Raw genomic sequence first — 56,011 nt, forward strand, 5'->3', positions numbered from 1 at the left:
GGAGCCACCCCGACCGGGTGGCTCCGCGCGCCCGCTGGTCCGCTGTGCCGCCGTCGACCATGATCGCGGCGATGACCGACCGAGGAACGGAGGCGCGATGACGGCGGGTCAGGACGACCAGCAGGGCCGGCCCGAGGGGCAGGGCGGGCAGCAGCCCGGCTGGCCTCCTCCGCCGCCGGGCCAGCCGCCCCACGGCCCCGGCCCCTACGGTCAGGGAGCGCCGGGCCAGCACCCGTACGGCGCGGGGCAGCCGCCGTACGGCCAGCACCCCTACGGCTACCAGCCCGCCCCGGCCGCGCCCGACGGGTGGGGCCCCGACGCCCCCGAGCCCATGGAGCGCCCGCTGACGGTGCGCGCCGGGCTCGGCGCCTTCCTGGCCGCGCTCGTGCTCAGCGCGGCGGCCGGCATCGCCACGGTGCTCAACTGGGAGGATTTCCTCGACTGGACGCTCGCCCAGGAGGGGACCGGGCTCGACGACCCCGGGCTGGAGGGCGTGGACGTCGAGCAGTTCGCCGAGCTCGCCCTCCAGATCAGCATCGCCGTCGGGGTCCTGATGCTCCTGCTGCAGGGGTTGTTCCTCTGGTTCGCCTGGCAGGGCCGCAACTGGGCCCGGATCGTGCTGTGGGTGCTGGGCGGGCTGACGCTGCTGACGGCGCCCTTCAGCGCCGGGAGCACCGGGCCGCTGCCGTTCGTCACCACGCTCACCTGGTTCCAGATCGCCCTCACCGCGGCCGGGGTCGTGCTGCTCGCGGCGAAGGCGTCCAACGACTGGTACCGCTTCCGCAAGTGGCAGCTCGCCACCGGCCAGCGCTGATCAGGCCGTCCGGGCGCTCCCGCCCGGCCGGCGGCCGGCCAGTCGCGCGGAGTCCGCGCCACCGGGCTCGTCGCGGCAGGGACCGACGGCGACCCACCGGCCGGACCGGCGACGCACCACGCCCGACCCGATCGCGGCGCCGACCTCGCGCGGCACCAGGACAGGACCACCACCATGAAGCGCACCCTCACCCGCGGCGTCCTGCTCACCGCCGTCTCCGCCCTGGCGATCACGCTCAGCGCCTGCGGCTCCGACGACTCCGCGGAGAGCACCGCCGCCGGCACCAGCAGCACCTCCGCGGCCGCCGAGAGCTCGGCCGCGCCCGTCTCCGACGAGCCGTTCGGCGAGGGCTGCGCGGCCGTGGCGACCGAGGGCGCGGGCAGCTTCCAGGGCATGAGCGCCGACCCGGTCGTCACCGCGGCCGGCAACAACCCGGCCCTCTCCTCCCTGGTCCGGGCCGTCCAGGCCGCGAGCCTGGTCGACACCCTGAACAGCATCGACGACATCACCGTGCTGGCGCCGGCCGACCCGGCGTTCGAGGCGTTCCCGGCCGGTGCGCTCGACGCCCTCCTGGCCGACACCCCGCAGCTCACCGCGATGCTGACCCACCACGTCATCCCGGGCCGCCTGGCCCCCGACGAACTGGCCGGCACGCACACCACGCTGAACAACGACGAGGTCACCATCGAGGGCTCCGGGCAGGACTTCGCCATCGGCGCCGAAGCCACGGTCCTCGACCAGATGGAGGCCTCCGTGATCTGCGGGAACGTGCAGACCGCCAACGCCACCGTCTACATCATCGACCAGGTGCTCGCGCCCACCGCCTGAGAAGGGACCGGTGTCCTCCTGGGCCGTCCGGGTGGTCACGCCGCGGTGGCTCCGACCGGCGCTCACTAGGGTCGGGTCCATGACGGCTGCTCCGACGCTTCCCGACCGCGACCGGCTGCTGCAGCTGATCGTCGACCTCGCCGTGGTGCACGGGAAGGTCACGCTCTCCTCGGGGCAGGAGGCCGACTGGTACATCGACATGCGCCGGTTGACGCTGCACCACGAGGGCGCGCCGCTGGTCGGTCGGGTGATGCGCCAGCTCACCGGCGACCTGCGCTACGACGTCGTCGGCGGGCTCACGCTCGGCGCCGACCCGGTGGCGGCCGCCATGCTGCACGCCGCGGCGGCGGGCGAGGGGTTCCTCGACGCCTGCGTGGTCCGGAAGGCGGGCAAGGCCCACGGCCTGCAACGGCGGATCGAGGGGCCCGACGTCGAGGGGCGCGCCGTCCTCGTGGTCGAGGACGTCTCCACGACCGGCGGCAGCCCGCTCACCGCCGCCCAGGCCCTGCAGGAGGCGGGCGCCGAGGTGGTGGCGATCGCGGTGGTCGTCGACCGCGGGGGCCGCGCCGCGGTGGAGCAGGCCGGCTTCGAGTACCGGGCCGCCTTCACCGGCGCCGACCTCGGCCTCGCCTGAACCGCTGGAACGGGCGAGATCGCCGATCTCGCACCGTACGAACGGCTGGAACGGGCGAGATCGCCGATCTCGCCGGCGGGGTCAGGTCGTACGGTGTGACGGTGACCACGACGACGGCGACGTGGCTCGCCGAGCTGACCGACGCGCTGGGTGCCGACGGCGTCCTCACCGACCCCGACGTCACCGCCGGCTACGCGCGTGACCAGGCGATGCTGGCCTCCGCCGGCACCCCGGCCGCCGTGGTGTTCCCGCGCTGCACGGACGACGTGGTCGCGGTGATGCGGATCGCGGCCCGGCACGGGCTGCCGGTGGTGCCGCGGGGCGCCGGGTCGGGGCTCGCCGGGGCCAGCAACGCCGTCGACGGCGGGATCACCGTCGTCATGACCCGCATGGACGCCGTCCTGGAGGTGTCCCCGGCCGACCGGCTGGCCGTCGTCCAGCCCGGTGTGGTGAACAAGCAGCTGCGCGACGCCGTCGCCGGGTCAGGCCTGTTCTACCCTCCCGACCCGTCGAGCTACGACTGGTGCACGATCGGCGGCAACCTCTCCACGAACTCCGGTGGGCTGTGCTGCGTGAAGTACGGCGTCACCACCGACTACGTGCTCGGCCTGGAGGTCGTGCTCGCCGACGGGCGGGTGCTGCGCACCGGCCGCCGCACGGTGAAGGGCGTGGCCGGCTACGACCTGGCGCGCCTGTTCGTCGGCTCGGAGGGCACCCTCGGAATCATCACCGAGGCGACCCTCGCGCTGCGCCCGGCGCCGCAGCGCCCGGTCACCCTCGCTGCGACGTTCGCGACGACGGCGCAGACCGGGCAGGTCGTCGAGCGGGTGGTGACCGCCGGGCTGGTGCCCAGCCTGCTGGAGGTCATGGACAACACCTGCATCTGCGCCGTCGACGACCTGCTGAAGGCCGATCTGGACCGGAGCGCGCACGCGCTGCTCGTCGCCCAGTCCGACACCGGCGGCGCCGCGGCCCTGGCCGAGATCGAGGTCCTGGCCCAGCTCTGCCGCGAGGCCGGTGCCGACCTGGTGCACACCACCGACGACCCCGCCGAGGGCGACCTGCTGCTTGCCGCGCGGCGCATGGCGCTGCCGGCCCTGGCGCAGCTGGGCAGCACGCTGATCGACGACGTCGCCGTGCCGCGGTCGCGGATCGCCCAGTTCCTCGACGGCTGCGACGCGATCGCCGCGGCCCGGGGACTGGTCGTCGGCGTCGTCGGCCACGCCGGCGACGGCAACATGCACCCCACCGTCGTCTTCGACCCCGCCGACGACGACCAGCGGGCCCGTGCGTTCGGCGCCTTCGACGACATCCTGGAGCTCGGCCTCGCGCTCGGGGGCACGATCACCGGCGAGCACGGGGTGGGGGTGCTCAAGGTGGACTGGCTGGAGCGCGAGATCGGCCCGGTGGCCCTCGACGTGCACCGCTCGATCAAGTCCGCGCTCGACCCGGCCGGGCTGCTGAACCCGGGCACGGTGTTCCGCAGCGCGCCGGTGGGTGCCACGCTGGACCGGTGACCACGGCCAAGGACCGGTTCCTCGTCATCGGCGGCGACGCGGCGGGCATGTCGGCCGCGGCCCAGGCCCGCCGGCTGAGGGACGCCGACGACCTGGAGATCGTGGTGCTGGAGCAGGGGGACGTCGTCTCCTACTCCGCCTGCGGCATCCCGTACTGGGTCGGCGGGCAGGTGGCGGAGCGGGACGCGCTGGTCGCCCGGACGCCGGCGGACTTCGCCGCCCGGGACATCACCGTGCACACCGGCACGCAGGCGGTCGAGATCGACGCCGACGCGGGGAAGGTCGTCACCGACACCGGCGAGCGGATCGGCTACGACCGCCTGCTCGTCGCCACCGGAGGCCGCCCGAACCGCCCGCCGATCCCGGGGCTGGACGCGCCGGGCGTCTTCGGCGTCCACCGGCTCGACGACGGCGCCGCCATCCGGGCCGCCCTGGACGCCGGCCCGCGCCGCGCCCTGGTCCTGGGCGGCGGCTACATCGGGCTGGAGATGGCTGAGGCGCTGCAGCGGCGCGGTCTCGAGGTCACCGTCGTACTCGCCGACCCGCTGCCGATGCAGCTGCTCGACACCGACATGGCCGAGCGGGTCTGCGCCGGCATGGGCGCCATGGGCATGGAGATGCACCCCGACCAGGCGGTCCGCGAGATCCTGGTGGACGGGTCCGGCCGGGCGCGGGGTGTGCGCACCGACGCCGGCAGCTACGACGCCGACCTCGTCGTGCTGGGGCTGGGCATGGGCCCGGAGGTGGCGCTGGCCGAGCGGGCCGGCATCCGGCTCGGGACCACCGGCGCCATCGACGTCGACCGCACCCAGCGCACCCGCTCGCACCCGGAGATCTACGCCGCCGGCGACTGCTCGCAGACCTTCCACCGGGTCACCGGCGAGGTCACCCACGTCGCGCTCGGCACCCATGCGAACAAGCAGGGACGGGTGGCCGGCTCGGTCGTCGGCGGCCGGGCGGCCCGCTTCGCCGGGGTCCTGGGCACCGCGCTGACCAAGGTGGGGGAGCTGGAGATCGGTCGCACCGGGCTGTGCACCACCGAGGCCGAGCAGGCCGGCTTCGACTACTGCACCGAGACGATCGAGGCGACGACGAGGGCCGGCTACTACCCCGGCGCCGAGGAGATCGCCGTCAAGCTCGTCAGCGAGGCCGGGTCGGGGCGGCTGCTCGGTGCCCAGCTCGTCGGCGGCCCCGGGTCGGGCAAGCGGATCGACGTGCTGGCCGCCGCCATCTGGGCGGGGATGACCGCCGAGGACCTCGCCGGCTCCGACCTCTCCTACGCGCCGCCGTTCTCGCCGACCTACGACCCGGTGGTCGTCGCCGCGCGGGTGGTCAGCCGCATCGAGCAGGGCTGACCGGCGCACCGCCGCGTGCTGCCGTCGACCGACGTCCGGGATGCGGGCCGGTACGACGCCGACCTCCCCGTGCGATCTGCGGGGCAGCGTCCTCCCACGCCGGATCCCCGCGCGATCCGCCTGGCCGGCGCGCGGATCGATCTCCGCCAGGCCGTGCAGCTCGCCACCGCGCCCGGGCAGCGGGTGGGGCGCGACGGGGACGAGGGCTGAGCCGGTGTCGCCCGGTCGGGGTCTGCCGCGGCCCGCGGTGTGGCCGGGAGAAGGCGCGGCGGGATACTGACCCCCGTCGTCAGCACGTACAGCGCAGTACAGCCGCAACCGATGCGAGGAGTGCACCGCATGCCCATCGCGACCCCCGAGGTCTACGCCGACATGATCAGCCGGGCGAAGGAAGGCGGCTTCGCCTATCCGGCGATCAACTGCACCTCCTCGGAGACCATCAACGCGGCGCTGCGCGGCTTCGCCGACGCCGGCAGCGACGGCATCATCCAGTTCTCCACCGGCGGCGCCGAGTTCGGCTCGGGCACCCGGGTGAAGGACATGGTCACCGGTGCGGTTGCGCTGGCCGAGTTCGCGCACGTGGTGGCCGAGAAGTACCCGGTCAACGTCGCGCTGCACACCGACCACTGCCCCAAGGACAAGCTGGACTCCTACGTGCGCCCGCTGATCGCGCTGTCCAAGGACCGGGTCGACGCCGGCCAGGAGCCGCTGTTCCAGTCGCACATGTGGGACGGCTCGGCGATCGAGCTGGGCGAGAACCTCGACATCGCCGAGGAGCTCATGGAGAAGTCGGCGGCCGCCAAGATCGTGCTGGAACTGGAGATCGGCATCGTCGGCGGCGAGGAGGACGGCGTCGTCGCCGAGATCAACGAGAAGCTCTACACCGCCGACGGCGACTTCCTGCGCACCGCGCAGCAGCTCGGGCTGGGGGAGCGCGGCGTCTACCTGCTCGCCGCCACGTTCGGCAACGTGCACGGCGTCTACAAGCCGGGGAACGTGAAACTGCGACCCGACGTGCTCGAGCGCGGCCAGGCACTGGTGGCCAAGGAGTTCGGGCTGGGCGAGGGCGCCAAGCCGTTCAACCTGGTCTTCCACGGCGGTTCGGGCTCGGCGGAGTCGGAGATCCGCGAGGCCCTCTCCTACGGCGTGGTGAAGATGAACGTCGACACCGACACCCAGTACGCCTTCACCCGCCCGATCGCCGGGCACATGTTCAGCAACTACGACGGCGTGCTCAAGATCGACGGCGAGGTCGGCAACAAGAAGGCCTACGACCCGCGCAGCTACCTCAAGGCCGCCGAGACGGGCATGGCCGCCCGCGTCGTGGAGGCCTGCGAGCACCTGCTGTCGGCCGGCCAGTCCCAGGGCGCGTGACCATGACCCACTCCCACGGCAACCTGCTGGGCGAGCCGCCGGCCACCCTGCTGCCCGCGACGCCCGAGGCCGACGCCGAGCTCGCCGAGGGTGCCACCCTGGCCGAGGTGGCCGCGCACCACCCGACGGTGAGCGCGGTGTGGGCCGGTCTGGCCGAGGAGGCGCTGCACCGCCCCGAGCGGGCGCTGGTCGACACGATCCAGGCCTACGCCTACGCCCGCACCGGGTACCACCGCGGGCTCGACGCGCTGCGCCGCAACGGCTGGAAGGGCTACGGCCCCGTGCCGTGGTCGCACGAGCCCAACCGGGGCTTCCTGCGCTGCGTCACCGTGCTCGCCTCGGCCGCCGAGGCGATCGGCGAGACCGCGGAGGCGGAGCGGTGCACCCAGCTCCTGCGGGACTGCGATCCGACGTTGGCCATCTGATCGTTCACGATCGGTAACGAGCGGTCCGCATCGGCGGGCCGCTCGTTCTGTCGTCCACCAGCACTTTCGGGTGACCTGCGTTTGGATCACCACTCTCCTGCTCACTACGCAGAGTGCTCGGCGCCAGATGGGCGCCCTGGAGAGGAGACCTCTGATGGCCACCTTGTTGTGGATCCTCGCCGTCGTCCTGGTGATCGCCGGGATCGTCGCAATCATCCGTAAGGAGATCGTGTGGGGCATCGTGCTCATCGTCGTGGGGCTGCTGGTCGGCCCCGGCGGGGTGAGCATCTTCACCTGACCTGCCCCGGGCCCCCGCAGCCGTCGGGGGCCCGGGCGGCTCAGCGCTCGCCGAGCTCCGGGTGGAGCGCGGTGAGCGCGTCGGTCAGCGTGGTCAGCTGATCGCCGCCGGTCATCAGCGCGGTGAGCACGTCGGCGTCGACGTCGTCCCGCGTGAGGTTGCCGGCCACCTGGCCGTGCGCCAGGAGCAGGAACCGGTCGCCGATGAGGTGGGCGTAGCGCGGGTTGTTCGTCACGACGACGACCGCGAGGCCCTGGGCCCGGGCGGCCAGGATGGACTGGCCGAACAGCGTCTGCCGGGCGACCGTCATGGGCGTCACGGGTTCGTCGATGACCAGCGCCCGGGCGCCGAAGTGCAGGGCGCGGGCGACGGCGAGGCTCTGCCGCTCACCGGCCTGCAGGGAGCTCGCCGGCTGGTCGGGGTCCAGCCCGGTGACACCGACCCGGGCCATGGCCCGGGCGGTCGTCTCCCGGGCGCCGTCGAGGTCGAGGCGGCGCAGCGGCCACACCCCGCGGGTGGGCTCGGCGCCGAGGAAGAAGTTCCGCCACACCGACAGCAGCGGCGCGACGGCGAGGTCCTGCCAGACGGTGGCGATGCCGACCTCCCGCGCCTGCCGGGGCGAGCGGAACCGCACGGGCGTGCCGTCGACGCGCAGCTCGCCCTCGTCGTGCCGGCGCAGCCCCGACAGGACCGACACCAGCGTCGACTTCCCGGAGCCGTTCTCGCCGAGCACGCAGGTGATCTCGCCGGGGACCAGCGCGGCGCTCACCCGGCTCAGCGCCGGTACGTGGCCGTGCCGCACGGTGACGCCGCGCAGCTCCACGACGGGGATCGGTCCGGGAGCCGGGGCGCCGTCCACGGCCGCGGACGTGCTCACGAGCGCGGCCTCGACTTGAGCCGCCGCCGCACCACGCCGTTGGCCAGCAGGGCCACCAGGAGCAGCACTCCCAGCAGCGCCTGGAACCAGCGGGTGTCCCAGTCGGCCAGCGTGATGCCCTCCCGCGCGACCGCGTACAGCAGCGCGCCGACGGCGGCACCGATCGCGGAGCCGTAGCCGCCGGTGAGCAGGCAGCCGCCGATGACCGCGACGACGATGAAGTCGATCCCGCTGAGGATGCCCACGGTGCCGCCCGCCTGCACGCTGCCCAGCCGCACCAGCGTGAAGGTGCCGAGCAGCCAGCCCGCGGCCGCGGTGAGGCAGAACAGCGTCACGGTCGTCCGGCGGACCGGCACGCCGAGCTCCCGCGCCGCCTGGCGAGCGCCGCCGCAGGCGAAGACCGCGTTGCCGAACTTCGTCCGCCACAGGCCCCAGGTGGCCAGCCCGGTCAGCACCACCCACCACACGATCGCAACGCTGAACCGGCCGTTGCCGATCTGCAGCGTCGCGTCGAACAGCGCGCTCGCCGACGACCACCCCGGCGTCTGGTCCAGGCCGCTGACCCGGGTGGAGCCCGCGACCGCCTGGGCGCCGGCCTGCGAGGTGCCCTGCAGGATCAGGAAGGTCGCCAGCGTGACCAGGAAGCTGGGCAGGCCGGTGTTGACGACGAGGACGCCGTTGACCACCCCGACCGCCAGCGCGGCGAGCAGCGAGACGATCAGCGCCGGCCAGGCGCTCCAGCCCGCGAAGCCGATCAGCAGCGCGGTGAGCAGCGAGCTGGAGACCGCGATCACCCCCACCGAGAGGTCGAACTGCCCGGCGACCAGCAGCAGCGCCACGGCGACGCCCCCGATGCCCAGCACGGCCGCGGTGTCGAGGACCGTGGCCAGCCCGAACGGCGACAGCAGCTCCGGCACCTGCACGGCGAAGTAGGCGACGACCACGACCAGCCCGACGACCGCCGGCAGGCTCGGCCGGGCCAGTGCGCGCGCCAGGAACCGGCGGCCCGGCGGAGCCGGGGCGGGGCGGGTTCCGAAGGCGGACGGGCGGTCGGTGATCAACGGAACGGCGACCCGATGGGGCAACAGCACGTCGGCAGCGGGTCCTCCTCGGGGGCGAGCGGGTGCGACTCCAGTGTCCACGACGCCCTGGGGCCCCCGGCAACGTGGCGGGGCGATCGCCCGCTCACGGGTGCAGGCGCCACCGCACCCGGTCGTCGGCGTACCACGTCCAGCGGTCGACCGGCCGGACGTAGGGCACGCCGTCACGGACGATCCGGGCGGGATCGCAGGCGACCTGGAGGGCGCGGCCGCTGGTCTGCCGCGTCGGCCGGAGCGGCTGGATCATGACGGTGACGCCGATCGTGTCGACGGCGCTCCAGTCGGGGCGGACGTCGATCCGGGTGATCTCGCCGTCGGCCACCCGGATGTCGTCGTGGTACGCCTGCAGGCCCAGCCGCCGGGACAGGGACCGCCGCCCGTCACCGGCGGCCTCGATGCGGCCGTGGTGCAGCAGTACGCCGCCGTGGTCGTCCCGGACCAGGGTGAGGTCCCGGGGGGCGCCGGTGCCGATCCCCAGGTCGCGGGCGAGCGCCGTCGAGGCCTTGTCGGTGGCCGGCTCCCAGGAGACGGGCACCTCCGCCGTCCGCCCGGCCTTGTGCAGGGCCGCGAGCACGGCGGACAGCCCGGCGACCGGGCCGCGGACGACCAGCGACGCGGCGGTGGGGACCGGCTCCAGCTGGCTCCGGAGCGGTGCCTCCCCGGGGCCCAGACGGCGGAGGTCCAGCTCGACCGACGACATGCCGATACCCTGCCACCTGCCGGCCGGGACGTCCCGGATGCCGAAGAACAGGAGAACCAGGAGCCGATGCCCGCTGTCGTGCTGATCGGTGCCCAGTGGGGCGACGAAGGCAAGGGCAAGGCCACCGACCTGCTCGGCGGCCGCGTCCCCTACGTCGTCCGCTACCAGGGTGGCAACAACGCCGGGCACACCGTCATCACGCCCGACGGTGAGAAGTACGCCCTCCACCTGATCCCCTCCGGGATCCTCACGCCGGGCTGCACGCCGGTCATCGGCAACGGCGTCGTGATCGACCCGGAGGTGCTGATCGGGGAGCTCGCCGGGCTGGAGGAGCGGGGGGTGGACACCTCGCGGCTGGTCATCTCCTCCGACGCGCACTTGATCATGCCGCACCACCGGGCCCTCGACAAGGTCACCGAGCGGTTCCTGGGCAAGCGCAAGATCGGCACCACCGGCCGCGGCATCGGCCCCGCCTACGGCGACAAGGTCGCCCGCGTCGGCATCCGCGTGCAGGACCTCCTCGACCTCTCGATCCTCCGGCAGAAGCTCGAGGGGACGCTCCAGGAGAAGAACCAGATCCTGGTCAAAGTCTACAACCGCAAGGCCATCGACGTGGACGAGGTCGTCGAGGAGTACACCCGCTACGCCGAGGAGCTCCGGCACCGGATCGTCGACACCCGGCTGCTGCTGGGCAAGGCGCTCGACGACGGCGAGTGGGTGCTGCTCGAGGGCTCCCAGGGCACGCTGCTGGACGTCGACCACGGCACGTATCCGTTCGTGACGTCGTCCAACCCGACCGCCGGCGGCGCCGCCGTGGGCGCGGGTGTGGGCCCGACCCGGATCGAGCGGGTCGTCGGCATCCTGAAGGCCTACACGACCCGCGTCGGCTCGGGGCCCTTCCCGACCGAGCTGTTCGACGCCAGCGGCGAGTACCTGCGCACGCAGGGCGGTGAGGTCGGTGTCACCACCGGCCGGGACCGCCGCTGCGGCTGGTTCGACGCCGTCGTCGCCCGCTATGCCAGCCGGGTCAACGGCATCACCGACTACTTCCTGACCAAGCTGGACGTGCTCTCCGGCCTGCAGACGGTGCCGATCTGCATCGCCTACGAGGTGGACGGCGTCCGGCACGACGAGATGCCGATGACACAGACCGACTTCCACCACGCGAAGCCGGTCTACGAGGAGATGCCCGGCTGGTCCGAGGACATCCGGCACTGCCGGAGCTTCGACGAGCTCCCGGCCAACGCGCAGGCCTACGTGCGCAGGCTGGAGGAGCTCTCCGGGGCGCGGATCAGCGTCGTCGGCGTGGGTCCCGGCCGGGACGAGAACGTGGTGCTGCACGATCTGATCGCGTGAGGACCCCCTGCCCCACCACGCGCAGGCTCGTGGTGGCATCAACCGTGCTGGTGGTGGAGGCGTTGATCGGCGAGGCGGGTGTGCCGGGTGGAGGGGTGCGCTGACCCGGTGCCGCTCAGACCGGCTGGGGGGTGAGGGCGGTCCGTGCGCGGACGGCGACGTCGGGGAAGTCGGTGATCAGCCCGTCCACCCCGAGAGCCAGCAGCGCCGCGGCGTCACCCAGCGCGTCCCCGAGCGCCTCCGGGGCCTCCCCCCGGCGCAGGTGCTCGGGCAGGAAGGCGTTCTCCGCGCGCAGCGTCCAGCAGAACACCGTCAGCTCGGCACCGTGCGCCTGCGCCACCAGGTTCGGCGCGCCGGTCAGGGCGTGCTCGGCGGCGTCGGCCAGGACCCGCTCCCGGCTCGGGCCGACCCCCTGTGCGTAGGTGGAGATCTCCCGCAGCCCGGACGGGGTCACCATGACGTCACCGGCGTGGTCGTCCTCGATTAGCTGCACCATCCGCGGGCCGTCCTCGCCCAGGCGGCTGCGCAGCTCGCGCAGGACGGCCGGGTCGAACGACTGCAGCACCACGGTCCCGGAGGAACGGTCGGCGCCGAGCAGGCGCAGCTCGTCGGCCACCAGATCCGCCATGGAGCGCCCCTCGGCGTGGCACCACTCGGGGTGCTTGAGCTCGGCGAGCACGCGGACGGGGCGCTCGGCGGTCGAGCGGCAGCGCGCCAGCTCGATCACCTCGGCCAGCGTCAGGATGCCGTAGCGACCGTCGTAGGCGGTGTTGAGCGGCCGTAGCGACGGCATCCGCTCGACCGCGCGCAGGGTGCGCAGCTCGGCACAGGTGAAGTCCTCGACGAACCAGCCGGTGTGCAGCTTCCCGTCGACCAGCCTGGTGGTGCGGCGGCCGGCGAACTCCGGGTGCTCGGCGACGTCGGTGGAGAGCGAGAGCTCGCTCTCGTGCCGGACGACGAGCACGCCGTCGCGGCTGACCACCACGTCCGGCTCGATGAGGTCGGCACCGAGGTCGATGGCCAGCTCGAAGCTGGCGGCGGTGTGCTCCGGCCGGTAGGCCGGGGCTCCGCGGTGTCCGATGACGACGGGCCGGGGGAGGCGTGTCACTGGCCGGTCCGCCAGCGACTCGATCGCGCGCATGACACCCACAACAGCGGAACCGGATGAATCGAAGGGGAACTGCAGGAGACGGGTTGCGCACCATCGAGCGGCCGGTTCGGTGACCAGCAGCATTCCGGGCGGTGCGGAACTCACGTCCCGGGGGCTGAGGGCCTTCCGCCCTCCCGTCCCACCTCGTGCGCTGCCGGCCGAACCGTGCCCGCACCGCATCGGTAGGGTCGCCGCTCGTGCGCGTGCTGGTGATCGGCTCCGGTGCCCGGGAGCACGCCCTGTGCGTGGCTCTCCAGTCCGACCCCGCGGTGAGCGGGCTCGCCTGCGCCCCCGGCAACGCCGGGACGCGGGCGGTGGCTCCGCCGCCACCCGGGGGTGGATCACTGGCGGTGGCCGACCCGGTCGCGGTGGCCGCGCTGGCGCGCGACTGGGGCGCCGACCTGGTCGTCGTCGGACCCGAGGTGCCCCTGGTGGCCGGTGCCGCCGACGCGGTCCGGGAGGCGGGGATCGCCTGCTTCGGCCCGTCCGCGCAGGCCGCGCAGCTGGAGGGCAGCAAGTCCTTCGCCAAGCACGTCATGACCGCGGCCGGCGTGCCGACCGCCCGGTCGTGGCCGGTCGGCGGTCCGGCCGAGCTGGAGACCGCGCTGGACGAGGTGGCAGCGGCCACCGGCGGCGCCCCCTTCGTGGTCAAGGACGACGGCCTGGCCGCGGGGAAGGGCGTCGTCGTCACGCCCGACCGGGAGGCCGCCGTCGCCCACGGCCGCGGGGTGCTCGACGCGGGGGGCGCGGTGCTCGTCGAGGAGTACCTCGACGGGCCGGAGGTCTCGCTGTTCGCCGTCACCGACGGGACGACGGTGCTGCCCCTGGTCCCGGCGCAGGACCACAAGCGGCGCGACGACGGGGACGGGGGCCCGAACACCGGCGGCATGGGCGCCTACGCGCCGCTGCCCTGGGCCCCGGCCGGGCTGGTCGACGAGGTGCTGGCCACCGTGCTGCAGCCGACCGTCGACGAGATGGCCCGGCGGGGCGAGCCCTTCAGCGGGCTGCTGTACGCCGGGCTGGCGCTGACCTCGCGGGGAGTCCGGGTGGTGGAGTTCAACGCCCGGTTCGGCGACCCCGAGACGCAGGTCGTGCTGCCGCTGCTGGAGACCCCGCTGGGTGGGCTGCTGCAGGCCGCCGCCACCGGCACCCTCGCCGGGCACCCGCCGCTGCGCTGGCGCGCCGGCGCCGCGGTGACCGTGGTGGTGGCGGCGCCGGGCTACCCGGAGGAGCCCCGGACCGGGGACGCGATCACCGGCGCGGACGGGGAGGGCGTGCTGCACGCCGGCACCGCCCTCGCGGCCGACGGGACGGTCGTCTCCGCCGGGGGGCGCGTGCTCGCCGTGACCGCGGTGGGCGACGACCTGGCCGCCGCCCGGCAGGCCGCCTACGAGCGGGTGGCCGGCGTGCGGCTGGCCGACGCGCACTGGCGCACCGACATCGCCCTCGCCGCCGTCGAGGGGCGGATCACCGTCGGCTGACAGCCGGGTGAGCATCGCAGACGCCGACGGACGCCCCCTCGGCCGAGCCTCAGCGGGCGGTGACCGCCGGGCGGGCCCGCTCGGGTCGTGGCTCGGGTGGGCGGGGCCCTTCGTGTCGCCGGCTGAGGTAGGTGCCCGCCACGTTGACGCACGCCACCGTCGGGACGGCGATCAGCGCACCGAAGATGCCCCCGATCAGCAGGCCGGCCGCGATCGACAGCACGACCGCCAGCGGGTGCACGTGCACGGCCCGGCCGAGCAGCAGCGGCTGCAGGACGTGCCCCTCGAGCTGCATGACCAGCACGACGATCGCCAGGGCGATCAGGGCCTTGATCGGCCCCACGGAGACCAGGGCCACGAGCACCGCGACCGAACCGGCCAGGAACGAGCCGATGATCGGGATGAACGCGCCGAGGAAGACCAGCGCCGCCAGCGGGATGACCAGCGGGACGCCGAGGATCGCCAGCCCGATGCCGATGCCGACCGCGTCGACGAGGGCCACGGCGACGGTCGCCCGCACGTACGAGATGAGCGTCCGCCAGGACCGCCGGCCCGCCTCGTCCAGGTAGGCCCGCGCCTCGCGGGGGAAGAGGCCGACCAGCCACAGCCAGATCGACCGGCCGTCCTTGAGGAAGAAGAAGAGCGTGAACAGCGCGAGGACGATGCCGGTGAAGACCTCGCCCACGGTCGTGGCGGTGGTGATGGCGCCCGTCGCCAGGCTCTCCTCGTTGCTGACCAGGAAGTCCTGCAGCTCGCCGACGGCGTCCTCGAGCTGGTTCGCCGTGATCGGGAAGGTCCGGACGACGAAGGACTCCACCTCCTCCAGGCCCTGGCTGACCTGCGCCGCCAGGTCGGTGAACCCGGCGGTGAAGCGCTCCACGACCAGCGTGATGATCCCGGCGACCACCGCCAGACCGACCAGGAGCATGGCCGAGGCCGCCAGCCCCCGGGGCCAGCCGTGGCGGACGAGGGCGGTCGCCCCCGGCTGGAGCAGCGCGGCCAGCAGCAGCGCGACGATGACCGGCACGACCACCACCGCCACGTATGCGGCGGCCCAGAGCAGCAGGTAGAGGCCGGCGAGCACCACGATCAGCCGCCACGACCAGGCCGCCGCCGTCCGCAGACCGAAGGGGACGTCGTCCTCGGCCCCGGCCCGGCGCGAGTGCCGCCGGGCAGCCGCGGCGCGGGCGCGGCCACCCTCCGGCGAGACGCCGGCGGGCGGGCCGCTGACGCCGCCGGGGCCCATCGCCCCGTCGAGGTCCGGGGCGCCCGCCGCCGGGCTGCCCAGCGGCGGACGGGACGAGCCGGCGACCTCGTCCTCCGGCAGGTCGTGCACGAAGTCGATCGGCCCTGGCTCGCCGTCGTGGTGGTGGGCGTCGTGGTGGTGCCAGCCGTGCGGGTGGTGGTGCCAGCCGTGGGGGTCGTGCTCCCGCGCGGCCTGGATGCGCGCACGGGCCCGTGCGGCGAGGTTCGTGGCCCGGCGCAGCATGCGCACCTCCGCCGTCGGTAGGGGCCGTTAGTGATCACGCTAGCCCTACGGGAGGATGGCCCCGTGGTGCGACGAGCTGAGCAGTGGCAGGCGGTACCCGCATGATCGAGCGTTACACGCTCCCTGACATGGGCCGGGTCTGGAGCGATGCCCACAAGTACGAGCTGTGGTGCCGCGTCGAGACGCTGGTGCTCGAGGCGCACGCCGCCGCCGGCCGCGTCCCGGCCGACGTCGTGGAGCCGGTGCGCGATGCGCCCCCGCCCACCGCCGAACGGGTCGCGGAGATCGAGGAGACGACGCAGCACGACGTCATCGCCTTCCTCACGGCCTGGGCGGACAACACCGAGCCCCGCTCGGCCGCGGCCTTCGTGCACCATGGGATGACCTCGTCGGACCTGCTGGACACCGCGCTGGCCGTGCAGCTCACCGAGGCCACCGACATCCTGCTGGCCAAGGCCGACCGGCTGGTGGCGGCGCTGCGCGACCACGGGCTGGCCCACCGGGGCACGATCAAGGTCGGCCGCACCCACGGCGTGCACGCCGAGCCGGACGTGTGGGGCCACCGGGTCGCCGACCTGGCTTTCGCCGCGGCCCGGTCGCGGGACCGGCTGCGAGCCGCCCGCGAGCGCGTCGGCGTCGTCGCCATCTCCGGCGCCGTCGGCACCTACTCGCTGATCGACCCCTCGGTCGAGGTCGCCGTCGCCGAGGCGCTGGACCTGCAGCCCGCCGACGCCTCGACCCAGGTGGTGCTGCGCGACTCGATCAGCGAGTGGATCTCGGCGCTGGCCATCATCGCCACGGTCTGCGAGGCGGTCGCCCTCGAGGTGCGGCACGGCCAGCGCACCGAGGTGCGCGAGCTGTCCGAGGCGTTCGGCTCGGGCCAGAAGGGCTCGAGCGCGATGCCGCACAAGAAGAACCCGATCCGCTCCGAGCGCATCGCGGGGCTGGCACGCGTCGTCCGGGCGGCCATCGTGCCGGTCATGGAGGGCATCCCGCTCTGGCACGAGCGGGACATCTCGCACTCCTCGACCGAGCGCGTGTTCCTGCCCGACGCCGCGATCACCACCGACTACCTGCTGCACCTCACCGCCGGGCTGGTGGAGAACCTCGTCGTGGACGCCGACCGGATGCGCGCCAACCTGGAGTCCACCGGCGGGCTGATCTACACCTCCTCGGTGCTGCTGGAGCTGGTGGAGAGCGGGCAGTCCCGCGAGGACGCCTATGCGCTGGTCCAGGCCGCGGCGATGGAGACGTGGAAGTCGGGCGTGCCCTTCCGGGACACCCTCCGCGCCCGGGCGGGGGAGTCCGGCGTTCCGCTGGACGAGGCGCGGCTGGACGAGATCTGCCGGCCGGAGAAGTACGTGGCCAACCTCGGTCCGCTCTTCGACCGGCTGGCTGCGCTGTCGTGATCGAGCTGCCGCTCGTCGCGCGGGGCAAGGTGCGGGAAATCTACGACGCCGGGGACGACCGGCTCCTCCTGGTCGCCTCCGACCGGATCTCCGCCTACGACCACGTGCTGCCGACGCCGATCCCCGACAAGGGGAGGGTGCTCACGCAGCTGTCGGTGTGGTGGTTCGAGCAGCTCACGCCGGTGCTGGCCTCGTTCGGGGCCTCGCACCACCTGGTGTCGGCCGCGGACGTGCCGGCCGAGGTCGCCGGGCGGGCCATGCTCGTGCGGCGGCTGGAGATGCTGCCGGTGGAGTGCGTGGCCCGCGGCTACCTCTCCGGCTCGGGGACCAAGGAGTACGAGCGCACGGGGTCGATCCGCGACGTCGCCCTGCCCGCCGGCCTGGTCGAGGGCTCGCGGCTGCCCTCGCCGGTGTTCACGCCGTCCACCAAGGCCGAGGTGGGCGCGCACGACGAGGCGATCGACTTCCCCGCCGTCGTCGCGGCCGTGGGCGCCGCCCGAGCGGAGGAGCTCCGCGAGCTGACGCTGGCGCTGTACCGCCGGGGCGCCGAGATCGCGGCCGACGCGGGCATCGTGCTGGCCGACACCAAGTTCGAGTTCGGTATCGCGCCCGACGGTGGCCTGGTCCTCGGGGACGAGGTGCTCACCCCCGACTCGTCCCGGTTCTGGCCGGCCGACACCTGGTCGCCGGGTACGGTGCAGCCCTCGTACGACAAGCAGTTCGTGCGCGACTGGCTGACGTCGTCCGGCTGGGATCGCGGCTCGGAGCCGCCCGAGCTCCCCGCCGACGTCGTCGCCGCCACCCGGGAGCGCTACGTCACCGCCTACGAGCAGCTCACCGGCACCTCCTTCGCCTGACGCCCGACGAGATCGGCGATCTCGGCCCCATGAGCGCGCCGATGGGGGCGACACCGCCGATCTCGACCGGGCCTGTGGACGGCGGCCGCGGCAGGTGCGCCCACTGGGGCACCCCTGCCGCGGTGCCGAGCCGACGCGTGCCCACCCGACTCACCGGACCCGCCACCCGTGCGATGGCCCGAGCCGCCGGGATCAGCGACAAGCAGCTGCGGCACCGGGAGGTCGCGCGGCTCTCGCGGGACACGTACGTGCCGAGGGCGTTGCTCGGTGCGCTGCGGACGAGGTTGCCGGCGGTGCTGCTGACCGCGCCGCCCGGCACCGTGGTCAGCCACCTCACCGCGGCCGCGCTGTGGGGCCTCGAGATCCCCCTCCAGCCGCGGTCGGACCCGCGGGCGGACCTGACGGTGCCGCTCGCGTCCAGGGCCGAGAGCCGTGCCGACCGGCGCATCCACCGCCGCGATCTCCCCCCGGACGACGTGACGCTGTGGTCGGCGTTACCGGTGACGACGCCTGCCCGCACCTGGCGGGACCTCGCCGCGGTGCTGCAACCGCCGGTCCTCCTGGCGGTCACCGACCAGCTGCTCGACGGCAGGTGCACGCGAGCGGACCTGGCCGAGCAACTGGCGCGGTGCCCCACCGGTCGCGGCTGCGCCCGTGCCCGGGCGGTCCTGCCGGTGGCGGATGCCCGGTCGGAGTCGCCGATGGAGTCGGTGCTGCGCTGGCTCGTCCACGACGCCGGTCTCCCGGCGCCCCTGCTCCAGCACCGGGTCCGCGACCCGGGAGGACGCCTCCTCGGTCGAGCGGACCTGGCGTGGCCGGACCGCAAGGTGCTGGTCGAGTTCGACGGCGACGTGCACCGCGACCGGGACGTGTTCGTGGCGGACCTCCGGCGTCAGAACCGGCTCGTCGCGGCTGGGTGGACGGTGCTGCGCTTCACCTCCGCGGACCTCCTGGGCCGCCCTGACCAGGTGATCGCGGCGATCCGGCGGGCCCTGCGGTGACGAGATCGGCGATCTGGCCGGCATCAGGCCCGCGATGGGGGCGAGATCGCCGATCTCGCCGGGGAGAGGGGGGTGGGGAGACGAGGGTCACCTGGAGTGCGGACGGTCGCCGGTCGGGGACCGGTACCCTCGTCGACGTGCCGCGGGTGATCGTCGACGTCGTCCTGAAGCCGGAGATCTCCGACCCCCAGGGTCAGGCGGTCCTCGGCGCGCTCGGCCGGCTCGGCCACGACTCGGTGCGGAGCGTCCGCCAGGGCAAGCACTTCGTGCTCGAGGTCGACGGGACCCCGGACGAGGCCGAGCTGCGGCAGATCGCCGAGACGCTCCTGGCCAACCCGGTCATCGAGGACGTCGAGCTGCACCTCCCCACCGACTGAGAGAGACCGCTGTGCGCATCGGAGTCATCACCTTCCCGGGCTCCCTGGACGACGTCGACGCCGCGCGGGCGGTGCGCCTGGCCGGTGGTGAGCCGGTCGTCCTCTGGCACGCCGACCACGACCTCAAGGACGTCGACGCCGTCGTCCTCCCCGGTGGCTTCTCCTACGGCGACTACCTCCGCGCCGGGGCGATCGCGGCCCGCGCGCCCCTGATGCAGGACGTCGTCGACCGCGCGAAGCGGGGGATGCCGGTGCTCGGCATCTGCAACGGCTTCCAGGTGCTCTGCGAGGCCGGCCTGCTGCCCGGCGCGCTCACCCGCAACAGCCACCTGCACTTCCGCAACCGCGACCAGGTGCTGGTCGTCGAGCGCGCCGACACCTCGTGGACCTCCGACTACGAGACCGGCCAGCGCATCGTCATCCCGGTGAAGAACGGCGAGGGCCGCTACGTGGCCGCCGACGCCGATCTCGACCGGCTGGAGGGTGAGAACCGGGTCGTGTTCCGCTACGTCGACGGCAATCCGAACGGCAGCTCCCGCGACATCGCCGGCGTCACCAGCGCGGACGGCCGGGTGGTGGGGCTGATGCCGCACCCCGAGCACGCGATCGAGGACCTCACCGGCCCGTCGACCGACGGGCTCGGCTTCTTCACCAGCGTCCTGAAGGCGGTCGTGAACGCGTGAGCGAGGACAGGACGGCGGGGCAGGCGAGCGCCACCGCGGGGCTCTCGGACCTCGACACCGGCCCCGGTCGGCTCGGCAACCGGCTGGACACCGTCGACCTGGCGGCGAGCACGCCCGGCGACGAGCAGCCCTACGCCGAGCTCGGCCTCAAGGCCGACGAGTACTCCCGGATCAAGGAGATCCTCGGCCGCCGGCCCACCACCGCCGAGCTGGCCATGTACTCGGTCATGTGGAGCGAGCACTGCTCCTACAAGAGCTCCAAGGTGCACCTGCGGCGTTTCGGCGACCTGCCGCCCAGCGACGCGCTGCTCGTCGGCATCGGCGAGAACGCCGGCGTCGTCGACGTCGGTGACGGCTACGCCGTCACCTTCAAGGTCGAGAGCCACAACCACCCCAGCTACGTCGAGCCCTACCAGGGCGCGGCCACCGGGGTGGGCGGCATCGTCCGGGACATCCTCACCATGGGCGCCCGCCCGATCGCCGTCATGGACTCGCTCCGCTTCGGCCGGGCCGACGCCCCCGACACCGCCCGGGTGCTGCCCGGCGTCGTCGCGGGCGTCGGCGGCTACGGCAACTGCCTGGGCCTGCCGAACATCGGCGGTGAGCTGCTCTTCGACGACTGCTATGCGGGCAATCCGCTGGTCAACGCGCTGTGCGTCGGTGTCATGCGGCACGAGGACGTCCGGCTGGCCAAGGCCGAGGGCGTCGGCAACAAGGTCATCCTGTTCGGTGCGCGCACCGGCGGTGACGGCATCGGCGGCGTCAGCGTGCTGGCCAGCGAGACCTTCGACGCCGAGGGCCCGGCCAAGCGGCCGAGCGTCCAGGTGGGCGACCCGTTCACCGAGAAGTTGCTCATCGAGGCGTGCCTGGAGATCTTCGCCGCCGACCTCGTCACCGGCATCCAGGACCTCGGCGGCGCCGGGCTGTCCTGCGCCACCTCCGAACTGGCCAGCGCCGGCACCGGCGGCATGCACGTCGACCTGGACACCGTTCCGCTGCGGGACAGCACCCTGACGCCCGCCGAGATCCTGATGAGCGAGTCGCAGGAGCGCATGTGCGCGATCGTCGAGCCGGACAAGGTGGACGCCTTCCTCGCCGTCTGCCGCAAGTGGGACGTGCTGGCCACCGTCATCGGTGAGGTCACCGCCGGCGACCGGCTCACCGTCGACTGGCACGGCGAGCGGATCGTCGACGTGCCCCCGCGGACCGTCGCCCACGAGGGCCCGGTCTACGAGCGCCCCATGACCCGCCCCAGCGACCTCGATGCGCTGCAGGCCGACGACCCCGCCCGCCTGCCGCGGCCGCAGAGCGGCAGCGAGCTGCAGGCGCACTGGCTGGCCGTCGTCAGCAGCCCGGACGGCGCGGACAAGACGTGGGTCACCGAGCAGTACGACCGGTACGTCCGCGGCAACACGGTGCTGGCGCAGCCCGACGACGCCGGTGTGGTGCGCATCGACGAGGAGAGCAACCGCGGCATCGCGCTGTCCCTCGACGGGAACGCGCGCTACGCCCGGCTGGACCCGTACACGGGAGCCCAGCTGAACCTGGCCGAGGCGTACCGCAACGTCGCCGTCGCGGGGGCGAAGCCGCTCGCCGTGACCAACTGCCTGAACTTCGGCTCGCCGGAGGAGCCCGAGGTCATGTGGCAGTTCGCCGAGGCGGTCCGCGGCCTGGCCGACGCCTGCCGCGAGCTGGCCCTGCCCGTCACCGGCGGCAACGTCAGCCTCTACAACCAGACCGGCGACGTCCCGATCAACCCGACCCCGGTCATCGGCGTCCTCGGCGTGCACGAGGACGTCCGCACCCGGGTGCCCACGGGCTGGCAGACGCCGGGGGAGACGGTGCTTCTCCTGGGCGCCACGCGGCCGGAACTCGGCGGCTCGGCCTGGGCGAGCGTCGTGCACGGCCACCTGGGCGGGAGGCCGCCGGCCGTCGACCTCGCCGCCGAGCGCGCGCTGGGCGACCTGCTGGGTGCGCTCGGCCGGGAGGGCCTGATCAGCTCCGCGCACGACCTGGCTGACGGTGGTCTGGCGCAGGGACTGGCCGAGTCGGCGCTGCGCCACGGCGTGGGTGCCCGGCTGGAGCTTGGCGACGACCCGTTCACCGCCCTCTTCAGCGAGTCCACCGCGCGAGCGGTGATCACGACGTCAGACCCCGGCGGCGTGAAGACGACCGCGCAGTGGGCCGGTGTGCCCGTGACGGAACTCGGGACGACGGGCGGGGACGCGTTGTCGCTCGACGGCGTGCTGGAGCTCCCGCTGGCCGAGCTCCGATCCGCCTGGAGTGCCACCCTGCCGGCCCTTTTCGGATCACCCGAGGTGTCCGTCGGCTCCGTTCCGGCGGGCACTGTCCCGACCAGCTAGAGCAGGAACGGTGGCAGGAGCAGCTCCGATTCCGGCCGAGAAGCTGCGCGCCGCGGTGGACCCGGTGCGGGCGTGGCTGGCCGGCGAGGCGGCTCAGCCGCCCCGGGTGGTGGTCGGCGCGGCGGTGAAGACCAGCGCGCGCTGGCTGGCGCAACAGGTGCCGGGCCGGTCGGTGGAACTGCGGGTGCCGCCGCACGTCGCCGTCCAGTGCGTGGAGGGGCCCCGGCACACCCGTGGCACCCCGCCGAACGTCATCGAGACCGACGCGGCGACCTGGCTGCGGCTGGCCACCGGACAGGTCACCTGGGGCGAGGCTCTGTCCGAGGGAAGGGTCAGCGCCAGCGGCAACCGTGCCGACCTGTCCGGCCACCTCCCCCTGCGTCCGCTCCGCTAGGACCCTCCGTCCAGGGGGTCCCCGGCGAAAGCACGACGGCGGGGACCCCCGAAGGGATCCCCGCCGTCGCGGGTGGATCAGGTGGTTCAGCCGGTGAAGAGGGCGCTGGCCGCCTTCACCGTGTTGTAGAGGCCGTAGACCAGCGGGATGCCGACCAGGGTCCAGGCGAAGGCCACCAGGCCCTTGGAGGCCTCCTGGGACCCGCGGTCGTCAGTGCGCGCAGTGCTCATCGGGTCAGGCTCCGGTCTCCGGTCGTGGACGCCGCCTCGGGGACGTCGGTGGGCTTGGGCTCGAAGTACTTCTCGGCGACCGGCTTGATCAGCAGGTTGGCGACGAAGCCGACCGCCAAGATGCCGACCATGATGAACAGGGCGGGCCGGTAGTCGGAGGCGACCAGGTTCCCCGGCTCTCCCTGCATGTCCAGGATGCCGTTGATGATCAGCGGTCCGGCGATGCCCGCGGCCGCCCAGGCGGTCAGCAGCCGGCCGTGGATGGCGCCGACCTGGTAGGTGCCGAAGAGGTCGCGCAGGTACGCCGGCACGGTCGCGAAGCCACCGCCGTAGAAGCTGATGATCACCGCGGCCAGCGCGACGAACAGCCACACGGTGCTGGCGCCGATGGTGGCCAGCCCGATGTAGAGGACGATGCCGACGCCGAGGTACACCATGTAGATCGGCTTGCGCCCGATGTAGTCCGACGTGGAGGACCACACGAAGCGGCCGGCCATGTTGAACAGCGACAGCAGCCCGACGAAGCCGGCGGCGGCGGCGGCCGCCACGGCGGACGTCGCGCCCTCGCGGAAGAAGTCCTGGATCATCGGGGCGGCCTGCTCGAGAATGCCGATGCCCGCGGTCACGTTGCAGAACAGGACTGTCCACAGCAGCCAGAACTGCGGCGTCTTGATGGCGTTGTTGGCCGACACGTTCTCGGTGGTGACGAGCGACTTCTTCTTGACGGTGGCCGGGTCGAAGCCGTGCGGCCGCCAGTCGGCTGCCGGCACCCGCACGATGAGGGCGCCGAACAGCATGAAGACCAGGTAGATCACGCCGAGGGTGAGGAACAGGAGCGCGACGGAGTTGCCGCTGGCGACCTCACCGGCCGCGCCGGTGTAGTCGTCGTCGTACCAGTTCATCAGCTGGCGGGACAGCGGCGAGGCCACCATGGCGCCACCACCGAAGCCCATGATCGCCATGCCGGTGGCCAGGCCCGGGCGGTCGGGGAACCACTTGATCAACGTGGAGACCGGCGAGATGTAGCCGATGCCCAGGCCGATGCCGCCGAGGACTCCGTAGCCGAGGTAGACCAGCCACAGCTGCTCGGTGAAGATGCCGAGCGAGCCGACGAGGAAGCCGGCCGACCAGAAGACCGCGGCGGTGGCCATCGCGGCGCGGGGGCCGTTCCTGTCCACCCACGTCCCGAACAGCGCGGCGGAGACGCCGAGCATGACGATCGCGAGCGAGAAGATGATGCCGATCGCGGTGAGGCTGGTGTCGAAGTGCTCGACGAGGGCCACCTTGTAGACGCTGGTGGCGTAGGCCTGGCCGATGCTGAGGTGCACGGCGAGGGCCGCGGGCGGGATCAACCACCGGTTGAAGCCTGGCTTGGCGACGATGCGCTCTCTGGCCAGGAAGGCGGGTACTGCCACGGGGAGAACCTCCGGGGACGGGAACCGGTACGTCCGGTTGGACACGACCGGGACGCGCCCGACGATCTGTGATCTGGGTCGCTATCGCCCGGCACCGTACGTCTTCTTCGGTTGATGTGCGCGCTCAACATGCGCCCGCGACCGCTGCGTGACCAGGCCACCACTGGATGTGGGCACTCGGACCCGCGGTCGAGGTGCGTCCTAGGCTGCCCCCATGGCGTACGAGGTGCGAGGCGTGGTCGCCCGCGGCAAGGGACAGCCGGTCACGGTCGAGACGATCGTGGTCCCCGATCCGGGCCCCGGTGAGGCGGTCGTGGACGTGCAGGCCTGCGGGGTCTGCCACACCGACCTGCACTACCGCGAGGGCGGCATCAACGACGACTTCCCCTTCCTGCTGGGGCACGAGGCGGCCGGTGTCGTGGCGGCGATCGGCGAGGGCGTCACCAACGTCGCCGTCGGCGACTACGTGGTCCTCAACTGGCGGGCGGTGTGCGGTGAGTGCCGCGCCTGCCGCAAGGGCCAGCTGCAGTACTGCTTCAACACCCACAACGCCGCGCAGAAGATGACGCTCGCCGACGGCACCGAGCTGTCCCCCGCGCTGGGCATCGGCGCGTTCGCGGAGAAGACGCTCGTCCACTCCGGGCAGTGCACCAAGGTCGACCCGGCCGCCCCGCCGACGGCCGCCGGTCTGCTCGGCTGCGGCGTGATGGCCGGTGTCGGCGCGGCGATCAACACCGGTGGGGTGCAGCGCGGCGAGACGGTGGCGGTCTTCGGCTGCGGCGGCGTCGGTGACGCCGCCATCGCCGGTGCGAAGCTGGCCGGGGCGACGACGATCATCGCCGTCGACATCGAGGACCGGAAGCTGGAGTGGGCCACGCAGTTCGGCGCCACCCACACGGTGAACTCGAAGGAGACCGACGCGGTCGAGGCGATCAAGGCGCTGACCGGCGGCTTCGGCGTCGACGTCGCGATCGACGCCGTCGGCCACCCCGCGGTGTTCGAGCAGGCGTTCTACGCCCGCGACCTCGCCGGCCGCGTCGTCATGGTCGGCGTGCCGACGCCGGGCATGGAGGTCACCCTCCCGGCGATCGAGATCTTCGGCCGCGGCGGCGCCATCAAGTCGTCCTGGTACGGCGACTGCCTGCCCAGCCGCGATTTTCCGATGCTGGTCGACCTCTACCTGCAGGGCCGTTTCGACCTCGACGCCTTCGTCTCCGAGACGATCGGCCTCGACGACGTCGAGCAGGCGTTCGAGAAGATGCACCACGGCGAGGTGCTGCGCTCGGTCGTGGTGTTCGACAAGTGACCGCGCGCATCGACAAGGTCGTCGTCCCCGGGGTCTTCTCCCTCGACGGGCAGGACTTCGACGTCGAGAACAACGTGTGGCTCGTCGGGAACGACGAGGAGGTGCTGGTCATCGACGCCCCGCACGACGCCGCTCCCATCGTCGGGGCGATCGGTGGCCGGAAGGTCACCGCGATCGTGCTCACCCACGGCCACAACGACCACATCACCGCCGCACCGGCCCTGCGCGAGGCCACCGGCGCCCCGATCTGGTTCAACAGCGCCGACCGGATGCTCTGGGACATGACGCACCCGGACGCCGCCCCCGACGAGGAGCTGCGGGCGGGCACGCGGTTCGACGTCGCCGGCACCCGGCTGGTCGCGCTGCACACGCCCGGGCACTCGCCCGGCAGCACCTGCCTGCACGCGGCGGACCTCCGCACGGTCTTCACCGGGGACACCCTGTTCTGCGGCGGCCCCGGGGCGACCGGGCGGTCGTTCAGCGACCACCCGACGATCGTGAACTCGATCCGGGCACAGCTGCTCAGCCTGCACGGCGACACCGTCGTGCGGACCGGGCACGGCGACGACACGACGATCGCCGCGGAGCTGTCGAACGTCCGCTGAGGACAGGGTGACACGGCCCACCACCTGCGCCCGGGGGCTGAGCGGCCGGCGCCGGTACGCTCGACCCCGTGCCTCGCGGTGATGGACGGCTGACGCACGACCTCGACCCCCAGTCCCCCGGACCTCAGGACGCCTGCGGCGTCTTCGGTGTCTGGGCGCCGGGGGAGGAGGTCGCGAAGCTGACCTATTTCGGTCTGTACGCCCTCCAGCACCGCGGTCAGGAGGCGGCGGGCATCGCGGTGTCCGACGGCGCCTCGGTCGTCGTCTACAAGGATCTGGGGCTGGTCAGCCAGGTCTTCGACGAACCGACCCTCGGCAGCCTGCGCGGCCACCTCGCCGTCGGCCACACCCGGTACTCGACCACCGGGGCCTCCACGTGGGAGAACGCGCAGCCGACGTTCCGCACCACCGAGGCCGGCACCGGCCTGGCGCTCTGCCACAACGGGAACCTCGTCAACACCGCCGAGCTGGCGAGCAAGGCCGCCGACGCCGGTGTGCCGGGCGCGTTCGTGGCGACGAACGACTCCGACCTGGTCACCGCGCTGATCGCCTCCTACCAGGACATCTCGGTCGAGGCCGCGGCGATGGAGGTCCTGCCGCAGCTGCGGGGCGCCTTCTCCGTCACGTTCATGGACGAGGACACGCTCTACGCCGCCCGCGACCCGCAGGGCGTCCGCCCGCTCGTGCTCGGCCGGCTCGAGCGCGGCTGGGTGGTGGCCAGCGAGACCGCCGCCCTCGACATCGTCGGCGCCTCCGTGGTGCGCGAGGTCGAGCCCGGCGAGCTGATCGCCATCGACGAGAACGGTCTGCGCAGCCAGCACTTTGCCCCGGCGGAGCCCAAGGGGTGCGTCTTCGAGTACGTCTACCTCGCCCGCCCGGACACCACGATCTCCGGGCGAAGCGTGCACGCGGCGCGCGTGGAGATCGGCCGCCGGCTGGCCAGGGAGCACCCCGCCGACGCCGACCTGGTCATCCCGGTTCCCGAGTCCGGCACTCCGGCGGCCGTCGGCTACGCCGAGGCGTCGGGCATCCCCTACGGGCTGGGCCTGGTCAAGAACTCCTACGTGGGGCGCACCTTCATCCAGCCCAGCCAGACCATCCGGCAGCTGGGCATCCGGCTCAAGCTGAACCCGCTGCGCGACGTCATCCGCGGCAAGCGGCTCGTGGTCGTCGACGACTCGATCGTGCGCGGCAACACGCAGCGGGCGCTGGTCCGGATGCTGCGCGAGGCCGGAGCGGTCGAGGTGCACGTCCGCATCGCGTCGCCGCCGGTCAAGTGGCCGTGCTTCTACGGCATCGACTTCGCCAGCCGGGCGGAGCTCATCGCCAACGGCCTGGACATCGACGGGGTGCGGGCGTCGGTCAACGCCGACTCGCTGGGCTACGTCTCCGAGCAGGGGCTCATCGCCGCGACGGAGCAGCCGGTGAACCGGCTCTGCACCGCCTGCTTCACCGGCGAGTACCCGATCCCGCTGGGTGCGCCGGAGGTGCTGGGCAAGCACGTCCTCGAGGGCATCGGCCAGCGCGCGGTGAGCGGCTGGACCGGTCAGCAGGCCGGCAGCGCCGCGGTGCCCGGCGGCGCCGAGGATGCGCTGAGGCGGCCGTGAGCTCCGAGCGGGACACCCACCCGGAGCTGACCTACGCCGCCTCCGGCGTCGACATCGACGCCGGGGAGCGCGCGGTCACGCTGATGCGCTCCGCGGTGGAGCGCACCAGCCGGCCCGAGGTGGTGGGTGGGCTCGGCGGTTTCGCCGGCCTGTTCGCCCTCGACACGCAGAAGTACCGCCGTCCCTTGCTGGCCTCCTCCACCGACGGCGTCGGCACGAAGATCGCCCTGGCCCGCCGGCTGGACCGGCACGACACCGTGGGCATCGACCTGGTCGCGATGGTCGTCGACGACCTGGTGGCCTGCGGCGCCGAGCCCCTGTTCCTGCAGGACTACGTCGCCTGCGGCACGGTCGTCCCCGAGCGGATCGCCGCGATCGTCAGCGGGATCGCCGCCGGCTGCACGCAGGCCGGTGCCGCGCTGGTCGGCGGGGAGACCGCCGAGCACGGTGACCTCATGGACGCCGACGAGTACGACCTCGCGGCCACCGCGGTGGGGGTCGTGGAGGCCGATGCCGTCCTCGGCCCGGAGCGGGTGCGCAGCGGGGATGCCGTCGTCGCGATGGCCTCGTCCGGCTTCCACTCCAACGGCTACTCGCTGGTGCGGCGCGTCGTCGCCGCCACGGGGCTGGATCTCACCGCCACGCCGACGGGGCTGGACCGGCCGCTGGGCGAGGAACTTCTCGAGCCCACCCGCATCTACGCCCTGGACTGCCTGGCGTTGGTCGAGGAGTTCGGTGTGGAGACGGTGCACGCCTACGCGCACATCACCGGCGGCGGGCTGGCCGGCAACACCGCGCGCGTGGTGCCCGGGGGGCTGCAGGCGGTGCTCGACCGCGGCACCTGGGCGTTGCCCGCCGCGGTCCGGCTGATGGAGGAGCACGGCGTGCCGCGGACGGAGTCCGAGCGGGCCTTCAACTGCGGCGTCGGCATGGTCGCCGCCGTCGCCCCCGAGCACGCCGACGCCGCCGTCGCGCTGCTCGCGGCCCGCGGGGTGCCCGCGTGGATCGCCGGCACCGTGCGGGACTGCGACGACGGCGCAACACCGGCCGCCGAGCTCACCGGCTCGTACCGCTGAGCGGAGCTCGGTGCCCCGCAGGGCACCGAGCTCCGCTCAGCTCAGCGGCCCAGCGCGGAGCGGAGCTCGGTGAGGCGCTCGCGGTACCGCGCCACGTTCGCCATCTTCAGGTGCTCGTACCCGCGCACGATGTCGGGCAGACCGGCCAGCTCGGCCACCGTCGCCGCGGTGTCCGGGCCGAGCACCGTCAGCGCGTCGTCGACGGCGGTGACGTACTCGTCGATCAGCGCGCGTTCGGTGGCGCGCACCTCGCCGCGGCCGAAGGGGTCCAGCCGGGTACCGCGCAACCCGCGCATCGCGTAGAGGGTGCGGAAGCCGGGCCGGAACCAACTGCCGAGGCTGATCTTGCGGTCCATGCCCGCAGCGCGGAGCACCGGCGGGTGCAGCCGGTATGAGTAGGTGGCGTCCGCCCCGAACTGCTCCTTCACCCGGCGCTGGAGCTCCGGGTCCAGGGACAGGCGGGCGACCTCGTACTCGTCCTTGTACGCCATGAGCTTGTAGAGGTTGGCGGCCACGGCCGCGGTGACCGGTCCACCGGTGCCCGTGGCAGCACGTTCCCGCGCTTGCACCCGCTCGAGCACCGCGACGTACCGCTGTGCGTACTGCCGGTTCTGGTAGGCCACCAACTCGTCGATCCGGCGTAGCACGAGCGCGGCGAGGGTCTCGTCGGTGAGGTCGAGCCCGGCCGCCAGTTCCCGGGCGGTGTCCGTCGGGGCGTCGCGCCGGGTGACGTCCGCGGGCAGGACGGCATGCAGGGCGTCGGGGTCGGCGACCAGTTGACGCCCGCGGCGGAATGCCTGCAGGTTGCGCTCGACGGCCACGCCGTTGAGCTCGATGGCCCGCTCCAGGACGTCGGCGTCCACCGGCAGCGCGCCGGCCTGGACGGCCATCCCGACCTGGAAGATGTTGGCGTACTGGTCGTCGCCGAACAGCCCGTCCACCAGGCGTCGGACATCGCCGAGGGCGCTGTCACCGGCCCGTGTGCTCTCCAGGATGCGGCCGCTGGTTTCCTCCACGCCGGGAAAACTCGCGGTCGGGTCCGTCACCATCGCACCGGTGGGCACCGCCGAGGTCGACACCACGGCGATGGTCCGCTCAGGCGAGGTCACCTGGAGGTTGGTGGCGTTGGCGGCAACGATGAGGTCGCAGCCCAGGTACAGATCGCATTCGCCCGGAGCGACCTTGTTGGTTCCCGAGATCGGGGACGTCGAGAGCTTGATGTCGGAGACCACGGCGCCGCCCTTCTGCGCCATGCCCATCTGGTCCAGGCTGCGGACGTACATCCCGGCCATGACCGCGGCCGTCGAGATGATCTGCGCCGTGGTGACGACGCCGGTCCCGCCGATGCCGGTGATCCGCAGGTTGTAGTCCGCGGGGTCCACCTTCAGCGTCGGGCGGGGGAGGTCCGCGGCCTCGAGTGTTCCGCGGTCCTCGCGCTTGACCACCGACCCGGGGACGACGCTGAGGAACGAGGGGCAGTCGCCGTCCAGGCAGGAGAAGTCCTTGTTGCACGACGCCTGGTGGATCTGGGTCTTGCGCCCGAACTCGGTGTCGACCGGCTGGACGGAGAGGCAGTTGGACGTGGTGCCGCAGTCGCCGCAGCCCTCGCACACCCGTTCGTTGATGAACACCCGCTCGACGGGCTCGGCGACCTTGCGGCGCTTGCGCTTGCGGCGCAGCTCGGTGGCGCACTCCTGGTCGTGGATGAGGACGGTGACGCCCTCAACCCCGGCCAGCTCCTCCTGCGTCTCGATGAGCCGGTCCCGGTGCCGGACCTCGACTCCCTTGGGCAGCCGCACGCCCTTGTAGCGGTCGAGGTCCTCGGTGGTGACGACGACACGCGACACGCCCTCGGCGAGCAACTCGGCGACGATCTCGGGCACCGCCATCTTGCCGACCGCCTGCTGCCCTCCGGTCATCGCGACCGCGCCGTTGTGCAGCAGCTTGTAGGTGATGTTCGAGCCCGCCGCCACCGAGGCACGGATCGCGAGGCTGCCGGAGTGGTGGTAGGTGCCGTCGCCGAGGTTCTGCAGGAGGTGGCGGTGCTCGACGAAAGGCGCCATGCCGATCCAGGCCACCCCCTCGCCGCCCATCTGGGCCAGCCCGGTGATCGTGCCGACCCGATCCTCCGGCATGAACGAGGCCAGCGCCGAGCAGCCGATGCCGGCGCCGACCAGGGACCCCTCGGGCACCGCAGTGGAGCGGTTGTGGGGGCATCCGCTGCAGAAGAACGGCGTGCGATTGACCATCGGCAGCAGCGTGCGGACCGGCCGGGCCGGCGCCGAGGACCGCTCGAGCCAGGCCGCGACCGGAGCCGATCCGGTCCGCGCCACCAGTCGCGGCGCCAGTGCCTTGGCGATGACCTCCGGCGGCAGGTCGGCGTCGGCGCGCAGCAGTTGGGCGCCGTCCGGGCCGCGCTTGCCGTACACGGCAGGGGCGCCCGCGACGCCGTAGAGCAGGTCCTTGACCGCCAGCTCGACGAAGGGTCGCTTCTCCTCGACGACGACGATCTCCTCGAGCCCGTCGGCGAACTCGGCGAGGATGCGCGGCTCCACCGGGGAAACCATGCCGAGCTTGAGGATCCGGATCCCGGAGCTGGGGAGGTCCTCGGCGGGGATGCCCGTCATCGCGAGGGCCTGGAGGACGTCGAGGTAGCCGGCGCCAGCGGTGACGATACCGATCCGGGCGGTGGGATCGCCCTCGATCCGGTTGAGGCCGTTGGCGTAGGCGTAGCGGAGCGCGAGTTCCGGGCGAGTCGTGGTGAGGGTCTTCTCGAGCTCGGCCAACGTCGGCTGCAGGAATCTCGCGGTGACCTGGTGCCGGTACTCCGCCCCGTCGACGGTGCGGTCGGGGAACACCGGTTCGACCTGGTCGGTCTGCACCACCGCGGTGCCGGCCCCGTCGACGACGTTGGTCGCCAGCTTCAGCCCCGTCCACAGGCCGCTGAACCGGGAGAGGGCGATCCCGTGCAGACCCAGGTCCAGGACGTCCTGGGGGTCGCTCGGGGAAAGCACCGGCATGCCGATCTCGGCCATGGCGGTCTCGGAGCTGCTGGGCACCGTCGAGGACTTGGCGATCGAGTCGTCACCGACGAGTACGAGCACGCCCCCGGTGGGGGCCGCCCCGCCCAGATTGGCGTGCCGGAGGGCGTCCGTGGCCCGGTCCAGGCCTGGCGCCTTGCCGTACCAGATCCCGACGACACCATCACAGGTCATGCCGCCGACGGAGGAAGCCAGCTGGGACCCCTGCACCGCGTTGGCGCCGAGCTCCTCGTTCACGCTCGGCTTGAACACCACTCGGTGCTGTCCGAGCAGCGTCGCCTGCCGGGAGAGCTCCAGGTCGAAGCCCGCCAGGGGCGAGCCCTCGTAGCCGGAGATGAAGGTGGCGGTGTCAAGACCGTTGCGCCGGTCGAGCCGGTTCTGGTCGAGGATTATCCGGACGAGTGCCTGCAGACCCGAGAGGTAGATCTCTCCATCGCGCAGCTCGTATCGGTCCTCGAGGCGCACGGGCCGGCCGGCGGTGACGGTCATGAAAGCTCCCAAAAATGGTTCCCGCGCTGCGCTGACCGGCACCGCGTTCGGTAGGTTCACCAATATGCATGTCTGGGAGGACCGATGTCTGTGGTCCATCCGCCAAAATCGCTCCAGTGATCCGCTGTCCCCCTCGTGAATTCCACGACCAGCTCATGACCGGGCCGTCGTGGGCGCCGGTGGCCGACCTGTGCGCCCGGGTGCGAGAGGACCTGGACGGTCTGGCGCGCGACTCCGTGACCACCATCCGTCGCGACCTGCCCGCGTACGCCGTGGTGCCGTTCGAGGAGCACCTCGTGGCGGTGACCGAGCAGCAGCGGCGTCGCCTGGATGCGCTGGCCGGGCGGCGTCTGCTGGCCGACGACGATCTGCAGCGAGCCGCCGCCCTCGCTCGTCGGCGAGCGCGCCAGGGCATTCCGGTGGACGTCCTCATCGGCGCCTACCACCTGGGCGACCAGCGACTGTGGCGCGCGCTCTGCCGGGAGCCGCGGTCGGCGGCGCCCCTGCTGCCCGAGGTGGCCGGCCTCATGCTCAGGCTGCTGCACGCCATCTCCACGGTCCTCGCCTCCGCGCACGGAGACGTCAGCCGCGAGCTGCAGACCCATCGGGTGACGCTCTCGCATCGCCTGGTGGAGCTGCTCCTCGCCGGCCGGCACGATGCCGAGGCGTCTCGCACGGCTGATGCCTTGGGAATGGATCCGCACGGCACCTACGTCGCCGGCCTGTGGCGGCGGTCCACCAGCGAGGTGGTGCTCCCGCCGGAGCTCCGCCGGGAGCTGGACCGGGTGGCGGTGCCGCTGGTGCACTCCTACCAGGACGGCGCGCTCGTGATCGTCGTGGAGGGCGTCGGGCAGGAGTGGCTCGACCAGCTCGCCATTCGCCTGCCGCTGGGCGGGCACGTCGGAATCGGTCTGCCTCGCAGTGGCCTGCCGGGCGCGGCGCTCAGCCTGGGCGACGCCCGCTTGGCCCTGTCGGCCACCTCGGACGGACGTCCGGTCGCCCGGTTCGCCGACGTGTGGGCCGAGGCGTGCCTGCTGTCGGAGGCGGACCGGCTGGAGCCGCTGATGACCGGGGGGCTGGAGACCGCGGCGGCGCACACGCACCTGGCGGCGACCGTTCTCGCCTTCGCCGAGGCGGACATGTCGGTCGCCCGTACCGCGCAGGAGTTGCACCTCCACGCGAACTCGGTGACCTATCGGCTCCAGCGCTGGGCGCGGCTGACCGGATGGGACCCGCGGACGTTCGGCGGCCTGGTGAAGTCGGAGGCCATCTGCCGGCTCGCGCTCAGAGGAAGCTCTCGATGACCGCCAGCCCGGCCATGACGTGGCCGCGCACGATGGTTTCCGCCCGATCGCCGTCCCGGTCCCGGATGGCGTCGTAGATCAGCTGGTGCTCGTCCAGTGCTACGGCGAGAGTTTCGTCCGAGGTCACGGCGGCGGCCTCGATGTTGAAGAAGTACGACAGATTGCTGGTCGCCAACGACTGCATTCGGCGGTTACCTGCGGCCGCCAGGACGGCGTTGTGGAAGTCGGCGTTGGTCTCGACGACCCTCGCCCGATCGACGTCGTGGTCCCGCGACGTCCGTGCGTGGTGGTTCAAGGTCTCGCCCAGCTCTGCCAGCGCCTCGCGGCTGCACCGTTCGGCGGCGAGGCGGGCGGCGTAGCCCTCGAGGGCTGCTCGGACCTCGTAGATCTCGCGGACCTCGGGGAGCGTGAACTCGCGGACCATCAGGCCGTGCCGGGAACGGACCGCGAGACCGTCCTTGATGAGTCGGACCAGCGCCTCGCGCACAGGCGTGCGGCTGGCGCCGAGTTCGGCGGCGATCTCGGTCTCGACGAGCCGTTGGTTGGGCCGGTAGGCGCCGGTCACGATGCGGTGGTGGACGGCGGCGTAGACCGCCTCTGAGAGCGACCCGTGGGTGGGCTCGCCGATGTTCGTGACGGTCACGTGCGCTCACTCCGGGGACTGTTGTGTGACGGCGGCGTTGCAGGGGCGGCACCGGCCTGTGACGCCAACCAGGTGTTGTGAGGATTCCATTTCCCCGGCACCAGGACCGTTGACAGTCACGCGGCGAGCTTCACATACTCCTACGGCATACGAGACTGCATGCAGAGCCGTATGCAGATGCCCTCAGACCTCAAGGACTGCCGTGCAGAATCCACGCAGACTCATCAAGCCCGTTGCCGTACTCGGACTCGCGGCCGTCCTGGCCGGATGCGGGGGAACCGCGGCCACCACCGGAGGAGGGGGCGGCGAGCCCGGCTCCGGCGGTGGCGATGCGGTCGAGGGCGCCGTCAACATCGGCGCGGTGCTGCCGCTGACCGGCAGCAGCGCCTCGATCGGCGAGGACCAGCGCCGGGGGATCGAACTCGCCGTCGCGCAGATCAACGAGGACGGCGGCGTCCTGGGCGAGGACCTCAACGTGATCATCGAGGATTCCGCCGGGACGGCCAACGCGGCCATCGACGCGGCCACGAAGCTGGTGACCGTCGATGACGTCGTGGCGGTGATGGGGGAGTACTCCTCGGGTGTCACGGTTCCGCTGGGTCAGTACCTCCAGCAGGAGGGCGTCATCCACCTCAACGTCGGCTCGTCGTCGCCCGAGATCGCCGGAATCGGCGACAAGTCCTTCTCCGTCATCGGCCTGGACACCATCGCCAGCGAGTTCGGCGCCGACGAACTCGCCGAGCGCGGGCTCATGTCGGCCGCGATCCTGGTGCCCAACAACTCCTACGGCGAGGGCATCGTCCAGCCGTTCACGGACGCCTACGCGGCGGTCGGGGGAACGGTGACCGAGACCGTGCTCTACACGGAGGGGCAGACCAGCTACCGGGCCGAGCTGGAGCGGCTCGTCGCCTCCTCGCCCGACGTCATCCTGTACAGCGCCTACGGGCAGGACGCGGTGGTCATCAACCAGCAGGCGTTCGAGGGCGGCATGCAGAGCACCCCGTGGTTCTGCATCTACCTGACCATGTGTACCTCGGACTCCGCTCCGGAGACGGTCGAGAACCAGATCGGCATGGACGTCAACTACGTCGGCCCGTCGGGGCAGGACTACCAGGAGGCCTACGAGGCCGAGTACGGCGAGGGCTTCGCGTCGACGTTCAGCGGCTACACCTACGACGCCACGATGATGCTGGCCGAGGCGATCGAAGCGGCCGGCTCCACCGATACCGATGCCATCGCCGAGGCGCTGAGGACGATCGGTTCCGGCTACGCCGGCGTCACCGGCGACATCACCTTCGACGGCGACAACCAGCGCTCCGAGCAGCCGTACCTCGTCCTGAGGTACACCGGCGGCGAGGTCGTCGAAGAGAGCTGAGGATCCGCTCGGGCCTGCGCACGCGGGCCGAGCACCGCCCCGTCCCGGGGGACCGCCATCGGCGGGCCCCCGGGAACGGGGGACCTGTTCCCGGACCACTCCGCACGGAGGGTGAACGCGTGCTAGTCCCCATCCTCGTCGACACGCTCGTGCGCACGTCGCAGCTGAGCCTCGTCGCCGTCGGCCTCTCCATGACGTGGGGCATCGTGCGCTTCGCGAACGTGGCGCACGTCCAGTACGCCCCCGTCGGCGCCTACCTGGCCCTCGTCGCCGCCTCGGGCCTCGGCCTCGGAGTGGTGGCCGGGTCGCTGATCGGCATCCTTGCGGCGGGCGTGTTCGGGGTCCTGCTCCATCTCTTCTTCTTCCGTCGGCTGGCGTCCTTCAGCAGTGCCACCGCGCTGATCGGGTCGCTGGCCATGTCGATCGTCATCACGGCGACGATCCAGGCGATCGCCGGGCCTCGCCCGGAGCGGCTACCGCTCCCACCGGCGCCCGGTATCCCGATCGGGGATGCCTTCGTCACCCGGCCGCAGCTCTACATCGTCGTCCTTGCCGCGCTGATCTTCGTGGCGCTCTTCCTCGTCCTCGCCTTCACCAGCCTGGGCCGCGCCATCCGCTGCGTGGCGGCCAACCCGGACCTTGCGTCGTCGAGCGGGATCGACGTCAAGCGGATCTCCACCACGGTGGTCTTCGCCGCTGCTGCCCTGGCCGCCACGGGCGGGGTCTTCATCGCCCTCGACACCTCCATCTCGCTCGAGATGGGGAGCGCCCTCCTGCTCGCCGTGTTCGCCGCGGTGATCATGGGCGGCATCGGGAGCGTCGGTGGTGCGCTGCTCGCCGCGGCGGTCCTGGCCTTCGTCGAGAGCACGATCCTCCGCATCGACTTCGGTGCCCTCCTGGGCGGCGACTCGCTGCTGGTGCCGGTGAGCTACCGGCCGGCGGTCGGCTTCGTCGCCGTCATCCTCGTCATGCTCTTCCGTCCGCAGGGACTGTTCGGGCTGGGAGGCCGTCGTGCTTGATTTCCTGCTGTACGTCGCGACCGTCGCCGCGATATACGCGCTCTTCGCCCTCAGCCTGAACCTCCAGGCCGGTGTCACCGGCCTGCTGAATTTCGGTCATGTCGCCTTCTTCGGCGTCGGTGCCTATGCATCCGGCATCGTGGCGCTGAACGGTGGGAACTGGCTGCTGGGCATCGTCGCGGGTGTGGTGGTCGCAAGCGTGCTGGGCGCGGCGATCGGCCGGCTCGGCCGCACGTTGGCGGCCGACTACTGGGCCATCGTGACGTTGGCCATCGCCGAGTGCTTCCGGTTGATCGTGATGAATCAGAGCGATGTCACCGGGGGGCCGCAGGGCATCAGCGGCATCGCGGGGCCCCTCTCGGGCCTCACCGGTCTGACGTCCGCGCTGGCCTGGCTCGCCCTGTGCACCGTGCTGGCGGTGGCCGCGTACCTGATCGCGGAGACCCTGACCCGCATGCAGTTCGGCCGGGTGCTGCGGCTCATCCGGGAGGAGCCCGTCCTCGCGGCGTCCCTCGGGCACAACATCACCGCCGAGAAGATGCGGGTGCTGGCCGTGGCGGGCCCGATCGCCGCCGTCGGCGGCTCGGTCTACACCCTCTACATCTCCTACATCGGCCCCAACCAGTTGTTGCCGCTGGAGACGTTCCTGGTCTTCACGATGCTGATCATCGGCGGGATCGGCAACAACCGCGGCGCGGTGTTCGGAGCCCTGCTCATCCAGCTGATCTACGCGGGCAGCCGCTTCCTCAAGGACATCTTCCCCATCCCCGACCAGAGCGCCAGCAGCATCCGGCTGCTGATCGTGGGACTCGTCCTCACGGCATTCCTCATGACGCGCCCCGACGGACTGTTCGCCGAGAAGCTACGGAGGATCGATGTTCAGCACTAAGGGCGTGTGCAAGTCGTTCGGGGCGGTGCAGGTCCTGCACGACGTCGAGCTCGGCATCGAGCCCGGCGAGATCGTCGGCCTGGTGGGCCCCAACGGCTCCGGGAAGACGACGCTCCTCAACTGCCTGTCGGGCTACCTCAACCCGGACGAGGGCACGATCGAGTACGACGGGACCCGGCTGGACCGGCTGGCGGACTGGCAGGTCAGCCGCCTGGGGATCCGTCGGACGTTTCAGACGGCGTCGCAGCCGATGAAGATGTCCGTCCTCGAAGCCATGCTGTGCGGCGCGTCGCTACCCATCGGCAGCGCCCCCGTCCGGGGGCTGCTCCGGCGCAGGGCGCGGGCAGTGGAGCAGGCCGTCGCGGTGCGCAAAGCGCTGGAACTCCTGGACTTCCTGAGTCTCGGCCACATGGTGCAGGAGCCGGCGGGCCGGCTCTCGGGTGGGCAGAAGAAGCTGCTCAGTCTGGGCGTGGCCCTGATGACCGACCCGGAGGTCCTCCTCCTGGACGAGCCGACCGCGGGCGTCAACCCCACGCTGCGGCTGACGATCGCCGACCGACTGAAGGACATCAACGCCGGTGGGACCACCCTCCTCGTGATCGAGCACGACATGGGCTTCATCGCCCGCATGTGCGGCCGCGTCCACGTGCTCGACAAGGGCAGCGTCATCGCCTCCTGCCGTCCCGACGAGCTGAAGGACAACCCTCGCGTGGTGGAGGCCTACCTCGGTGCCCCGCGTACCGCCCACCTGACCACGGGAGTGAGCAGTTCGTGAAGCTTCAGGCGAAGGACCTCACCGCGGGCTACGTCCCCGGCGTGAACATCCTCAACGGGATCACGTTCGAGCTCGCCGACCAGGAGATCATGACCGTGATCGGTCCCAACGGGTCCGGCAAATCCACCTTCCTCAAGTGCCTGATGGGATTCGTCCCCGCCCGGACCGGCTCGGTCTCGGTGGCGGGCACCGACTGCACCCGGGTGGCCGCGCACCGCCGCGTGCGTCGCCACCGGATGGCGTTCGTTCCGCAGCTCGACAACGTCTTCGGGCCGATGAGCATCCGCGACAACGTGCGGGCCGGCGGCCAGTACCTGCCGCGTCGGGACCGGGAGCGGCGGGCCGACGAGCTGCTGGGGCGCTATCCGGCGCTCGGTGACCGGCCGGGTGCGCGGGCCGACTCGCTCTCCGGAGGGGAGCGCCAACTGCTCGCGGTCTGCCGGGCGCTCATGCCGCGGCCGGACGTGCTCCTGCTGGATGAGCCATCGGCCGGTCTATCGCCGGCGAAGGTGACGGAATTGTTCGACACCATCGTGGACATCCGGGCGCGGGAGAGAGTGACCGTGCTGTGCGTGGAGCAGAACGCCGTGCAGTCCCTCGCCGTCAGCGACCGTGGGCTGGTTCTCGTGCAAGGGCAGGTCGCCCTCCAGGGGACTGCCGCGGACCTCCTGCAGGACCCGCAGGTGAGCGAGCTCTACCTCGGCGGGTTGCCCGCCGCAACGTCCGACGCCCAGTCCATGGTCGAGGGAGCACTCTGATGGCCGTCTACCGCACCACACCCGCACGACCGGTCGCCTACGGCTACACCGTCGGCATGCTCTGCGCCGAGTGGAATGTCCCATTCGTCCCCGGCGACCTCAACAACGCCAGCACGTTCGACTTCCCGGTGCGTTACCTCGTGGTGGACGGGGCGGCGGGATCGGACGTGCTGACCGGCGACGCAGGCGCGTACAGCGAGCTGTTCGTCGCGGCCGCCAAGCAACTGGAGGCTGAGGGCGTCCACGCGATCACCGGCAACTGCGGCTACATGGCGGCCTACCAGGACGTGGTGGCCGCGGCCGTCGACGTGCCGGTGTTCATGTCCAGCCTCGTCCAGGCCCCCATGCTCCTGCGCATGCTCGGCGGGCACCGCCGCCTGGCCGTCCTGGTCGCCAACGGTGGCGGCATCTCCGACACCGTCCTGCGCGGGGCCGGCATCACCGACCCCGCCCGGCTGCACATCCAGGGCCTGGACCACAAGCCGCACTTCAACGAGGTGATCATCCAGGAGCTGGGCACCCTGGATGAGGAAGTTCTCCGCCGCGAGGTGGTCGAGGCCGCCTGCGAGGCGATCGAGGGGAACCCCGACGTCGGTGCCGTCCTCCTCGAGTGCAGCGACCTGCCGCCCTACGCACGCAGCGTCTCGGAGGCCACCGGGCTGCCGGTCTTCGACTGGGCCGGCTTCATCCGCTACGTGCACGACGCCGTGACGCCGCGGAGCTACCGCGGCACCTACTGATCCCGCGGGCTGCTTCCTTTCCGACCGCACCCGCGCGCAACCCCCGCACACCGACTTCGACTGGAGACCGCACCATGAGCGCAGACCTCAGCATCTACAACCCGAGCAGCCTCGGCCCGGCCATCGCCCCCTACTCGCAGGCCGTGGTCGCCAACGGGTTCGCCTACCTGGCCGGTCAGGTCGGACTGGACAAGGACAACAACGTCGTGGCGCCCGGAGACATCCGGGAGCAGACCCGGGTCACCATCGACCGGATCAAGACGATCCTCGCCGAGTTCGACGCCGAGCTGACCGACATCGTCTCGGCCACCGTCTTCATCACCGACCTCGACGTCTTCGCCGGCTTCAACGAGGCATGGGGCGAGGCCTTCGGTGACCACCGGCCCGCCCGCGCGACCGTCGTCGCCGGGTTGCTGATGCCCGGCCTGGTCGTCGAGATCCAGGCCGTCGCCGCCCTCTGATCAGCCACCCCCAGGGAGAACCCATGAAGACCATCGTCCTCGGGGGCGGCGTCATCGGCGTCACCACCGCCTACTACCTGGCCCAGGAAGGGCACGACGTCGTGGTCGTCGAGGCCCGGGAGAGCCTCGGCACCGACGCCACCGGCGGCAACGCCGGGCTGATCGCGCCCGGCCACTCCTTCGCCTGGGCGTCGCCGGCGGCACCCAAGATGCTGCTGGCTTCCCTCCGCGGCGAGGCGACCGCGATCCGGGTGAAGCCGCGCCTGGACCCGAAGCTGGTCTCCTGGGGGGTGCAGTTCCTCCGCGAGTGCACCCCGGCCCGTGCGCAGGCCAACACGCTGGTCAAGCTCGAGCTCTGCCTGTACAGCCAGCGGCTGCTCGACGAGCTTGCGGCGGCGGAGGCCATCGACTACCACCACGTGCAGAAGGGGCTGGCTTACCTCTACCGGAGCCAGGAGGCCCTCGACGCCGGTGTGAAGAAGATGGATCTGCTCCGCACCAACGGCGTCCCGATGGACGTGCTGGATGCCGAGCAGGTGGCCAAGCTCGACCCGGCCTTCGCCGCGGCGGGCGAGACCTTCGCCGGCGCCATCCACGTCACCTCCGACGCCAGTGGCAACTCAGAGCTGTTCACCAACGAGCTGGCACAGCGCTGCGGCGGCCTGGGCGTGGAATTCCGGCTCGGCGTGACCGCCCAGGGCTTCGTGACCGATGGCGACCGGGTCACCGGCGTGCGGACCGACGCGGGGCTCCTCACGGCGGACAACTACGTGCTCGCGCTCGGCATCCAGAGCCCGTTCCTGGCGAGGACGGCGGGGCAGCGGCTGCCGATGTACCCGGCGAAGGGCTACTCGCTGACCGCCGACGTCGTGGATGCCGACGCGACCCCCACCGTCGGCGGCGTGGACGAGGCGACGCTCGTCGCCTGGTCGCGCTTCGGTGATCAGCTGCGGATCTCCTCGACGGCCGAGTTCGCCGGATTCGACCGGGACTGGAAGTACTCGGACTTCTCCAACATCCTGAAGACCGGGCGCGAGTTGTTCCCGACCGCCGTGGACTGGGAGCGGGCCCGGATGCGCTCGTGCATGCGGCCGATGACCCCGGATGGCCCGCCGATCGTGGGTCGGGGCAAGCAGCGCAACCTCTATTACAACACCGGCCACGGGCACATGGGCTGGACGATGGCGTGCGGCTCAAGCCGGATACTGGCCGACGTGGTGGCCGGCCGGCCTCCCGCGCTGGACACGACGCCCTTCCAGGTGCGCTCGCACCGGGTCGCCGCCTGACCGACCGCCCGGCCGCCGGACGACGGTGCCCCGCACACCCGCGGTGTGCGGGGCACCGTCGTGTCACGAGAGGCACGCGTCCACGCTCGGCAACGGCGCGGGCCGGGCGGAACACCACGACACCGCTGCCCCAGAGGGCCGCGGTGTCGTGGTGTCAGACTGAGGAGCCGCAGGTCAGCGGCTGGCCGGCCAGTCGTCGTCGTCGGACTCGTCGTCCGCCCAACGATCGGCGTACGTGTCGTCCTCGTCGTCGTCATCAGCCGCGCTGGGCGCGGTGTAGGTCGACGACGAACCGGCCAGCTCGCGCTGAAGCGCGGTGAGGTCGGTGTTCGGTGAGCTGTACTTGAGCTCACGGGCCACGCGTGTCTGCTTGGCCTTCGCTCGGCCGCGCCCCATCGGCTCGACCCCCTCGTTACGGAGTGCGGTGGACCAGCCAAGCGGCTGATGCGGCCCGCGTGGCGACCCCGACTGAGTGACAATGTCTCGGACAACATTACGACACGGATCGGCGGCGGGCACACGCCCCTCCCGCGGGCCCGTCCAGGGCGCCGCCCCGAGCTCGCGAGGGGTGGGGAGGACGGGGTCTTTTTTTCAGCCTGGGAGCCGGATCGTGGCGAGCCGGCCGACCGTGCGCATCCGCTCCTCGGCCAGCCGATCGGCGGCCACGGAGGGGGAGACGCCCTCGGCGTCGGCGAGGGCGAACACCCGCAGCGCCACGTCGAAGATGCCCGAGGCCTTGGCCTGCGCGCGGTCGAAGGAGAAGCCGTGCCGCTCGTCCTCCACCTGGATGACCCCGCCGGCGTTCACGAGGAAGTCCGGTGCGTAGAGGACGCCGCGCTCGCTCAGCCGGTCGGCCATCGTGGGAGTGGCCAGCTGGTTGTTGGCCCCGCCGCAGACGATCCGGCCCGGCAGCACCGCGACGGTCTCCTCGTCCAGCGCCCCGCCCAGCGCGCACGGCGCGTACACGTCGTGCGGGGTTCGCACCAGGGTCGCGGTGTCGGCGACCGCGCCGATCTCCGGGTGCCGCCTCTGCAGCCGCTCGACGGCGGCCGGGTCGACGTCGGTGACGACCACGTCGGCGCCGTCGTCGACGAGGTGGTCGACCAGCCACGAGCCCACCTTGCCCACGCCCGCTACGGCGACGGTGCGCCCGGCGAGCGACGGGGAGCCCCAGCAGTGCTGCGCGGCCGCACGCATCCCCTGGAACACGCCGTAGGCGGTGAGCACCGAGGAGTCGCCGCAGCCGCCGTAGGTCTCCGACCGGCCGTGGGCGAACCGCGTCTCCCGGGCCACGACGTCGAGGTCGGCGTTGTAGGTGCCGACGTCGCAGGCGGTCAGGTAGCGGCCGCCCAGCGACTCCACGAACCGGCCGTAGGCGCGCAGCAGGGCCTCGGTCTTGTCGGTGCGCGGGTCGCCGATGATCACGGCCTTGCCGCCACCGAGGTCGAGGCCGGCCAGGCTGTTCTTGTACGACATGGCCGCCGACAGCCGCAGCGCGTCGGCCAGGGCGGCGTCCTCGCTCGCGTAGGGGTGGAAGCGCGTGCCCCCCAGGGCCGGCCCGAGGGCCGTGGAGTGGATCGCGATGATCGCCCGCAACCCCGACTCGGGGTCGCTGCAGAACACGACCTGCTCATGACCGGATGCCAGGACGTCCACGCCTGGAGCCTAGAACGCCGTGCGGCGGTCGCCCGGCCGGTGGACTCCGGCGACGTCGTCACCCTCGGGGGCGCCGACCGCCGGTGGGAGGGGCATGATCCTGAGCGGACCGGACGCGCGGGCTCCAGCCCCCGCGAGCACAGGAGGACTCTCGATGGCCGCACCCAAGCGACTGCTGGCGCTCGCCCTGGCGGCGCCCCTGCTTCTCTCCGCCTGCACCACGGACAGCGCGGGCGACGGTGGCGACGGCGGCTCCGGCGGTGGAGCCGGCGCCGAGGGCGACCTGGTCTTCTCGGTGGTCACCCACGGCTCGGCCGGGGACGCGTTCTGGGACGTCGTCCAGAACGGCGCCGAGGCCGCTGGGGAGGACCTGGGCATCGACGTCGACTACCAGAGCGACGGCGACCCGCAGCGGCAGGCGCAGCTGATCGACGCCGCGGTGAACCAGGGCGTGGACGGCATCGTCGTCTCGATGGCGAACCCCGACGCCCTGCAGGGCTCGATCGAGGACGCGGTCGAGGCCGGCATCCCGGTGGTCACCATCAACTCCGGCGGTGGCCGTTCCACCGAGTTCGGCGCCATCGGCCACGTCGGCCAGGACGAGGCGATCGCCGGGCAGGGCGCCGGCCGGCGGCTGGCCGAGGACGGCGCCCAGAACGTCCTCTGCGTCATCCACGAGGCCGGCAACATCGGCCTGGAGCAGCGCTGCGCCGGCGCGGCCGAGGCGCTGGGCGGCGGGATCAGCACCGTGCAGGTCGACATCAACGACCTGCCGGGCGCGCAGTCGACGATCGCCTCGCAGCTGCAGACCGACCCGTCGATCGACGCCGTCCTGGCGCTGAACTCGGCCGTGGCGGCCGTCGCGGTGGACGCGGCCCAGGACGCCGGCTCGGACGCCCAGGTGGCCACGTTCGACCTCAACGCGGACGTGATCAGCGGAATCCAGGCCGGCGACATCGCCTTCGCCGTCGACCAGCAGCAGTTCGAGCAGGGCTACCTGCCGGTCGTGATGCTGAAGCTGTACGTCGAGAATCTGAACACGGTCGGTGGCGGCCAGCCCGTGCTCACCGGACCGGCCATCGTCGACGCCGAGAACGTCGACGAGATCGCCGACCTCGCCACGGCCGGCACGCGCTGAGCACCCGGGAGGCTGCGGCCCCGGCGGACCAGCGGGCCGACGAGCGGCTGGGCGCCGCCGGTCCGCTGCGCCGCCTGCTGGTCAAGCCGGAGCTGGGCGCGCTGGTGGGCGCGATCGCGGTGTTCTCGTTCTTCGCGGTCCAGTCCGAGGTGTTCCGGTCACCGCGCGGCATCGCCAACTGGCTCGACCCCGCCTCGACGCTGGGGATCATGGCGGTCGGGGTCGCGCTGCTCATGATCGGCGGGCACTTCGACCTGTCCGCCGGGGTGATGACCGGCACCACCGCGCTGACCGTCGGCATCGTCGCGGTCGAGTTCCGGCAGAACCTGTGGGTGGCCATCGGCGTCGCGCTGGTCGTCGCCCTGGCGATCGGCTTCTTCAACGGCTGGCTGGTCACCCGCACGAAGCTGCCGAGCTTCATCATCACGCTCGGCACCTTCCTGATGCTCCAGGGGCTCAACCTGGGCCTCACCAAGCTGTTCACCGACACGGTCACCGTCGGCGGCATCGACGACGTACCCGGCTACACGGCGGCGGAGTGGGTGTTCGCCTCGCGCCTGGAGATCCTGGGCGCGCCGATCCGGGTGGCGGTGCTGTGGTGGCTGCTGTTCACCGCGCTGGCCACCTGGGTCCTGCTGCGCACCCGCTTCGGCAACTGGATCTTCGCCACCGGGGGTGACGAGGTGGCCGCCCGCAACGTCGGCGTGCCGGCCCGCCGCACCACGATCGCGCTGTTCATGACGACGGCGGCCGCGGCGTGGTTCGTCGGCACCACGCTCGCCGTCCGGCTGACGTCGGTCCAGGCCAACACCGGCATCGGCCAGGAGCTCATCTACATCGTCGCCGCAGTCATCGGCGGCTGCCTGCTCACCGGCGGATTCGGATCGGCCGTCGGCGCCGCACTCGGGGCGCTGATCTTCGGTATGACGCAGCTGGGCATTCCGTACCTGCGCTGGGACGCCGACTGGTTCTACTTCTTCCTCGGCGCCATGCTGCTGCTCGCGGTCCTGGCCAACCGGCTGGTCCGCCGCTCGGCCGAGGCGGCCCCGCGGTGACCGCCCACCGGGACGGAGGCCCGCCGCTGCTGGAGCTGGCCGACGTCGGCAAGGACTACGGGTCGGTCATCGCCCTCGACGGCGTGAGCAGCACCGTGCGCGCCGGCGAGGTCACCTGCGTCCTGGGCGACAACGGCGCGGGCAAGTCGACGCTGATCAAAATCCTCTCGGGCGTGCACCGGGCGGACCGCGGCAGGGTGCTCCTGGACGGGCGGCCGGCCGACTTCGGCTCGCCGCGCGAGGCGCTCGACGCCGGGATCGCCACCGTCTACCAGGACCTCGCGATGATCCCGCTGATGGCGATCTGGCGGAACTTCTTCCTGGGCGCCGAGCCCACCCGCGGCCGGGGACCCTTCCGCCGGTTCGACGTCGCCCGCGCCAAGGAGACCACCCGCCGCGAGTTGGCCGCGATGGGCATCGACATCCGCGACCCCGACCAGCCGGTCGGCACGCTCTCCGGTGGGGAGCGCCAATCGGTGGCGATCGCCCGCGCGGTGCACTTCGGGGCCCGGGTGCTGATCCTGGACGAGCCCACCTCGGCGCTCGGCGTCAAGCAGGCGGGCGTGGTCCTGCGCTACGTGGCGCAGGCCCGGGACCGGGGGGTGGGGGTCGTGCTGATCACCCACAACCCGCACCACGCCCACCCCGTCGGCGACCGCTTCCTCGTGCTCAACCGGGGGCGCAGCCTCGGGGAGTTCGCCAAGGCCGACATCAGCCGCGAGGAACTGACCCGCCTCATGGCCGGCGGCGCCGAGCTGGACGCCCTCAGCCACGAGCTGGAGCGCCCGGGGAGCTGAGCCTCGCGCGAGCCGAGTCCGTCGCATCAGCCAGTCGACATACCGACTGTGACGAGACGGCCGCCCACCGTTCTTCAGCGGCGCGTCCCAATTGCCGCGTGTTGCCTTTGTGACTCCAGGTGACAGTGGGACTGTTCGCGGGCCACACCGCCCACCCTCTTCCCCAGGGAGCGAGCACATGTTCCAGCGCCGCCCGTCCGGACCGGCGACTTCGCGGACCGGCAGCCGCCGGTTCGTCGCGGGCCGCTCCCCTCGCCCGTTCCGCACCGCCCTGGTGGGCGTCGTGGCCGGCGCGGCGCTGATGGTCACGGCCGTCCCCGCCGTCGCGGTCCCGGCTCCGCCCCCCAACCCCAGCGACGGCCAGCTCAGCGCGGCGCAGAGCCAGCAGGCCGCCGCGGCCGCCGAAGTGGGCCGCATCGCCGGCCTGGTCGCCACCGCCGAGTCCGAGCTCGAGCGGGTGGGTGTGCAGGCGGAGGCCGCAGGGACCGCCTATCTGATCGCCGAGGAGGAGCTGGCCCTCGCCCAGGAGGCCGCCGACCGGGCCGCCGCCGAGCTCCGCGCCGCCGGCGAGGCGGTCACCGCGGCCGAGACGCGGATCGCAGCGTTCTCCCGCGACAGCTACATGAACGGTGCCTCGCTGACCAGCTCGGCGGCGCTGCTGGACTCCGAGGGCCCCGGCGAGTTGCTCCAGCGGGCCGCGATGCTCGACTACGTGGCCGCCAACCAGCTCGACGTCCTCGGTGTGCTCGAGGTGGCCCGGGTCCGGCAGGCCAACGCCGACTCCAGGGCCCGCGCCACCCGGGACGAGCGGGCCGCGGCGGAGGACGCCGCCCAGGCCGCCAAGGAGGCCGCCGACGCGCAGCTCGCCTCCCACCAGGCCGCCTACGCGGAGATCGAGGCGCAGAAGGCGCAGTACGAGCAGCAGCTGCAGGCCGCCCAGATCCAGCTGCTGGAGCTCCAGGGGGCGCGGAACGCCTACCAGCAGTGGGTCGCCCAGAAGGAAGCCGAGGAGGCCGCCGCCCGGGCCGCCGCCGAGCGCGCCGCGCGCGAGGCCGAGGCGGCCGCTCAGGCCGCCCGGGACGCCGCCGCCCGGAACGCCGCGGCCGGGGGCGGCGGGAGCGGGAGCAGCGGGAGCGGGAGCAGCGGGAGCGGGAGCAGCGGCGACAGCGCCGGCGGCGGCGGGGGAGTGAGCGGCGTCGGGTACGTCAAGCCGACGTCGGGCCGGGTGTCCAGCTGCTACGGCTGGCGCTGGGGTGCGCTGCACGCGGGCGTGGACATCGCCGCCCCCACCGGAACCCCGGTCTACGCGGCCACGAGCGGCGTGGTCCGCCGCGCCGGGACGGCCACCGGATTCGGCTACGCCGTCTACATCGAGGGCGACGACGGCGCCGTGACCGTCTACGGCCACGTCCACCGCTACTTCGTCTCCGTCGGGGAGCGGGTGGTGGCCGGTGAGCGGATCGCGGAGGTCGGCAACCGCGGGCAGTCGACCGGCCCCCACCTGCACTTCGAAGTCCACCCGAGCGGCCAGATGTACGGCGGTCAGGTCGACCCCGTGCCCTGGCTGAACGCCCGCGGCGTCCACGTCGGGGGCTGCGGCGGCTGAGGAAGGACCCCGAGCCCCCGCCACTCGCGAGGTCGTGGCTGGCCCTGCGCGGGGCCTCGCACGGCGCTGCGGCCCGCCACCCCGGGGAAGGGTGGCGGGCCGCAGTCGTCCCAGGGGAGGCCGATCAGCTGGTCGGCGCGGACTCCTCGGTGGACACGTCCATGCCGCACTCGTCGCCGAGGTAGTTCTGCACGTTCATCGATGCCTCGTTGAGTTGCTGCTCCAGCGGGGCGAGCTGCTGCTGCAGGGTGGTCATCGCGTTGGGGTCGGTCAGGTCGACGTTCTCCAGCGTCGAGGCGAACTGCTCCGCGCCGTCGGCGAGCGCATTCCAGTCCGAGGCCAGCTCGTCGGGCGCCTCGATGCCCCTGATCTCCTCGGCGGCCCCGCGGAAGATCTGCGGCAGCTCGCTCGGGTCCCCGGCCGAGGAGGCGCTGCCGGTCAGCCGCTCCAAGCTGCTGGTCGCCTCCGTGCAGAACTCGGAGTCGGCGGCGGAGGTCTCCGCAGCGGAGGTCTCCGCAGCGGACGACTCCGCGGCCGAGGTCTCCTGCGAGGCGGTGGCGTCCTCGTCGTCGGAGCCGCTGCAGCCGGTCAGCAGCACCAGAGCGGCGGTGGCAGGCAGGACCGCGGATCGGAGCAGGGATCGGCGCATGCCGCGAGGATAGTCGCCGGGTGCGTCCGGCGGGGGCCCGCGGCTAGCGTGCTGGTCGTGCCCGTTCCGACCGATCCCCGCGGCGCGTGGGGTCTTCCCGCCCCCGGCGCCCTGCCCCGCACCGCCGAGCTGGAGCCACTGGTCACCCGGGTGCTCGCGCCCAACCCCTCGCCGATGACCCTCGACGGCACCAACACCTACCTCGTGGGCGCGCCGGGCAGCGGCCAGGCGGTGGTCGTGGACCCGGGCCCCGACGAACCGGCGCACCTCGCGGCGGTCGAGGCGGCCCTGGCCACCCGCGCCGCGCGCTGCGTCGCCGTCCTGGTCACCCACCATCACGGCGACCACGCCGAGGCCGCCCTGCCCTGGGGCGCCCGCTTCGGTGCCCCCGTCGCCGCTGCCACAGCGGCCGTCGCCGGCCCGGACGGCCGGGTGCTCGGCGCGGGGGAGCGGCTGGGCCTGGCCGGGACGACGATCGGCGTCGTCGCCACCCCGGGGCACACGGCCGACCACCTGGCCTTCCGGCTGGAGTCCGGCGGGGTGCTCGTCGGTGACCACGTCCTCGGCCGGGGCACCTCCGTGGTCACCCACCCGGAGGGCGACGTCGTCGCGTACCTCGACTCCCTGCGGCGGGTGCACGACCTCGGCCCCAGCGCCCTCTACTGCGGCCACGGGCCCGAGCTGACCGAGGACCCGGCCGCCGTCCTCGACTACTACCTGGCGCACCGCGCACACCGGGAGCAGCAGCTGCTGGACGCGCTGGCCGCCGGCGCGGGCACCGTCGGCGAGCTGGTCGCCACCGTCTACGCGGAGGTCTCCCGGGCCGTCTGGCCCGCCGCGGCGCAGTCCACCCGGGCCACGCTGGCCAAGCTCGCCGCCGAGGGGCGCGTCGAGCTGACCGACGGCGGCGGGGTGCGGCCTGCATGACCGCCGGCTCCGGCGTCCCCGTGGTCACCGCGGCCGCCAGCGAGCGCGACCAGCGGAGGGCCGCGGCGGCCCTCGCGGCGGCAGGTCTGCGGGAGGGGGACCGGCTGCTCGTGTCCGCCGCCGCCTCGCCGGCGCTGCTCGCCGTCGTGCTGGGCGCCCTGCGCACCGGGATCGTGCCGGTGGTGCTCGACCCGGCGCTGCCCGCAGAGGAGCGGGCGGCGCTGGCCGAGGACGCCGACCCCGCGCTCGACGCCGGCTCCGACCCGGCCCGCCTGCTCGGCGACGGAGAGGCCGCGCTGGCCCCGGTGCCCCTGGCCCGGCCGGTGCACTACACGTCGGGCACCACCGGCCGGCGCAAGGGCGTGTGGTCCGGCGTCCTCGCCGACGACGACGCGCGGGCCCTGGCCGGCGAGGAGATCGAGCTGTGGGGCTTCGGCCCGCACGACCGGCACGTCGTCCTCTCCCCGCTGCACCACAGCGCGCCGCTGCGGTTCGCGATGCACACGCTGCTGGCCGGTGGCGAGGTGCTCCTGCCCGGCTCCTTCGACGCCGCCCGCGCCGCCCGGGTGCTGTCCGGCCTCCGGCCGACGACGACGTTCTGCGTCCCCACCCACCTGCAGCGGCTGCTCGCCGTGTCGTCGCCCGCCCACCCGGTCGACTGGTCCTCGTTCCGCCGCCTCGTGCACGCCGGTGCACCGTGCCCCGAGCCGCTCAAGCGCGCGGTGCTCGCGGCGCTGCCGGAGGGCAGCGTGTGGGAGTTCTACGGCTCCACCGAGGTCCAGTTCACCGTCTGCTCGCCGGACGACTGGCTGGCGCACCCGGGCAGCGTCGGGCGGGCACGGCCCGGCCGGCGGCTGGAGACCGACGAGCGCGGCCAGCTCTGGTGCACCGTGCCGCGCTGGGCGCGATTCGAGTACTGGCGGGCACCGGGGAAGACGGCGGCGGCGTGGCGGGACGACCGGGTCACCGTGGGCGACCTGGGCCGGGTGGACGACGACGGCACCGTGTGGCTGGACGGCCGGCGGGAGGACCTGGTGATCTCCGGCGGGGTGAACGTCTACCCGGCGGAGGTGGAGGCGGTGCTCGACGCCCACCCGGGTGTCGTGGAGAGCGCGGTGTTCGGCGTGCCCGACCCCGACTGGGGACAGCGGGTGGTGGCCGCCTACGTGGGCGGGGCCGGCGCCGAGGAGCTGGCCGGCTGGGCGCGGGAGCACCTGGCGCCCGCGAAGCGCCCGAGGTCGCTGCACGCGCTGGCCGAACTGCCCCGGACCTCCACCGGGAAGGTGCGCCGGCTGGACCTGCCGGGGGTGCTCGGGCTCGCCGGTGGCTGAGCACTGGGACGTCGTGGTCGTCGGCGCGGGCACCGCGGGCTGCCCGCTGGCCGCCCGGCTGGCCGACGCCGGCCGGACCGTGCTGCTCCTGGAGGCCGGCGAGCACCACCCCGATCCGGCCGACGTCCCCGAGGAGCTGCGCGACGCCGGCACCCTGCGCGCCGCCGTGCCCGGCCACCCCGCGAACTGGGACCTGCCGGGGCTGCTGCCGGGAGGACGGACCGTCCGCGTGCCCCGCGGCCGCGCGGCGGGCGGCTCCAGCGCGGTGAACGCCGGCTACTTCCTGCGCCCCACCCCGGCGGACGCCGCCGGCTGGGCCGCCGCGGGCAACGACCTGTGGGCCTGGCACCGGCTGCTGCCCGCGCTGCGCCGGCTGGAGAGCGACCGCGAGTTCGGCGACCGGCCCGGGCACGGCGCCGACGGACCGATGCCGGTGACCCGGACCGGCGGGGGAGGGCGCCTTGCCGAGGCGTTCGCCGCGGCCGCGGAGGAGCTGGAGCTGCCGGCCGAGCCGGACAAGAACGCCGGGGGCGCCCCCGGGTACGGCCCGCTGCCACGGAACGTCGTCGACGGCGTGCGGATCAGCACGGCGGACGCCTACCTGGCGCCGCGGCGCGGGCATCCCGGCCTCACCGTGCGCGGAAGCGTCCGGGTGCTGCGCGTGCTGGTCGAGCGGGGGCGCGCGGTGGGCGTGCGCACCACGGCCGGGGACGTCCGCGCCGACGAGGTGGTGCTCTCCGCCGGGGCGGTGGCGTCGGCCCACCTGCTGCTGCTGTCCGGGGTCGGCCCGGCCGCGGCGCTGCGCTCGGCCGGCATCGACGTCCTCGTCGACGCCCCCGGGGTGGGCCGGAACTGCTCCGACCACCCGCTGGTCTACCTGCCCTTCGTGCCCCTCCCGGGGACCACGGCAGGACCGGGGCGCGCGCCGCTGGACGGCGTCCTCCACCTGACGTCCTCGGGGGCGGAGGTGCCGGGGGACCTGGAGGTGCTGCCGTGGCTCGCCCCGTTCGCGCAGGTGATGACGGGGGAGGCAGCCCCGGAGGGCGAGGCGGTGGAGATCGGGGTCGGCCTGCAGCGCACCGTGGGCGTCGGGCGGCTGGTCCTGGCCGACGGCGATCCGGCGCGTCCGCCGGTCGTGGAGTACGGGCACCTGGCCGAGGCGGCCGACCGCCGGCGGATGCGGGAGGGGGTCCGGGCCGCCGCGACGCTGCTGCGCACGCGGGCCCTCGCGGCCGTCGGGAGCCCCGGAGGCGGCCCGACCGGGCCGGTGCCGGCCGACGACGGAGCGCTGGACGCCTGGATCAGGGAGCGGCTGACGACCGCGGTGCACCTCTCCGGCACGGCGCGGATGGGGCCGGACGGCGATCAGGGTGCGGTGGTCGACCAGTGGCTGCGCGTGCGGGGGATCGACGGGTTGCGCGTGGCCGACACCGCGGTGCTCCCCCGGGTGCCGAGCCGAGGGCCGGCCGCCACCGCGGTGCTCGTGGGCGAGCGGGCCGCGGAGCTCATGATTTCGGAGAACTGAGCGCCCCCGCCGCGGACGGGGCTGTCGGTGCCGGTCGCCATCGCGCTCGGCATCGTCTCCGGGTGCGCGGTGGGCTTGCTCAACGGCGTGCTGCTGGCCAAGATCGGCGTGAACGCCCTGATCGCGACCCTGGGGACGTCCACGCTGGTGGCCGGCCTCATCAGCCTCTACACGGCCAACCAGGTGATCAGCATCGGTATCCCGGAGAGCATCACCGCCCTGGGCTCGGGCACGGCCGCTACCTGGCGTCGGTCGGGGTCACGCTCGCCGCCCTGTCCGCCGCACTCCTTGGTGCGACGGCCATCAAGCTCGGCCGGTTCAACGTCGTCGGCACCCTGCTGGGCGTGCTCTCGTCGCGGTCAGCGTGAACGGCCGCGTGCTGGCCGGGGCTGCCGACTGGGTCCAGCCCACGTATAACGGCGCGGCGCTGTCGTCGCCGTCGCGCTGTCCACCGCCATCGCCCGGCGACGCGCCGGCACCTGACCCGAGGAGATCCCCATGTCACAGGTCCAGACCGTCCGAGGCCCAGTGGCCACCGCCGAGCTCGGCCAGACGCTCATGCACGAGCACGTCTTCGTGCTGAGCGCCGACGTGCAGCAGAACTACCCGGAGGAGTGGGGGAGCGAGGACCAGCGCGTCGCCGACGCCGTCGAGAAGCTGACGAGGCTCGCGGACACCGGCGTCCGGACGATCGTCGACCCCACCGTCATCGGGCTGGGTCGCTACATCCCGCGGATCCAGCGGATCGCCGAGCAGGTCGACCTGAACATCGTCGTGGCGACCGGCTGCTACACCTACGACGACGTCCCGTTCTTCTTCCACTACCGCGGCCCGGCGCTCAACGAGGCGGTCGGGGCGGAGGTCCCCGACCCGATGGTGGACATGTTCGTGGGCGACATCGAGAACGGCATCGCCGGCACCGGGGTCAGGGCCGCCTTCCTGAAGTGCGCCATCGACCACCAGGGCATGACCGCCGGGGTGGAGCGGGTGATGCGCGCCGTGGCCAAGGCCCACCGCGCGACCGGCGCCCCGATCACCGTGCACACGCACCCGACCAGCCAGCAGGGGCTGGCGGTGAAGAAGGTGCTCGACGACGAGGGCGTCGACCCGCGGCGGGTCGTGCTCGGGCACAGCGGGGACACCACCGACGTCGACCACCTGAGCGAGCTCGCCGATGCCGGATTCATCCTGGGGATGGACCGGTTCGGCATCAACCTCGCGACCACGTTCGAGGCCCGCGCCGACACCCTCGTCGAGATGTGCCGCCGCGGCTACGCCGAGCAGATGGTGCTCTCGCAGGACGCCTCCTGCTACATCGACTGGCTGGCGCCGGGGGTCATGGACCTGCTGCCCCAGTGGCACTACACCCACATCCACGACGAGGTGCTCCCCTACGTCCGCGAGCGCGGGGTCACCGACGACCAGATCGAGACGATGCTCGTGCGCAACCCCCGTCGGTACTTCGAGAACGTCGGGACCTACTGATGGTGCTGCGGCCCTTCGACGAGTCCGGCGTCGAACGCGACGCGCAGGGGGTCAAGCGCTACGTCGACCTTCCGGACTCCGTGGTGGCCATGCTCCGGGCGTCGGTGGACTGGGACCCCGACGGCGAGGCCGTCGTCGAGGTCGACGGGCCGCGGCTGACCTACCGGCAGGTGTGGGACGCGGCGACCCGCGTGGCCGGCGGGATGCGCGAGGCCGGCGTCGTCCGGGGTGACCGGGTGGCCATCCGGCTGGGCAACGGCGTCGACTGGGTGCTCGGCTTCCTCGGCACCCTGATGGCCGGCGGGGTGGCCGTGCCGGTGAACACCCGGCTCACCGACGACGAGGCCCGGTACGTCGTCGAGGACAGCGGGTCCCGGATCGTGCTGGCACCGGGGCACCCGCTGCCCGAGGCGGAGCCCTTCGTCGAGGACGGCCTGCGGCGGGACGATCTTGCGGCGATCTTCTACACGTCCGGGACGACGGGATTCCCCAAGGGGGCGATGACCAGCCACGAGAACTTCCTGACCAACATCGAGAACGCCCGGCGGGTGGTGGGCCTGCCGCGCGTGGACGCCACGCTGCGCAACCTCATATCCGTGCCGTTGTTCCACGTGACCGGCTGCAACAGCCAGTTGCTGCCGACCCTGCAGTGCGGTGCGGCGGCGGTGATCATGCCGACGTTCGAGGTGGGACGGTTCCTGCGGGTCATCGCCGAGGAGCGGATCGCCATCGTCACGACCGTGCCGGCGATCTTCTGGCTGGCCATCAGCCAGGAGCAGTTCGCCGGAACCGACGTCAGCGGCGTCCGGTACGCGACCTACGGCGGTGCGCCCATCGCGCCGGACCTGGTCCAGGCGATCAAGCGCAGCTTCCCGGCAGCCCGGGTGGGCAACGGCTTCGGGCTGTCCGAGACGTCGTCGATCTCGACGTTCCTGCCGCACGAGTACGCCGACACCCACGCGGACTCGGTCGGGTTCCCGGCTCCGGTCGTGGACCTCGACCTGGCCGACGTCGACCCCGAGACGGGGGTCGGGGAGCTGCTGATCCGCGGCGCCCAGGTGGTGCAGGGCTACTGGAACAAGCCGGAGGCGACGGCGCAGACCTTCACCGGCGGCTGGCTGCACAGCGGCGACCTGGCCCGGATCGACGGCGACGGGTTCACCTACATCGTCGACCGGGCCAAGGACATGATCAACCGGGGTGGCGAGAACGTGTACTGCGTCGAGGTGGAGAACGCCCTCGCCGCGGCGCCAGGAGTCTTCGAGGTGGCAGTCGTCGGGGTACCCGACGAGATGATGGGGGAGAAGGTCGGCGCCGTCGTGGTGCCCCAGCCCGGGGTCGACTTCGACGTGGCGCAGTTCCTGGCCTTCGCACGGACCCGGCTGGCCGATTACAAGGTGCCCCAGTACGTCGACGTGCGATCTGCCGCGTTGCCGCGCAACCCAGGCGGCAAGGTGCTCAAGCCGGCGCTGCGCAAGGAGACCGAGTGGGGGTCGCCGCTGCGGTGACCGCTCGGCCGGGCGTGTCACCCGGCGGGTCGCCGCCGGGTGACCGGAGGGTCCCGGCGGCGCGCTGTGGCAGCCGCCGGGACCCCGGGCCCAGACGATCAGCGGACGGCGGGGATCTCGCTGGTCGTGGTGGAGGTGAGGGGCGACCACGCGTCGGGGTGCGGGCGGCCGGCGTCGGCGACCCAGCCCGGCGAGCGCGGGGCGGTGGTCGTGCCGGGGCTCTTGGTGGCTGGGCGGGCGCTGAGGCTCACGATCACGGTCAGGAGCACGAGCAGGCCGACGAGCACACCACCGATGACCAGAAGCGTCGAGAGCATGTACTCAGCGTAAGCGCCGGACCGGTCCGTGTCACCGGGCAGAAGTATCCGAAAGATCGGCGCCGACATGCGCAGAGTTTCGCTGCACGAGCACCGGACCGACCTCACCGGCGCCGGCAGCGCTTTCCAGGAGGACGGCAGATCCACGCTAGTGCCCCCGGCCGTCGCTGCATACTCCGCGGCCCCGCGGGGGTAGGCAGCGGCCGGTGCGAGGAGCGGAGGGCGTCGTGCGGGATGTGGCGGAGGCGGCCGGGCGCCTGGCGGCCGTGCCCTTCGGCGCCGTGGCGCGGTGGCGCCGGGGCCGACCGCTGCACCCTCGGGGGGCCGTGCTGGACGCGGTCCTGGAGCGGCACGGTGGGCAGACGCCCTTCGGCGTCCCCTGGCTCGACGCGGTCCGTTGCGACCGGGTCGTCGTCCGGCTGTCCCGGGGGGGGGGGGGGGCGGGCGCCCCGCCCCCCGACCCCCCGGGGCCGGCCCGGCGGGCCCGCGGGGGCCCCGCCCCCCCGGCCCCCCTCA

Annotated in this window: 52 protein-coding genes and 1 pseudogene; 40 read left to right on the forward strand and 13 right to left on the reverse strand. The window is 72.9% G+C overall.

The genetic code is table 11. The features are described 5' to 3' along the window. Positions 1 to 97: 97 nt before the first annotated feature. From ACI791_RS16970 to ACI791_RS17010, 9 genes are all read left to right on the forward strand, one after another. A complete protein-coding gene (locus tag ACI791_RS16970) occupies positions 98 to 814 on the forward strand; it encodes a hypothetical protein (RefSeq protein ID WP_456587112.1) in 717 nt (238 codons plus the stop codon). A gap of 174 nt (positions 815 to 988) precedes the next feature. After that, positions 989 to 1,642 (forward strand): fasciclin domain-containing protein, encoded by a 654-nt coding sequence (locus tag ACI791_RS16975; RefSeq protein ID WP_456587113.1) that lies wholly within the window; start codon positions 989 to 991, stop codon positions 1,640 to 1,642. 79 nt (positions 1,643 to 1,721) lie between these two features. Further along, complete coding sequence (pyrE, locus tag ACI791_RS16980; RefSeq protein WP_456587114.1) at positions 1,722 to 2,276, forward strand: orotate phosphoribosyltransferase; 555 nt, start codon at positions 1,722 to 1,724, stop codon at positions 2,274 to 2,276. Positions 2,277 to 2,377: 101 nt separating this feature from the next. After that, complete coding sequence (locus tag ACI791_RS16985; protein ID WP_456587115.1) at positions 2,378 to 3,793, forward strand: FAD-binding oxidoreductase; 1,416 nt, start codon at positions 2,378 to 2,380, stop codon at positions 3,791 to 3,793. Next, positions 3,790 to 5,148, forward strand: coding sequence for an FAD-dependent oxidoreductase (locus ACI791_RS16990; protein ID WP_456587116.1), 1,359 nt, complete (start codon positions 3,790 to 3,792; stop codon positions 5,146 to 5,148). The genes ACI791_RS16985 and ACI791_RS16990 overlap by 4 nt, the downstream gene beginning before the upstream one ends. A gap of 15 nt (positions 5,149 to 5,163) precedes the next feature. Then, positions 5,164 to 5,358 carry a hypothetical protein gene (locus tag ACI791_RS16995; protein WP_456587117.1) on the forward strand — a complete coding sequence of 65 codons (195 nt, stop codon included), beginning with the start codon at positions 5,164 to 5,166 and terminating at the stop codon, positions 5,356 to 5,358. 129 nt (positions 5,359 to 5,487) lie between these two features. After that, the gene (gene fbaA, locus ACI791_RS17000) at positions 5,488 to 6,522 is read left to right on the forward strand and encodes a class II fructose-bisphosphate aldolase (protein ID WP_456587118.1); all 1,035 of its coding nucleotides are present in this window, start codon (positions 5,488 to 5,490) and stop codon (positions 6,520 to 6,522) included. Between the two features lie 2 nt (positions 6,523 to 6,524). Next, the gene (locus tag ACI791_RS17005) at positions 6,525 to 6,947 is read left to right on the forward strand and encodes a DUF3151 domain-containing protein (protein WP_456587119.1); all 423 of its coding nucleotides are present in this window, start codon (positions 6,525 to 6,527) and stop codon (positions 6,945 to 6,947) included. Positions 6,948 to 7,101: 154 nt separating this feature from the next. Continuing rightward, on the forward strand, positions 7,102 to 7,245 hold the full coding sequence (locus ACI791_RS17010) for a GPGG-motif small membrane protein (RefSeq protein ID WP_347058253.1): 144 nt from the start codon (positions 7,102 to 7,104) through the stop codon (positions 7,243 to 7,245). 40 nt (positions 7,246 to 7,285) lie between these two features. Here the strand turns inward: ACI791_RS17010 and ACI791_RS17015 are convergent, their stop codons facing one another. The 3 genes from ACI791_RS17015 to ACI791_RS17025 form a co-directional block, all read right to left on the reverse strand. Then, positions 7,286 to 8,122, reverse strand: coding sequence for an ATP-binding cassette domain-containing protein (locus ACI791_RS17015; RefSeq protein WP_456587120.1), 837 nt, complete (start codon positions 8,120 to 8,122; stop codon positions 7,286 to 7,288). Further along, the gene (locus ACI791_RS17020; protein WP_456587121.1) at positions 8,119 to 9,213 is read right to left on the reverse strand and encodes an ABC transporter permease; all 1,095 of its coding nucleotides are present in this window, start codon (positions 9,211 to 9,213) and stop codon (positions 8,119 to 8,121) included. The genes ACI791_RS17015 and ACI791_RS17020 overlap by 4 nt, the downstream gene beginning before the upstream one ends. A 94-nt stretch (positions 9,214 to 9,307) precedes the next feature. Further along, on the reverse strand, positions 9,308 to 9,922 hold the full coding sequence (locus ACI791_RS17025) for a hypothetical protein (RefSeq protein WP_456587122.1): 615 nt from the start codon (positions 9,920 to 9,922) through the stop codon (positions 9,308 to 9,310). A gap of 66 nt (positions 9,923 to 9,988) precedes the next feature. On the opposite strand from ACI791_RS17025, the gene ACI791_RS17030 reads away from it, so the two are divergent. Then, positions 9,989 to 11,278, forward strand: coding sequence for an adenylosuccinate synthase (locus ACI791_RS17030; protein ID WP_456587123.1), 1,290 nt, complete (start codon positions 9,989 to 9,991; stop codon positions 11,276 to 11,278). Between the two features lie 115 nt (positions 11,279 to 11,393). Here ACI791_RS17030 and ACI791_RS17035 read toward each other — a convergent pair whose 3' ends face one another. Next, positions 11,394 to 12,386, reverse strand: a complete 993-nt coding sequence (locus ACI791_RS17035; RefSeq protein ID WP_456587124.1) for a glycerophosphodiester phosphodiesterase family protein — start codon at positions 12,384 to 12,386, stop codon at positions 11,394 to 11,396. A gap of 239 nt (positions 12,387 to 12,625) precedes the next feature. Between ACI791_RS17035 and purD the strand changes: the two genes are divergently transcribed. Next, positions 12,626 to 13,909: a phosphoribosylamine--glycine ligase gene (purD, locus tag ACI791_RS17040; RefSeq protein WP_456587125.1), complete on the forward strand. Its 1,284-nt coding sequence runs from the start codon at positions 12,626 to 12,628 to the stop codon at positions 13,907 to 13,909. A gap of 49 nt (positions 13,910 to 13,958) precedes the next feature. Here the strand turns inward: purD and ACI791_RS17045 are convergent, their stop codons facing one another. Beyond that, positions 13,959 to 15,398, reverse strand: a complete 1,440-nt coding sequence (locus ACI791_RS17045; protein WP_456587126.1) for an AI-2E family transporter — start codon at positions 15,396 to 15,398, stop codon at positions 13,959 to 13,961. A gap of 101 nt (positions 15,399 to 15,499) precedes the next feature. On the opposite strand from ACI791_RS17045, the gene purB reads away from it, so the two are divergent. The 7 genes from purB to ACI791_RS17080 all read left to right on the forward strand — a co-directional run bounded on the left by purB (position 15,500) and on the right by ACI791_RS17080 (position 22,482). After that, positions 15,500 to 16,807, forward strand: a complete 1,308-nt coding sequence (gene purB, locus ACI791_RS17050) for an adenylosuccinate lyase (RefSeq protein ID WP_456587127.1) — start codon at positions 15,500 to 15,502, stop codon at positions 16,805 to 16,807. Continuing rightward, complete coding sequence (locus ACI791_RS17055; protein ID WP_456587128.1) at positions 16,804 to 17,664, forward strand: phosphoribosylaminoimidazolesuccinocarboxamide synthase; 861 nt, start codon at positions 16,804 to 16,806, stop codon at positions 17,662 to 17,664. The genes purB and ACI791_RS17055 overlap by 4 nt, the downstream gene beginning before the upstream one ends. A 137-nt stretch (positions 17,665 to 17,801) precedes the next feature. Then, positions 17,802 to 18,665 (forward strand): DUF559 domain-containing protein, encoded by an 864-nt coding sequence (locus ACI791_RS17060; protein WP_456587129.1) that lies wholly within the window; start codon positions 17,802 to 17,804, stop codon positions 18,663 to 18,665. Between the two features lie 137 nt (positions 18,666 to 18,802). Further along, positions 18,803 to 19,042, forward strand: a complete 240-nt coding sequence (purS, locus tag ACI791_RS17065) for a phosphoribosylformylglycinamidine synthase subunit PurS (RefSeq protein ID WP_269192549.1) — start codon at positions 18,803 to 18,805, stop codon at positions 19,040 to 19,042. Between the two features lie 11 nt (positions 19,043 to 19,053). Further along, positions 19,054 to 19,725: a phosphoribosylformylglycinamidine synthase subunit PurQ gene (gene purQ, locus ACI791_RS17070; protein WP_456587130.1), complete on the forward strand. Its 672-nt coding sequence runs from the start codon at positions 19,054 to 19,056 to the stop codon at positions 19,723 to 19,725. Beyond that, positions 19,722 to 22,088 (forward strand): phosphoribosylformylglycinamidine synthase subunit PurL, encoded by a 2,367-nt coding sequence (gene purL, locus ACI791_RS17075; RefSeq protein WP_456587131.1) that lies wholly within the window; start codon positions 19,722 to 19,724, stop codon positions 22,086 to 22,088. The genes purQ and purL overlap by 4 nt, the downstream gene beginning before the upstream one ends. A 10-nt stretch (positions 22,089 to 22,098) precedes the next feature. After that, positions 22,099 to 22,482: a sterol carrier family protein gene (locus ACI791_RS17080; protein WP_456587132.1), complete on the forward strand. Its 384-nt coding sequence runs from the start codon at positions 22,099 to 22,101 to the stop codon at positions 22,480 to 22,482. An 86-nt stretch (positions 22,483 to 22,568) separates the two neighbouring features. On the opposite strand, the gene ACI791_RS17085 is transcribed toward ACI791_RS17080, so the two are convergent. Together ACI791_RS17085 and ACI791_RS17090 are read right to left on the reverse strand one after the other, a co-directional pair. Further along, positions 22,569 to 22,712, reverse strand: a complete 144-nt coding sequence (locus tag ACI791_RS17085) for an MFS transporter small subunit (protein WP_456587133.1) — start codon at positions 22,710 to 22,712, stop codon at positions 22,569 to 22,571. After that, complete coding sequence (locus ACI791_RS17090) at positions 22,709 to 24,127, reverse strand: OFA family MFS transporter (RefSeq protein ID WP_456587134.1); 1,419 nt, start codon at positions 24,125 to 24,127, stop codon at positions 22,709 to 22,711. The genes ACI791_RS17085 and ACI791_RS17090 overlap by 4 nt, the downstream gene beginning before the upstream one ends. A 214-nt stretch (positions 24,128 to 24,341) precedes the next feature. On the opposite strand from ACI791_RS17090, the gene ACI791_RS17095 reads away from it, so the two are divergent. From ACI791_RS17095 to purM, 4 genes are all read left to right on the forward strand, one after another. Continuing rightward, the gene (locus ACI791_RS17095; RefSeq protein WP_456587135.1) at positions 24,342 to 25,433 is read left to right on the forward strand and encodes an S-(hydroxymethyl)mycothiol dehydrogenase; all 1,092 of its coding nucleotides are present in this window, start codon (positions 24,342 to 24,344) and stop codon (positions 25,431 to 25,433) included. Continuing rightward, positions 25,430 to 26,038 (forward strand): MBL fold metallo-hydrolase, encoded by a 609-nt coding sequence (locus tag ACI791_RS17100; RefSeq protein ID WP_347058229.1) that lies wholly within the window; start codon positions 25,430 to 25,432, stop codon positions 26,036 to 26,038. Before ACI791_RS17095 ends, ACI791_RS17100 begins: the two co-directional genes overlap by 4 nt. Positions 26,039 to 26,106: 68 nt before the next feature. Beyond that, positions 26,107 to 27,645, forward strand: coding sequence for an amidophosphoribosyltransferase (purF, locus tag ACI791_RS17105; RefSeq protein WP_456587136.1), 1,539 nt, complete (start codon positions 26,107 to 26,109; stop codon positions 27,643 to 27,645). Next, positions 27,642 to 28,721: a phosphoribosylformylglycinamidine cyclo-ligase gene (purM, locus tag ACI791_RS17110; protein ID WP_456587137.1), complete on the forward strand. Its 1,080-nt coding sequence runs from the start codon at positions 27,642 to 27,644 to the stop codon at positions 28,719 to 28,721. The genes purF and purM overlap by 4 nt, the downstream gene beginning before the upstream one ends. A gap of 41 nt (positions 28,722 to 28,762) precedes the next feature. On the opposite strand, the gene ACI791_RS17115 is transcribed toward purM, so the two are convergent. Beyond that, entirely contained in the window at positions 28,763 to 32,251 is a 3,489-nt protein-coding gene (locus tag ACI791_RS17115) for an indolepyruvate ferredoxin oxidoreductase family protein (protein ID WP_456587138.1), read from the reverse strand. A gap of 155 nt (positions 32,252 to 32,406) precedes the next feature. Here ACI791_RS17115 and ACI791_RS17120 point away from each other — a divergent pair, with 155 nt between their 5' ends. Continuing rightward, positions 32,407 to 33,555 carry a PucR family transcriptional regulator gene (locus tag ACI791_RS17120; protein ID WP_456587139.1) on the forward strand — a complete coding sequence of 383 codons (1,149 nt, stop codon included), beginning with the start codon at positions 32,407 to 32,409 and terminating at the stop codon, positions 33,553 to 33,555. On the opposite strand, the gene ACI791_RS17125 is transcribed toward ACI791_RS17120, so the two are convergent. Then, positions 33,536 to 34,198, reverse strand: coding sequence for a GntR family transcriptional regulator (locus tag ACI791_RS17125; RefSeq protein ID WP_456587140.1), 663 nt, complete (start codon positions 34,196 to 34,198; stop codon positions 33,536 to 33,538). The two genes, ACI791_RS17120 and ACI791_RS17125, sit on opposite strands and share 20 nt — an antisense overlap. A 202-nt stretch (positions 34,199 to 34,400) precedes the next feature. Here ACI791_RS17125 and ACI791_RS17130 point away from each other — a divergent pair, with 202 nt between their 5' ends. The 8 genes and pseudogenes from ACI791_RS17130 to ACI791_RS17165 all read left to right on the forward strand — a co-directional run bounded on the left by ACI791_RS17130 (position 34,401) and on the right by ACI791_RS17165 (position 41,501). Beyond that, positions 34,401 to 35,573: an ABC transporter substrate-binding protein gene (locus tag ACI791_RS17130; RefSeq protein WP_456587141.1), complete on the forward strand. Its 1,173-nt coding sequence runs from the start codon at positions 34,401 to 34,403 to the stop codon at positions 35,571 to 35,573. A 119-nt stretch (positions 35,574 to 35,692) separates the two neighbouring features. After that, positions 35,693 to 36,592: a branched-chain amino acid ABC transporter permease gene (locus ACI791_RS17135; protein WP_456587142.1), complete on the forward strand. Its 900-nt coding sequence runs from the start codon at positions 35,693 to 35,695 to the stop codon at positions 36,590 to 36,592. Beyond that, positions 36,585 to 37,481, forward strand: coding sequence for a branched-chain amino acid ABC transporter permease (locus ACI791_RS17140; RefSeq protein ID WP_456587143.1), 897 nt, complete (start codon positions 36,585 to 36,587; stop codon positions 37,479 to 37,481). Before ACI791_RS17135 ends, ACI791_RS17140 begins: the two co-directional genes overlap by 8 nt. 46 nt (positions 37,482 to 37,527) lie before the next feature. After that, positions 37,528 to 38,256: pseudogene (locus ACI791_RS17145) on the forward strand (ABC transporter ATP-binding protein); the annotation flags it as partial. Further along, complete coding sequence (locus tag ACI791_RS17150; protein ID WP_456587144.1) at positions 38,253 to 39,014, forward strand: ABC transporter ATP-binding protein; 762 nt, start codon at positions 38,253 to 38,255, stop codon at positions 39,012 to 39,014. The pseudogene ACI791_RS17145 and the gene ACI791_RS17150, both read left to right, overlap by 4 nt. Then, a complete protein-coding gene (locus tag ACI791_RS17155; protein ID WP_456587145.1) occupies positions 39,014 to 39,754 on the forward strand; it encodes an aspartate/glutamate racemase family protein in 741 nt (246 codons plus the stop codon). The genes ACI791_RS17150 and ACI791_RS17155 overlap by 1 nt, the downstream gene beginning before the upstream one ends. A gap of 74 nt (positions 39,755 to 39,828) precedes the next feature. Next, the gene (locus ACI791_RS17160) at positions 39,829 to 40,215 is read left to right on the forward strand and encodes a RidA family protein (protein WP_456587146.1); all 387 of its coding nucleotides are present in this window, start codon (positions 39,829 to 39,831) and stop codon (positions 40,213 to 40,215) included. Positions 40,216 to 40,238: 23 nt separating this feature from the next. Then, positions 40,239 to 41,501, forward strand: coding sequence for a D-amino acid dehydrogenase (locus ACI791_RS17165; RefSeq protein WP_456587147.1), 1,263 nt, complete (start codon positions 40,239 to 40,241; stop codon positions 41,499 to 41,501). 174 nt (positions 41,502 to 41,675) lie between these two features. On the opposite strand, the gene ACI791_RS17170 is transcribed toward ACI791_RS17165, so the two are convergent. Both ACI791_RS17170 and ACI791_RS17175 read right to left on the reverse strand, forming a co-directional pair. Continuing rightward, the gene (locus ACI791_RS17170; protein ID WP_456587148.1) at positions 41,676 to 41,897 is read right to left on the reverse strand and encodes a DUF3073 domain-containing protein; all 222 of its coding nucleotides are present in this window, start codon (positions 41,895 to 41,897) and stop codon (positions 41,676 to 41,678) included. A gap of 195 nt (positions 41,898 to 42,092) precedes the next feature. Beyond that, positions 42,093 to 43,157: a Glu/Leu/Phe/Val family dehydrogenase gene (locus ACI791_RS17175; protein WP_456587149.1), complete on the reverse strand. Its 1,065-nt coding sequence runs from the start codon at positions 43,155 to 43,157 to the stop codon at positions 42,093 to 42,095. Positions 43,158 to 43,311: 154 nt separating this feature from the next. Between ACI791_RS17175 and ACI791_RS17180 the strand changes: the two genes are divergently transcribed. The 4 genes from ACI791_RS17180 (at position 43,312) to ACI791_RS17195 (ending at position 47,753) form a co-directional block, all read left to right on the forward strand. Then, positions 43,312 to 44,295: a sugar ABC transporter substrate-binding protein gene (locus ACI791_RS17180; protein ID WP_456587150.1), complete on the forward strand. Its 984-nt coding sequence runs from the start codon at positions 43,312 to 43,314 to the stop codon at positions 44,293 to 44,295. Positions 44,296 to 44,399: 104 nt separating this feature from the next. After that, a complete protein-coding gene (locus tag ACI791_RS17185; RefSeq protein ID WP_347058216.1) occupies positions 44,400 to 45,350 on the forward strand; it encodes an ABC transporter permease in 951 nt (316 codons plus the stop codon). After that, entirely contained in the window at positions 45,347 to 46,147 is an 801-nt protein-coding gene (locus ACI791_RS17190) for an ATP-binding cassette domain-containing protein (RefSeq protein WP_456587151.1), read from the forward strand. Before ACI791_RS17185 ends, ACI791_RS17190 begins: the two co-directional genes overlap by 4 nt. Before the next feature lie 178 nt (positions 46,148 to 46,325). Beyond that, positions 46,326 to 47,753: a M23 family metallopeptidase gene (locus ACI791_RS17195; RefSeq protein WP_456587152.1), complete on the forward strand. Its 1,428-nt coding sequence runs from the start codon at positions 46,326 to 46,328 to the stop codon at positions 47,751 to 47,753. Between the two features lie 124 nt (positions 47,754 to 47,877). Here the strand turns inward: ACI791_RS17195 and ACI791_RS17200 are convergent, their stop codons facing one another. Beyond that, on the reverse strand, positions 47,878 to 48,402 hold the full coding sequence (locus ACI791_RS17200; protein WP_456587153.1) for a hypothetical protein: 525 nt from the start codon (positions 48,400 to 48,402) through the stop codon (positions 47,878 to 47,880). Between the two features lie 57 nt (positions 48,403 to 48,459). Between ACI791_RS17200 and ACI791_RS17205 the strand changes: the two genes are divergently transcribed. The 5 genes from ACI791_RS17205 (at position 48,460) to ACI791_RS17225 (ending at position 55,178) form a co-directional block, all read left to right on the forward strand. Next, positions 48,460 to 49,329, forward strand: a complete 870-nt coding sequence (locus ACI791_RS17205; RefSeq protein WP_456587154.1) for an MBL fold metallo-hydrolase — start codon at positions 48,460 to 48,462, stop codon at positions 49,327 to 49,329. Continuing rightward, positions 49,326 to 50,660, forward strand: a complete 1,335-nt coding sequence (locus ACI791_RS17210) for a class I adenylate-forming enzyme family protein (RefSeq protein WP_456587155.1) — start codon at positions 49,326 to 49,328, stop codon at positions 50,658 to 50,660. Before ACI791_RS17205 ends, ACI791_RS17210 begins: the two co-directional genes overlap by 4 nt. Continuing rightward, positions 50,653 to 52,185 carry a mycofactocin dehydrogenase MftG gene (gene mftG, locus ACI791_RS17215; protein ID WP_456587156.1) on the forward strand — a complete coding sequence of 511 codons (1,533 nt, stop codon included), beginning with the start codon at positions 50,653 to 50,655 and terminating at the stop codon, positions 52,183 to 52,185. Before ACI791_RS17210 ends, mftG begins: the two co-directional genes overlap by 8 nt. 498 nt (positions 52,186 to 52,683) lie before the next feature. Next, the gene (locus ACI791_RS17220; RefSeq protein ID WP_456587157.1) at positions 52,684 to 53,670 is read left to right on the forward strand and encodes a phosphotriesterase family protein; all 987 of its coding nucleotides are present in this window, start codon (positions 52,684 to 52,686) and stop codon (positions 53,668 to 53,670) included. After that, complete coding sequence (locus ACI791_RS17225) at positions 53,670 to 55,178, forward strand: class I adenylate-forming enzyme family protein (protein ID WP_456587158.1); 1,509 nt, start codon at positions 53,670 to 53,672, stop codon at positions 55,176 to 55,178. Before ACI791_RS17220 ends, ACI791_RS17225 begins: the two co-directional genes overlap by 1 nt. A gap of 98 nt (positions 55,179 to 55,276) precedes the next feature. Here the strand turns inward: ACI791_RS17225 and ACI791_RS17230 are convergent, their stop codons facing one another. Then, positions 55,277 to 55,495: a hypothetical protein gene (locus ACI791_RS17230; protein WP_347058206.1), complete on the reverse strand. Its 219-nt coding sequence runs from the start codon at positions 55,493 to 55,495 to the stop codon at positions 55,277 to 55,279. Positions 55,496 to 56,011 lie beyond the last annotated feature (516 nt).

Source organism: Blastococcus sp. SYSU DS0973 (assembly GCF_054051055.1).

Excerpts from the sequence above, each read along its gene's own strand:
- ACI791_RS16970 (WP_456587112.1), top strand. The coding sequence starts at position 98 with ATGACGGCGGGTCAGGACGACCAGCAGGGCCGGCCCGAGGGGCAGGGC.
- ACI791_RS16975 (WP_456587113.1), top strand. The coding sequence starts at position 989 with ATGAAGCGCACCCTCACCCGCGGCGTCCTGCTCACCGCCGTCTCCGCC.
- pyrE (WP_456587114.1), top strand. The coding sequence starts at position 1,722 with ATGACGGCTGCTCCGACGCTTCCCGACCGCGACCGGCTGCTGCAGCTG.
- fbaA (WP_456587118.1), top strand. The coding sequence starts at position 5,488 with ATGCCCATCGCGACCCCCGAGGTCTACGCCGACATGATCAGCCGGGCG.
- ACI791_RS17005 (WP_456587119.1), top strand. The coding sequence starts at position 6,525 with ATGACCCACTCCCACGGCAACCTGCTGGGCGAGCCGCCGGCCACCCTG.
- ACI791_RS17010 (WP_347058253.1), top strand. The coding sequence starts at position 7,102 with ATGGCCACCTTGTTGTGGATCCTCGCCGTCGTCCTGGTGATCGCCGGG.
- ACI791_RS17025 (WP_456587122.1), bottom strand. The coding sequence starts at position 9,922 with ATGTCGTCGGTCGAGCTGGACCTCCGCCGTCTGGGCCCCGGGGAGGCA.
- ACI791_RS17030 (WP_456587123.1), top strand. The coding sequence starts at position 9,989 with ATGCCCGCTGTCGTGCTGATCGGTGCCCAGTGGGGCGACGAAGGCAAG.
- ACI791_RS17045 (WP_456587126.1), bottom strand. The coding sequence starts at position 15,398 with ATGCTGCGCCGGGCCACGAACCTCGCCGCACGGGCCCGTGCGCGCATC.
- purB (WP_456587127.1), top strand. The coding sequence starts at position 15,500 with ATGATCGAGCGTTACACGCTCCCTGACATGGGCCGGGTCTGGAGCGAT.
- ACI791_RS17085 (WP_456587133.1), bottom strand. The coding sequence starts at position 22,712 with ATGAGCACTGCGCGCACTGACGACCGCGGGTCCCAGGAGGCCTCCAAG.
- ACI791_RS17095 (WP_456587135.1), top strand. The coding sequence starts at position 24,342 with ATGGCGTACGAGGTGCGAGGCGTGGTCGCCCGCGGCAAGGGACAGCCG.
- ACI791_RS17115 (WP_456587138.1), bottom strand. The coding sequence starts at position 32,251 with ATGACCGTCACCGCCGGCCGGCCCGTGCGCCTCGAGGACCGATACGAG.
- ACI791_RS17120 (WP_456587139.1), top strand. The coding sequence starts at position 32,407 with ATGACCGGGCCGTCGTGGGCGCCGGTGGCCGACCTGTGCGCCCGGGTG.
- ACI791_RS17155 (WP_456587145.1), top strand. The coding sequence starts at position 39,014 with ATGGCCGTCTACCGCACCACACCCGCACGACCGGTCGCCTACGGCTAC.
- ACI791_RS17160 (WP_456587146.1), top strand. The coding sequence starts at position 39,829 with ATGAGCGCAGACCTCAGCATCTACAACCCGAGCAGCCTCGGCCCGGCC.
- ACI791_RS17165 (WP_456587147.1), top strand. The coding sequence starts at position 40,239 with ATGAAGACCATCGTCCTCGGGGGCGGCGTCATCGGCGTCACCACCGCC.
- ACI791_RS17170 (WP_456587148.1), bottom strand. The coding sequence starts at position 41,897 with ATGGGGCGCGGCCGAGCGAAGGCCAAGCAGACACGCGTGGCCCGTGAG.
- ACI791_RS17180 (WP_456587150.1), top strand. The coding sequence starts at position 43,312 with ATGGCCGCACCCAAGCGACTGCTGGCGCTCGCCCTGGCGGCGCCCCTG.
- ACI791_RS17195 (WP_456587152.1), top strand. The coding sequence starts at position 46,326 with ATGTTCCAGCGCCGCCCGTCCGGACCGGCGACTTCGCGGACCGGCAGC.
- ACI791_RS17200 (WP_456587153.1), bottom strand. The coding sequence starts at position 48,402 with ATGCGCCGATCCCTGCTCCGATCCGCGGTCCTGCCTGCCACCGCCGCT.
- ACI791_RS17210 (WP_456587155.1), top strand. The coding sequence starts at position 49,326 with ATGACCGCCGGCTCCGGCGTCCCCGTGGTCACCGCGGCCGCCAGCGAG.
- ACI791_RS17220 (WP_456587157.1), top strand. The coding sequence starts at position 52,684 with ATGTCACAGGTCCAGACCGTCCGAGGCCCAGTGGCCACCGCCGAGCTC.
- ACI791_RS17225 (WP_456587158.1), top strand. The coding sequence starts at position 53,670 with ATGGTGCTGCGGCCCTTCGACGAGTCCGGCGTCGAACGCGACGCGCAG.
- ACI791_RS17230 (WP_347058206.1), bottom strand. The coding sequence starts at position 55,495 with ATGCTCTCGACGCTTCTGGTCATCGGTGGTGTGCTCGTCGGCCTGCTC.